Here is a 48,854-nt window from a genome sequence, read left to right as displayed (position 1 = left end):
CCCGGGTCATGGCGCCGCCGCCGGTGTCACCGCGCGGCGGGCCCCCCCGGGGTGGGCGCCCGACGGCGTACGGCAGAGGTCAGCGTGCCTTGGCGGTCGCCTTGCGGTTGGCCTTCTTGATGGCGTCCACGAGCTCGTCCTTGGTCATCTTCGACCGGCCCGGGATGCCGAGGCGGCTGGCCACGTCGTAGAGGTGCTGCTTGGAGGCGTTCGCGTCGACGCCCTCGGCCGTCTTGCCCGGCTTCGGCGTGCCCTTCTTCGCCTGCTCGTCCGACGGTCCGCGCCCCTCCTTCTTCTCCCAGTGGTCGCCCACCTTCTCGAAGGAGTGCTTGAGCGCGGCGAACGCCGTACGGTGGGCGCGCTGGCCCTCGCCGTACGTCTCGACGGCGGAGTCGTGCGCCTTGATCCACGTCTCCTGGGCCTCCTTGGGCGAGCGCTCCAGGGTCGAGGGCAGTTCATCACGTCCTGGCATGGTCGATGCCTCCCTTCAGACCGTCGGAAGTCCGTTGGAGGGGGTTCAGATGGTGGGGTCGTCGTAGCGCCGCTCCTCGTACACGTGGCGGCGGGTGGCGGTGGCGTCCACGGGGGCGGCGGCGGTGACGGTGGTCCTGCGGCGGACCGTCGTCAGGCGCCAGATGCCGAAGAGCAGCCCGGCCAGACCGCCCACCATGAGGATCACCCCGATCACCTGGATGTCGAGGCCCGCGATGGTGAAGTCGACCGCCCAGGTGAGGATGGCCCCCAGCATGATGAGGATGATGCTTCCGGCGATGGTCATGGCTTTTCCTCCTTCGCCTTCTGCTCTATCCCCTCCACGGATTCCAAACGTCGCATGCGGGTGCCCGTATAGGGCAGCATGCGAATCATGACCGATACCCCCATTGTGGTGATGGGACTCATGGGCGCGGGGAAGAGCACCGTCGCCCGGCTGCTCGCCGACGCGCTCGGCCGTCCCATGCGCGACAGCGACGCCGATCTGGAGGCCAGGTACGGCACGACCGCCGCCGCGATGGCCGCCGGTCTGGGCGCGGACGAGTTGCACGCCCGCGAGGCCCTGGTGCTGCGGGACGCGCTGGCGGCCCGTCCTTCCCCTGTCATCGCGGCCGCCGCCAGCACGGTCGAGGACCCCGAGACGCGCCGCGCGCTGGCCCCCGCCTTCGTGGTCTTCCTCGACGGCCCGCCCGAGGTGCTGGCCGAGCGGATGAAGTCGAGCCCCCACCGCCCGCACTTCAAGCCCGACCTCGTACGCATGCTGACCGAGCAGCGCGACCTGCGGCTGCCGGGGTTTCACGAGGTGGCGGACCTGACCGTGGACTCCTCCGCGCACAAGCCCGAGGAGATCGCGGCCACGGTGCTCGCGCACCTCGACGGTGCGAAGACGCACTGAAACGCCGAGTGACGCGTCAGCCGACGGCGATGCGCATCTGGTGCGGGACGACGGGCAGCGGCGACGGGCTGCCCGCCCCGGCGAGGAACCAGACGGTCTTGCCGCCCCGGCCCGAGCCGGCCACTCCCCAGTCGTCGGCGAGTTCGTCCACGATGAGCAGGCCACGGCCGCCGATGGAGTCGATGTCCGCCTCGCGCTGGTTCGGCACGCCCTCGCCCTGGTCGAAGACCTCGCCGTACACCCAGGTGCCGTTGCTGCCGAGCCGGAGGGTGAAGACGTTGCCGCCATGCCGTACGACGTTGGAGGCGAGTTCGCTCACGATGAGGGAGCAGTCGTCGACGAGCTCGTCCAGGCCCCACCGGCCGAGCTCACGGCGGACGAGAGCGCGTGCCTCGGCGACACTCGCGCCGACGGCGGGCAGGAGGCATTCCGCGGTCCAGACAGGGGCCGGGTCGACCGGCGCCGTACCGAAGGGGAGAGTCACGCGCGCCTCCTTAGGCTCATGGGAGCGCTCCCACGGCTCAAGATACGGCACGCAACGCAGTCATGTGAATTCAAAGAAACAAGATTGTTTCCGGTCAATGCCCGATCCGTGATAGGCGCGAAGGAGAAAACTCCGGCGGTCTTGCGTGCCCCGGCGCGAGTACGCACGTCAGCGCCGCCGCGTCCGCCGCTCGCAGCCACCGCCCCGCGACCGCGGGACGCGTCCGCGCGGTCGGCGTCGCCGTGAAAATAGCTGAAATAAGCCCATCCCGTCCCGCCGATGCGCCCAGACCGGAATCGCCCTGCATATCCGCCCTGACGCATAAGGGCCATTTCGTCCGGCATGCCCTCACCCGAGCGCGGTGATTCCCCAGCGGTGGGCGACCCGCTCGCCCGGGGCCAGGCGCACCAGGCACTCTCCGGTCGCGAAGGCGTTCGGCGGGCAGCTCATCGGCTCGACCGCCACTCCGGCCCGCCGATACGGCTCGGCGAGCGTGTCCCCGGTGAAGACCTGGAGCCATTCGACGCCGGGCGCGGCCCACAACTCCACGCCCCGCGAGCCGTCGGCCGTCCGGAGCCGGGCCCGCACCAGCCCGTCATCATCGCGCCGCAGGGCCGTGTAGGGGGTGTCGAGCGCCGTGCCGCCGATGCGGCGTCCCTCGCGGAAGTCGTACTCCGTGCCCTCGACCGGGCGGCGGCCGACCGGGATCTTCTGCTCGTCCACCGGGGTCCACTCGGCCGCGGGCACCTCCAGCACGGCGTCGTCCACCGTCTCCTCGCCGAGGGTGAGGTAGGGGTGCGCGCCCATGCCGTACGGCGCGACGCCGTCTCCCACGTTCACGGCCGACACCTCGACCACCAGGCCCGCCTCGCCCAGGGCGTACGACGCCGTCAGGTCGAGCACGTGGGGATAGCCGAGCTGGGGGAACAGCCGCAGCCCGAGCCGGATCGAGGCGTCGTCCCGGTTCAGGACCGTCCAGGGCATCAGGCGCGCGAAGCCGTGCGCGGCGTTGCCGGTCCTGGGCTCGGTGATGGCGAGCTGCCTGGTCTCGCCGTCGAAGTCGTATCTGCCGTCGCGCACCCGGTTGGGCCAGGGCAGCAGCAACTGCCCGGCGCCGCCCACCAGCTGCGCGTCCGCGGGGTACGACATGACCAGCGGGCGTTCGCGGTACGTCAGGGCGCGCAGGCCCCCGCCCACCTCGGTGACGGTCGCCGCGTATCCGTGCGCGGCGATCGTGTGCTGCGTGCCGGTCGGGGGAACGGGTTCCGCTGGTGCTGTCATGAGAGGGATTTTCCCATCCGTCCCACCACACTCGCAGGCGGCCCGGCGGGGATGCCTCAGGACCGGGTCCGGACGGCAGGGGCTCGGGCCGCGGCGGGCTCTCGGGCCGTGAGCCCGGCGGGCCGGGCCCACGTCCTGGGCGTCACGAGGAGAGCGCCTGACCCGTCAGTCCATCCTGCGCGGTGAGCAGCGCGCGCAGTTCCTCCGCGCTCTCGCCGCATGCGGTCATGATCAGGCCCCTGTCCATCTCGATCCGGGACAGCGACCTGGTCAGCCGGGTCGCGTACCAGCGGCCGGCGTCGCTTCTCCAGATCGACCAGCGACCGGCGTACTCGCTGCTCAGTTGTCTCCAGGCAGCGTCCTCGGCTGAGAACCGCACTCGTCACCACCTCCAGGCTCTGTGCCGGGAGACAACGATGTGCTCATCCGGACACGATTGGTAGTGAGAAGCGGTCTCCCCCTTCCGGCGGCGCCGCCACCCCGGCTCTCATGAAGATCTTCCGCCGGTTGCGGTGACTTCACCACGACTTGATCCCCGTTCCTCCCGTACCACCCGTCTCATGCCGGCTCGCGGAACGACGCTGGTGTTCGCGGGGCAGGCATGGCGCGGGCACAGCGTAGGCACGATGCAAACGTCGCGTCTCCGGTCACACCGGACATGGTTTTACTACCTTGCCGGACAGCAAGTCAGGGGAGAAATTCGAGAGGGTCGACATCGAGCGAAGGGAAGGTCACCCATGCCCGGACTCCCACGGCTGCCGTTCAAGCGGCCGGACGTCCTGGGGATATCCCCCGCCTTCGGCGAACTGCGGGCCAGAGCGCCGATCACCAAGGTCACGACCGCCATGGGCGACGAGGCGTGGCTGGTCACGGGCTACGAGGAGATCCGGCAGGTGTTCGCCGACGACAGGTTCGGCCGCTCCCACCCCGCTCCCGAGACCGCGGCCCGCCTGTCGAACAACGCCCTGCTCGGCGGCCCGACAGGCGAGTACGCCACGGAGCGGTCCATCCACAAGGAGATGCGCCGCCTGCTCGCCCCCGCGTTCTCGGCCCGGCGCATGCGGAGCCTGTCGGACCGGATCGGGGCGCTGGTCGGGCACCTGCTCGACGGGCTCGCCGAGCAGGGCCCGCCCGCGGACCTGCACGCCGGCCTGTCGCTCCCGCTGCCGATCCAGGTGATCTGCGAGCTTCTCGGCGTGCCGTACGAGGACAGGGACAGGTTCCGGGCCATGGCCGAGGCGATGACCGACCTCACCCATCCCGAGCGGTCCGCCGCCGCCCAGATGGAGATGAACACTTACACCTACGAGATCGTGAAGGCGAAGCGGGACGACCCGGGCGAGGACGTCTACTCCGACCTGGCGGACGCCTCGCTGCCGGAGGACGACGTCGCCAGGATCGCGGGCGGCCTGCTGTTCGCCGGTCACGAGACCACGGTCAACCAGATCGACTACGGCGTGCTGCTGTTCCTGCGCAACCCCGTCCAGCGCGACGCGCTGCTGAACGACCCCTCCCTCGTGGACGGCGCGGTCGAGGAGATCATGCGGGTCGCCTCGCCGAGCGAACACGGGCTGGTGCGCTACGCGCACGAGGACGTCGAGGTCGCGGGGGTGCTGATCCGGGCGGGCGAGCTGGTCATGCTGTCCACCCCGGCGGCCAACAGGGACGAGCGCGTCTACCCCGACCCCGACACGTTCGACATCAGACGGCGCGATCCTCATCCCCACGTCGGCTTCGGCCACGGGCCGCACCACTGTCTCGGGGCGTCGCTGGCTCGGATCGAACTGCGCGCGGTCTTCGGCTCCCTCTTCACGCGCTTCCCCACGCTGGCGCTCGCGGTGCCGTACGAGGAGCTGAAGGCGCACACCGACAGGCTGGCCGGAGGGTTCCAGGCGCTGCCCGTCACGTGGTGAGGGCTGTATCCGGTCACGGTCGCGCCTGGCGACCCGCGCCGCGCCCGCCGGTCGTCACCGCCGCTCGACAGGGTGGACCTGTCCGGCCACACGCTCGGCGTCCCCGGGCCCGGCGGTTCCGTCGTCGTCGGCGAGCCGCCGGTACGCGCGGTCGCGCAGCCGCAGCACCACCGTCGCCAACAGCGCCGCGACCAGTGAGCCGGTCAGGACCGCCAGCTTGACCTGGGCGTCGCGGGCCGTACCAGGGCCGAACGCCAGCTCGCCGATGAGCAGGGACACCGTGAACCCGATGCCGGACAGGATCGCCAGCCCGCCGACGTCCACCCACGCCAGCCCTTCGTCGATGTCGGCGCGGGTGAAGCGGGCGGTCAGCCAGGTGGCCGCCATGATCCCCAGCGGCTTGCCCACGACGAGCCCGACGACGACGCCCAGCGACACCGGGTCGGCGAGCAGGTTCGTCACACCGTCCAGCCCGCCGAGCGGCACACCCGCGGACAGGAACGCGAACAGCGGCACGGCCACTCCGGCCGAGATCGGGCGGAACCGGCGCTCGAAGTGCTCGGCGAGCCCCGGTCCCGCCTCCGGGCCGCCCGCCTTCTCACTGCGCAGGACGGGTACGGCGAAGCCGAGCAGCACCCCGGCCACCGTGGCGTGCACACCCGAGGCGTGCACCAGGCCCCAGGTCACGCCGGCCAGCGGGAGCAGCAGCCACCACGAGCGCACCCGCCGCTGCACCAGCACGGTGAAGACGCCGAGCGGCACCAGCGCCGCCAGCAGCGGCAGCACCGACAGGTGCGAGGTGTAGAACACCGCGATGATCACGATGGCCAGCAGGTCGTCCACGACGGCCAGGGTGAGCAGGAACGTACGCAGCGCGGGGGGCAGCCGCCGCCCCACGACGGCGAGCACCGCCAGCGCGAACGCGATGTCGGTGGCCGTCGGGGTCGCCCATCCCCGCGCCGCGCCGTCCATGAGCGAGTTGACCAGCAGATAGAGCAGAGCCGGGACGATCACACCGCCGACTGCCGCCGCGACGGGCACGACGGCCCGCCGGGGATCGCGCAGGTCCCCGGCCACGAACTCGCGCTTGAGTTCCAGGCCGGCGACGAAGAAGAAGATCGCCAGCAACCCGTCCGAGGCCCACTTGGCGAGACTGAGGTCCATATGCCACCCGGCCGGCCCCACCGTGACCGAGCGCAGCCCCGCGTACGCCTCCGACCAGGGCGAGTTGGCCGAGACGAGGGCCGCGACGGCGGCGATCAGGAGCAGCGCACCGCCGATCGTCTCCTTGCGGAGGATGTCGGCGATGCGGCGGGTCTCGGCCCGGGAACCGGGACCGAGGAGGGACGGGCGGCGGGGAGAGGCCATGGGCGCTCCGTTTCCGGGCTCGGTTCGACGACCGCCGACCAGACTTCCCGGCACCCCGCGTCCATTCTATGAGCAATTGCCCAGATCCTTGCCCACTGCACCTTTCGTCCCACCGATTCTCCTCGGAGTGCCCGTACACACGTGCCGGAGACAGTAGGTTCTCAATCCGTACCACGACCCTGTCGGCCCCCTTGCCATGGCCTGCGCGCCAAGCTCAACCCGGCCGGCGAGGCCGCGCGCATGCTCGACCATCTGGAACGGCATGCGCACAGGCTCTCCGTGGACGACCTCGTCCCCTTCCGCTGCGCTGCCGACCTCGCCGGCCTGCCGGAGGAGGAACTGGCGAGGCCGGCGTTCTTTCCGGCCGACGAGGTGCCACGAGCCATCGCCTGGGACGTCGCCCGTGCCCGGCACAGCATCGAGATCTACTGCGCGTTCCTCGATCCGGACCCCGTGCACAGCTGGCTCCGTCACCTCGCGCCGCGCGTCCAGGCAGGAGTGCGGGTCACCGTTCACACGCGAGATCAATCGGAGGACGTTCGCCGGAAAGCCCTCATCGAGGAACTCCGGGCTGCCGGATGCCAGGTCGCGACACGCGAGCGCATGCATGAGAAAGTGCTCATCCTCGATGACACCGTGCTCTGGCACCGATCCCTCAATCCCTGGCCAACAGCGGCCCTACCGATCTCATGATGCGGATCACCGACCCGGGGTCCTGCCGACGCGTCCGTCACATCGTCGAGCGAGCTCGTATGGAACGCCCCGCACGCCCCTGGCCGCAGCGTGGGTTCTCCGGGCTCTCCGGGCCCCGCCCGGACGGCGACGGCGAGCCTCGTCCGGGCGCGGTCGTCGGCGGCCGCCTCTATCTCGACGTCCCCTTCGAGGACAAGGATGAGCTGAAGCGCCTGACGCGGGCCGAAGGAATGCCCGCGTCCTGGGACGGCAGGCGCAAGTTGTGGCACGTCGATGCCGACATCCCCCGGCATGTCGTCCGTCGGTGGCTTCCGCCGTCCAGTGCCTGACGTGCGCAGAGACGGTTGCACTGATGGTCGCAGTCGAAGTGACGTTCGCAGCGGGCCGGACACTCCAAACCCAACCAGCCCCTCCACCGGCTGGTGCTGTCGCTCGGCGCAGCCGCTCGACGTCCGACCGCTCGACGTCCGACCGCTCGACGTCCGACCGCTCGACGTCCGACCGCTCGATGTCCGACTGCTCGATGTCCGACTGCTCGTGCCAAACCGCTCGGTGCCCAGCCGCTCGGGCGCCCCAACCGCTCAGCGCCAAGCCGCTCGGTGCCCAGCCTCCCCTGTCGGATGTGGGCGGTGTCAGAAGGGTGGTTCGTCACGTTCGCCTGCGAGCAACGATCCGCGTGTCCCGGCCTCGCCGTCCGGTTCCGATGGCATTGCTACTCCCGCGTCCGATTGGAAGGCCTCCTGGGGGATCGGTGGTTCGGGAGCCGGAGTCATGGTTGGGGTGTCGGAAAGGTCGCCGAGGTACCGGTAGGGCGGTGGGATGGGCCGACTGCGGGGGTGGGGGTCGCAGGCGGAGAGGATGATCTCTGGGAGAGGGCTGGGGTAGCGGTGCCCCAGCGGGCTGGTCCAGACAACCAGGTGAGGGCCTGCGGCGCTGACACGCCAGCCGCCCTGGTGCCTGGCGCGGTGGTCGTGGCGGCAGGCCAGGTGCAGGTTCTCCGCCTTCGTGGGCCCCTGCTCCGCCCACGGAAGGATGTGATCCTGGTCCGTTCGGGTGGCGGGCATGCGGCAGCCGGGCCAGGAGCAGACCCGGCCCCGGATTTGGACGTAGCGTCGTAACGCCGCTGCGGCCTGACGCCGCCGCTCCGAATCCGCTGCGCCGTCCTCCCACCCCTCCGCTCGCCCGTCCACCTGGCCGTCTATCAGGCCGTCTACCCGGCCGTCCTTGTGCTGGTCCTTGTGCGGGGTGCCGGTCTCATACCGGTCCTGGACGAGGCCGCCTGTGGCTGTGCCGTCGGGTGCGATGCCGCCCGGGGCGGTGCCGTCGGGCGTCGTGCCGCCGGTTGCGGTGTCTCCAGAAGCAGTGGCGCCCTGGCCGGTGGTCAGGAGGGGTGCGGCGTGGGCGGACAGGTCGGCGACGACCGGCGCCCACGCCCCGAGGGTGTCGGCGGGCTGGGCGGACAGCACCCGCAGATGACTGAGGGTGATCTGCAGTTCGACGATGCCACCGCGCCGCCGGTCGCGGGCGGGGCGGTTCTGGCCGGCGGTGTGGGGGCGGGCCCGGGCGAGTCCGGTCAGCGCCAGGTGGCCGTTGTCGTGGCAGATGGCGTACCGCCACTGCCCGCCGAGCATGCCTGCGACGATGCGCCGGGCCAGACAGGGGTGGACCACTCCCCAGCCCGGCAAATGGGCGGGATGCTCGTCCAGGCCGAGCAGCGTGGTCAGCTCCACCCGGATCTCCCGCACCGTCCATCCCCCGGCACCTGCCCAGACACCGGCATCCGGCTGTGCATGAGCTTGGGCTTGGGCATGCCTCAATCCCGCCCTGTCAGCCACGGCCTTGCCGGGCACGGCACTCTCGGGTACGGCCTTGCCGGGCACGGCACTCTCGGGCACGGCCATGCCGGACACGGCACTCTCGGGCACGGCCATGCCGGGCACGGCACTCTCGGGCACGGCCATGCCGGGCACGGCACTCTCGGGCACGGCCTTGCCGGGCAAGGCACTCTCGGGCACGGCCTTGTCGGGCATGGCCCCGCCCCGTCCGGTCTCATCATCAGGTGCGGGCGCATCAGGCGCTATTCCCTGCGGCCCTGTTGCCGGGTGTGAACCCCTTGCGCGTGAACCGCTCGCGGGCGACAGCCCGCCGGACCCACTGCCCGGGCGGCTACGCGTCTCGGCGTTACGGTCGTCCTCGTCCGCGCCCCTGTCGGCGTCGGTGAAACCGCCGGTGCCCTCAGCGCCCGCAGCGCCGTCGGTGCCGTCGGTGCAGCCCGCGCCGCCGGTGCGGCCGCCACCCGGCTGATCGAGGTCGCCGTCGGGACGCACGCCGCCACCGTCACCGGGATGGTTGGGGTTCGCGCCAGGACGCGCGCCGCCATCGCCGCCGGGGTCGTCAGGGTCGTTGCGGCAGCCGCCGACGCTGGTGTCACCGTCGGGGGCATTGCCGGCATCGTCTCCCCTGGTGGCGGGGGTGTCGTGAAAGGGGTGACAGAGGACATGGGTAACGATCTCCTCATCCGACATGCCCTCGAACGTGCCGTCCAGACTGCCGAGAAAGAGATCCACCCGGATGTGGTCGATAGGACGGCGGTCCCCGGCCCGCTTGCACGCCCGGGCCAGTTCGTCGATTCGGTCGCACCCGGCCGCCGCCCGATCCAGGGGCAGGTCCAGCCCGGACACCGTCGCGGTGCCGTCCTCGTTGCGGGTCCCCACCACCCGGCGGCGGCGTACCGCCTCGGCGTACCGGCGCTCGGCCCAGGCGGGATCGATCGCCAACGCCAGGCGCTGGATCCGCTCGATCAACTCCCCCACCGTCCAGGACGACGCCTGGGGCGCCAGCTGGTCGCACACCAGGGCGGCTTGCTCGTCGGTCAACCCCAGGGTCCAGCGGACGAGCGCCACCGCCCGGGGTTCGTCCAGGGTTCCGGCCAGCATCGCCTCTCCCAGGATCGGCAACCGGCGGTGAACATTCCAGGCCAGCTCGAACGTCGAATCGGCGCGGCGGCGTGACCACACCAGCGCCGCCCGCGCCTCATCCGGGCCGAACTCATCCGGCACCTCCAACCGCGCCACCTCGTCACCCGAGAACGAGTCCCGCAGCCCCACCTCCAGCAGGACCCGCAAGAACCACGCCCGGTCATGACAGACCTGCCGGTAGGCCGCTTTGAGCACCTCCACCGTGTCGAACCCCGACACCCGCTCCACAGTCACGTCGGCCAGCAGTGCGGCCAGCCCCGCACCCGGCGGTATCACCGTGAGCCCGTCCGGAATCGGAACCGCGGTTCGCGACCGCGAAAAGACGCCGGCCCCAGCCACGCCGGACGAAGAGAAGGAGGCGTGATCGGAAGCAGACCGCATTGGCGGCACAAGCGCCGAAGACGACACGGACGGGCCTGGCATTGGCGGGCACCCCCTTTACAGGCGGAGACGAAAGCGCCACTGGTTCCCGGCCGCCCGGACCGGGACTTACTCACGCAGACTCGGCTACTTCATCACTCGGCACCGGGGCCACAAACCAAGCTCACTTGTTACGACTACCCCAAGATTAACCGAACACACACTCGAAAATCAGCTTGACCAGCACAAACGTGGAATCACAACCTAGACGAGCTAGTACTCCAGTGACACTTCGCGATCTTCGCGGTTGAGGTGGCATGAGGACGGCCACCACGTGATCATTCGGAGTTTGTGAAGACATCTGAAGATCGCGTGATGGCCGTGGCCGACAGCGTAGACCCTGACCGCTGGAGCGTCACCTTTGAACAGCTGATGACGCGGATCGCGCATCGGTTCGGCCGAGTAGAGCCGCGTCGCGCGGCGAGTGCCTACGTCCAGGGCCTGCTGTCGGACGTCGAGCGGAAGAACTGCTGGAACCTGGCCGAGCACGCCGGGCTGAGTGGCCCGCAGACCATGCAGCGCCTGCTGCGCACCGCGGGCTGGGACGCCGAGGCCGTACGCGACGACGTCCGCGGCTACGTGAGCCAACACCTCGGCGCGGGCGGTGTCCTGATCGCCGATGAGACCGGCTTCCTCAAGAAGGGCCTTCGATCGGCCGGAGTGCAACGCCAATACACCGGTACGGCCGGACGGATCGAAAACAGCCAGGTCGGCGTGTTCTTGGCCTACGCCACCCCGCGCGGGCGGGCATTGATCGATCGCCGTCTCTACCTGCCCGAGCACTCCTGGCCGGCCGACCCGCCCCGCTGCCGCTCGGCGGGGGTGCCGGACGAGATCGCCTTCGCCACCAAACCCGCCCTGGCCGCGCAAATGATCGCTGCCGCGTTGGACGCCGGGATCGACGCGCCCTGGGTGACCGGCGATGAGGTCTACGGCCAAGACCCGCGCCTGCGTGCGCTGCTGGATGCCCGGCAGGCCGGGTATGTGCTGGTGATCGCGGGCACGGTCCGGGTGCGGTGCGAGGGCGTCGACTGGCAGGCCGCCCAGGTCGCCGCGCACGTCCCCGACGACCAGTGGCATCTCTACAGCGCCGGGCACGGCGCCAAGGGGCACCGCTGGTACGCCTGGGCCTGGACACGCATCGACACCCACCGGCCCGGTCACCGGTGGCTGCTGATCCGCCGCAACCCGGCCACCGGGGAACTGGCCTTCTACCGCTGCTACGCACCCCGGCCGACACCACTGGCCGCCCTGGTGCGCATCGCCGGCATCCGCTGGACCGTCGAAGAGTCCTTCCAGGCCGCCAAGAGCCAGGTCGGACTGGACCACTACCAGGTCCGCAGCTGGGACGGCTGGCACCGCCACATCACGTTGGCGATGCTCGCCCTGGCCTTCCTCGCGGTCCTGGCCGCATCCCAGCCCGACGGCGACGAAGAGCACGTCCCGTTGACCATGCCCGAGATCCGCCGCTTGCCGGCCGCCCTCACCCTCACCCGACACCGCCGGACCGAGGAGATCCTGCACTGGTCACACTGGCGACGCCGCCATCAGGCCACCACCCGCCGATGCCACTACCACCGCAGACACCGACCATGATCTCAATGTGTCACTGGAGTACTAGCCCGCAGTGATCAGCGGTCGTAGGCGGGCAGTGATCTGGTGACGGGTGCGCCGATGTCGTTGTGCCATATCGCCGCCGCCATCGACAGGATCCGTTGAGCGACCCGGAACGCGATGTTCTCGAAGGCGCGGCCGCCGAGGTGGCACAGCCCGCCGTCGACCACCAGGTCGTCGAACGCGCCCGGGTCGGTGGCCGGCCAGGTGGCGAACTCCACGGCCTCCTTGGGTGCGCGCACCCCTTCAGCACGGCGTAGGGCGAGCCGCCGACGTTGCCGGTGACGGTCGCGCCGGCCTCCCAGGACGGCACCGGGGCCGCCGGCCTCCCAGGACGGCATCGGGGCGACCGCCCACTTGCCCGAGGTCTTGGGTATGGAGTCCTCCAGCACCTTTGGTCATCCGCACGCGCCGACCAGCGAGGCGATGCTGCCGTCGGTGAAGTCCTTGAACCAGGCGTCCGGACCAGGCCGGCTTGACGTCGGCCCAAGCCGATCAGGCTCGTCGCAGCGATCGCTCCGAGAGAAGGGTGCGCTCCATGGACAAACAGCGGCCGGTCCTTGCACTTTGCGCGTCACGGATCGGTGAACCGGGAGGCGGGGCGCAGCGTGCCGCAGAGACGAGCGGCCCATAGAGAAAGCCCAGGCCGACTGTGTCGACCTGGGCTTTCGTTTGGTGCGCCGCCAGGGACTCGAACCCCGGACCCGCTGATTAAGAGTCAGCTGCTCTAACCAACTGAGCTAGCGGCGCCCGCGATGTCCGTAACCTTAGCAGTCCCGCGAAGGTCGCGCACATCGCTCGTTGATCGGAATCGCGTGGCTCAGCTCCGCCAGGCGCCGCTGGAGAAGGGCACCGGCTCGCCGCGCAGGCCCGGCCCGTCGCCCCACTTGGTGACGACGTACTGGATCGGGATGTGGCCGAGGTCGCCGGCGACGGTCAGCGTGTCCTCGTTCCAGGTGGTGCCGGTGAGCTCGGCGAAGGTCTGGCCGTCGATGTCCAGCATCACGCCGCTGTCCGACGGGACGCCCGGGCCGCGGTCGCCGATGAAGAACTTGGCCTTCTTACCCTTGTAGAAGATGTAACCCTCGGTGCCGAGCGGCCAGCTCGGGCTGGCGAACAGCCCCTTCTGCATGGGCTTGCCGATGGCCGGCAGGCCCGTGTCGCCCTGACGGCCCGAGGCGTCGTCCCAGAAGTACGAGCCGGTGGTGCTGCCCTGCAGCAGGACCTCCTCGTGCGCCGGGATGGCGAGGGAGGGCTGGCGCGCCGGGATGGCGGCGGAAACGTTGGCGGCCTCGTTGACCGGCTGCTCGACGGGCGCGGGCACGGCGGCCACGAGGGACGCGGTGACGGCCGCCGCACCGACGAGCGTGGCCGCGGCGGTGAGGCGTCGGTTGCCACGCAGGTCAAACAGAGTCTTCATCAGGGCTGGGGATCTTTCGTGAGACGACAGAGAATGGCCATGCGTCATCAGAGGGCCTGCGCGTACGGCAAGCCGCGGAGACGGGCCACGTGTCCGGGCGAGAAGGAGAAGTCGTCACCCGGAGGCGTGTGCGCTGAAGCTATGGCGATCGGCCGGAAGGCCGTCGTGAGTCAGACGTGTGATCCGAAATGCCTTGGCTCAGAGGTCGATGTGGGGTCACCCACGGTGATCTCCTCTCCAAGTCCAATCCAGCCACCGGTCGGCGGCAAACAGGACACTACAGGACGAGTCAGGATGGAGCAAAGTAAAAGCGGCATAGCGCCCAAAAGATCTACCTCTGGTCCTGTTTACCCCAAGTCGCGCCACTCCCCGCCGCCCCGCCTCGTGATGTTGACGGTTGCGTGACGAGGGTCCGATTCCGCGCACGGCAAAGCCCGGAGGCCGTACGGCAAGAGACCACAAAGAAAATCACGGGGACGGCTCGATAAAGCAACTCGCCGCAAAAGCGGAGCCGCACAGCGAGAGGAAGACCGCGGTTTACGAAGGCAAAGGTCCTTTTCCCGCGCCGGAGACCGTGGTTCGCGAATGGTCATGACGCGGCCGGTGGCACCGATGGTGGGCGGGAAGCGCGCGAACGGACGGACCGCCAGGTCAGAGGGTGCACGGCCTCCATCGCGACCCCTCGTACGGCCCCTGCGCGGCGCCTGGACGAGCACCCGGGACGACCGCAGAGGCCTCCGGGCCGGAGCTTCGGGACGGCCGGGGCAAGGCGGACCCAGGCCCGGGCGGGGAGGGGAACGGGCGGGCAGGGAACAAGCAGGGAGGGGACGAGCGGGGAGGGGACGGACGGGAGGAGAACGGGTACAGGCCCCTGAAAATGCCGGAGCCGGGCAGTCCCCCAACTGCCCGGCTCCGGATCAAAGCGGTTCCGCCAGGAATGCCCTCCCCAAAGGCACCGGCGGGTCCCCCGCTTTCCGGACGCGGTTCCCCCATCCGCGTCCTTTATCAAGAAAGTCTGTCGCCCTCTCCCGAGGACCTGCTTCAACACTACAAGGGGCCCTGTCATGAAGTCGTCATAGGCAGGTTGATTTCCGGCCTACATCCGAACCGGCCCCGCCCGCCCGTGCTACCGCCCGAGGTCCAGCCTGACCTCGGTGCCCTTCTGGAGCGACCGGCTCACCGTGCAGTGGCGCTCGTGGACCCGCTCGGCGACGGCCTCGAAGACCTCGCCGGAGTCCTCCGGGGGCAACTCCACGTCGTAGGTCACGGTGACCGAGCGCAGCAGGGTCGGGCTCTCCTTCTCGGCGGAGACCTCGACGGCCAGCCGTACGAGCCGGTGGCCGCGCTTGGCGGTGAGCGGCTCGACCGTCATGACGTTACAGCCGCCGACGGCGGCCAGCAGCAACTCCACCGGGCTGAACAGGCCGTCGCCGGAGCCCATCTCGATCTCGGCGCCGCGCTCGTTGCGGGCGACGAACCCGTCCTCGGTCCGCTCGACGCGTACAGAGCCCATGCCCTCACCCTACTGGCAGCGCCAGCCGGACGAGCGTGCCTCCGCCGGGGGCGGGACTGGCCGACACGCTGCCACCGTGGCTGTCCACGACCTGGCCCACGATCGCCAGGCCCAGCCCCGACCCGGGCAGCTGCCGCGCCGAGGGCGCGCGGTAGAAGCGATCGAAGACGTGCGGCAAGTCGTCCGCGGAGATGCCGGGGCCGTGGTCGCGCACCGTCAGCACGCCGCCCCGCAGCGACACCTCGACCAGGCCTCCGGCCGGGCTGTACTTGGCCGCGTTGTCGAGCAGGTTGGCGACGGCACGGGCGAGCCGGTCGGGCACGCCCCGCACCACCGTCGGCTCGGACGACATGGAGTAGGCCGTCGACGGCCAGTGCCTGGCCGCCCTGGCGACCTCCCGCTCCACGAGCTCGTCGAGGCGCACGCTCTCCACGAGCACGGCGGGCTCCTCGTCGCGGGCCAGCTCGACCACGTCGGAGACGAGGGCCGTGAGCTCCTCCAGGCCGCTCACCACGGCCCGGCTCACCTCCTCGTGGACCTCCTGCGGCAGGTCGCCCCTCATCAGCAGCTCGACGTTGGTCCGCAGGGCCGTGAGCGGCGTGCGCAGCTCGTGGGAGGCGTCGGCGACGAGGCGCTTCTGCGACTTGGCGGAGCGTTCCAGCGCGTCGAGCATCGCGTTGAAGCTGCGCGCCAGGCTGCTCAGCTCGTCGTCCCCCGCCACGTCGATCCGGGTGGTCAGGTCGCGGGTGGTGGCCACCCGTCCGGCGGCGTCCTTGAGCGCGTTGACCGGCCGCAGGGCCGCCCGGGCGGCCAGCCAGCCGAGCGCCCCCGACAGCACCAGGCCGCCGAGCGCCACGGCGACGAAGGGCCAGCCCAGGTCGTCCACGTCGGCGAGGGCGGCCAGCACGCCGTTGGGAGGCCGGTCGCCGTAGCCGCCGTAGCTCTCGTACGCCCCCCCGTAGTGGTCCATCGCCCACTCGACCCGGCGGCAGGTGATGACGTAGGCGGCCACGATCACGACGATCACGCTCACCGCGGCGGCCAGCGCCGAGGCCATCGCGAGCCGCCAGCGGAGCTTCACCGCGCCTCCTCGGTGGCGGGAGCAGCGGTGGGCTCCCTGAGCGCGTACCCGAGGCCGTGGACGGTGTGGATCAGCCGCGGCTCGCCCCCCGCCTCGGTCTTCTTACGCAGATAACCGATGTAGACCTCCAGCGGGTTGGACCCGGGCCGGAAGCCGTAGCCCCAGATGCGTTCGAGGATGAGCTGCCGGGTCAGCACCTGGCCGCCGTTGCGGATCAGCAGGTCCAGCAGGGCGTACTCGGTGCGGGTCAGGTCGATGAGCCGCCGGCCGCGCCGAGCCTGCCTGCTGTCGGGGAGCAGGACCAGGTCGGCGAAGCCGGCCTCCGGGGGCGGCGCGGCGCGGCGCAGCAGGGCGCGCACCCGCGCGAACAGCTCCTCCAGCGCGAACGGCTTCACCAGGTAGTCGTCGGCGCCCGCGTCGAGGCCGGCCACCTTGTCGCCGATGCCGTCCAGGGCCGTCAGCATGAGCACCGGCAGCCGGTTGCCGTCTCCGCGCAGCGTCCGGCAGACCTCGATGCCGTCCATGCCCGGCATGAGCACGTCGAGCACCACGAGGTCGGGCGCCGCGCCGTCGATGGCGTCGAGGGCGTCCATCCCGTCCCCGGCGGTCGCCACGCCGTACCCCTCCACGCGCAGCGCCCGCGCGATCGCGTCGCGGACCTCGGGTTCGTCGTCGACGACGAGCACCTGTGTCTTGACCACGCCGCCATTGTGGCGTGCGGAGATGAGAGGTTGCTGAGCGCAGGCCCCCGCGCTCAGGCGTCAGGATGTTTGGACAGATAGTCGACGTAGACCGGCCGGAGCGCGTCGCCGAGCTCGCCCTCGCCCGCTCCGATCGCGTCGCTGAGCAGCGCCGAGACCCTGCTGAGGTCGTTCGCGGTCTCGTCGCTGTTGCCGCTGGCGGCCTCGGCCGCCGGGATGACCTTCAGCAGATCCCACAGGAATCCCAGGTCGCCGTGCCGTACGGCGTAGCGCACGGCGCGATCGTGCAGCTCCTTTGCGGGGAGCGACTCGAGCTCTTCCACGTCCATTCGATCTCACCCCCAACTCGTCGGTTTCCCCAGGTTTGCCGCTTATACCCCCGAGGCGAGAGAAAGACCGCCGGAATCGGGCGAGCTTTTTGCCGCTCCTCCCCGCCCCCCGGCGCGGGCCGCCTATTCCGGCCACAGGCGAACCGCGCACTCTTTGCCGTGCCATGGAAGGATTCTTGAGGTGAAGGTCATACTCAAGATCATCGTGGTGGCCGCGGCCCTGTGGGCGTCCACCAAGCTGGTGGACGGCATCACCGTCAGCGCCGGCTCCACCGCCAAGCAGATCGGCACCCTCCTCGCGGTCGCGCTGATCTTCGGCCTCGTGAACGCCGTCATCAAGCCGATCATCAAGACGATCGGCTGCGCGTTCTACGTGCTCACGCTCGGGCTGTTCGCCCTGGTGGTGAACGCCGCCCTGCTGCTGCTCACGAGCTGGCTCGCCGAGCAGCTCGACCTCCCCTTCCACGTCGACGGGTTCGTGGCCGCCTTCTGGGGCGCCATCGTCGTCGGCGTGATCAGTTGGGTCCTCAACATGATCCTCGGCGACGACTGACCGGCCCGGGGCGGGTGTGCCATCCGCCCCCGGGTCGCGCCTGCCGATAAAGCATGTATTCTCAGTAGGGAATTGGGGAGACTTCTCGGAGAGGCCGGCCGATGAGCGTGGACGTGCACCAGCACCTGTGGACGCCGTCCCTCGTCGACGCGCTGCGCCGCCGCACCCGCCCGCCCTACCTGGACGGATGGACGCTCGTCCTCGACGGCGAGCCGCCGTACGAGGCGGATCCGGCCGACCACGACGTGGAGATCCGGCGTAAGCGCAACGCGCACCTCGACCTCGCCCTCGTCTCCCTGTCGAGCCCGCTCGGGATCGAGCACCTGCCGCCGGAGGAGGCGTGGCCGCTCATCGACGCCTACCACGCCGACGCCCGCGCGCTGCCCGCACCGTTCGGCGCCTGGGCCGCCGCCCCGGTGACCGACCCCGATCCCGTACGGCTCGCCCGCGCCCTCGATCAGGGCCTCGCCGGACTGCAGCTTCCGGCGACCGCGCTCGGGGACGCCCGGGGGCTGGCCCTGGCCGCCCCGCTGCTCGACGTGCTCGAGGACCGCGGCCTGCCGCTGTTCGTCCATCCGGGCCCCGCCGCGTCGGCGGGCCCTGTCTGGTGGGCCGCCGTCGTGCCGTACGTGCAGCAGATGCACGCCGCCTGGTACGCGTTCGAGGCGTTCGGCCGGCCCCGGCATCCCCGGTTGAAGGTGTGCTTCGCGCTGCTGGCCGGGCTGGCCCCGCTGCACCGGGAGCGCCAGCTGAGCCGGGGCGCCACCGGGCGCGGCCTGGTGGACCCGGATCTGTTCCTGGAGACGTCGTCCTACGGCCCCCGGGCCGCCGACGCGGTGATCCGCGAACTCGGGATCGACGTCCTCGTCGCCGGAAGCGACCAGCCGTACGCCGAGTCGGCGTGGCCGGACCCCGGCGACCCCGCACAACGAGCCATCGATCATGCCGTCCGCGTGGCCAATCCCGGCCGTCTGCTGTCCCGGAAGGAGTCGCACCAATGAGCACGCCCACGATCCAGGAAGGCGCGCTCTGCGCCTCCTTGGCCGATCCGGCCCCCTTCGGCGACCTGCCCGCCCGCGCGCTCGACCGCCGCGAGCTGCTCGCCCTGGTCCAGGACCTGGCCGAGCGGCCCGAGCTGTGGCGTCACCACCTCAGCTTCGAGGGCGCGGAGGACGGGGGACGCCACTACGTCTCGCTGCACCGCGACTCGTACGTGGACGTGTGGCTGCTGTGCTGGCGGCCCGGGGACGACACCGGCTGGCACGACCACGACGTCTCCTCCGGCGCGGTCCGCGTGGTGGCCGGCGAGCTGAAGGAGTGCAACCCGCGAATCGGCGGCGTCCACCTGGAGACATCGGTCGTGGAGGGCGAGGCCTTCTCGTTCGGGCCCGACCACATCCACCGGCTGACCGGCGAGGCGCCCGGCTCGGTCTCGATCCACGCGTACTCGCCGCCTCTGTGGCGCATGGGGCAGTACTCCATCACCGACGACGGGACCATGCGCCGCCTTTCGGTCGGGTACGCCGACGAATTGCGCCCGCTCGACCCGGCTTAGGGCGGCTCGAGTAGTTCGTTCATCACAGAGGGTGACGCTAGGCTTCTGCCATGACCAGCGTGCTCGATGACTGGCTCCAGCCCCGTCCGGGAGGCGGGGCCGGGGGCGTCTCCGATCGGCTCTCCCGGCTCCGTCCCCCCGCCGACGAGCGGCGGGACGGCGAGGACGACGCCGATCACCCCGACGCCGGCCTCATCCCCTCGGGCCCTCAGACCCGATTCCGTGAGCGCATGACCTACGGCCTGCGCACGGCCCTGAACGCGCAGGTGCCGGGCGACCTGGTGGCGGTCAGCCGCATGGACGTGTTGCTGGGGCCGGATCGGCGCGCCCGTCCCGACGTGTCCCTGGTGGACGACCTCGCCGCCTCCGACGACCGGAGGACCTGCTACCTCGCCGAGGAGGTGCGCCTGGTCATCGAGGTCGTCGGCACCGACTCGGCCGCCCCGGACCGCGACGTGCGGCCACGGCACTACGCGGCGGCCGGCATCCCCCACTTCTGGCGGGTCGAGAGCACCGACTGCCGCCCCTTCGTCTACTCCTTCGCACTCGACGCCGACGGCGCCGGATATCAGGTGACCGGCGTCCACCACACCCGCCTCGCGGTGGACGCCCCCTTCCCCATCGCCATCGACCTCGAACGGCTGCCGCGCTGACTACGTCGGCCGTCCCGGCGCCGGGCGGGCGGCGAGCACACCCGACGCCAGTTGGAGGGCGCACGCCCCCAGCCCGGCGAGCAGGGGCACCGTCCAGCCGCCGGACAGCTCGTGGAGCAGGCCGAACGCGAGCGGCCCGATCGCGGCCAGCACGTAGCCGCTCGACTGGGCGACCGCCGACAGCGCGGTCACCGAGGCCGGATCGGGCGCCCGCAGCGTGATGATCAGCAGGGCGAGCGCGATCGAGGCCCCCTGGCCGAGCCCGAGGACGATCATCCACAGCCACGGCGTGGTGGTGGGCGCGAGCAGCACGCCCAGATATCCGCCGATGGTCAGCAGCACGGCCACGACCACGTGCGGCGTCTGGGAACGGGCCCGGCCCGCGTGCAGGGGGACGACCAGCGCCGCGGCGATCTGCACGAGATTCGTCAGGCCCAGCAGATATCCCGCCTCGTCGGCGGGCAGGCCTGCGGCCTGGAACACGGTGGGCAGCCAGGCCAGCAGGACGTAGAAGGTCAGCGACTGCAGACCCATGAACGCCATGACCGGCCACGTCGCGGGCGCGCGGAGCAGGGCCGCGTACGGCCGGTGGCCGGGGTCGCGGGGCCGGGAACGGCGGTCCCGCCCTGCGACCGGCGCCGCCGGGTCCTGGGCGTCCGGCCTTGTGAGCACGGCCGGGGGCGGCGACGCGATGGCCTGGCCCTGCCTCGTGAGCGCCACCCACCACAGGGCCGCCGCCAGCAGCGCGAGCAGGGTCGCCGACCCCGCCGCCGCCCGCCAGCCGACCTGCCCGGCCAGCGGGACCATCGCCGCCGAGGCCATGGCGGCCCCGCCCACCATGACCGAGACGTACAGGCCGGTGAAGAGCCCGATCCTGCCGGGGAAGTGCTGCTTGACGAGGCCCGGCATGACGACGTTCATGACGGCGATGGCCGTGCCGGCCAGAGCGGCGCCGCAATACAACGCGGGCACGCCGTCCGCGCTGCGCAGCGCGACACCGGCGGCAAGGAGGAGCAGACCGGCCAGCAGCGTGCGGTCCAGCCCGATCCGGGTGGCCAGCGCGGGCGCGGCCGGGGCGAGCAGGCCGAGGCACGCCACCATCACCGTGGTGATGGCGCCGCCCCCGGCGGGGCTGAGGCCGAGGTCCCGCATGATGGCCGGAAGGAGCGGTGACACGCCCGCGAGAGCGGGCCTCAGGTTGAGCGCCGCCAGGACGAACCCGCCCACCAGCAGCAGATTTCCCCGATAGGCCGCAATCCCCCTCATCACTCGGGAAACCCTACCGGCCGGTGTCCCGCGCCCCGCCCGTCCCCCGGCCGTCGTCGGCCGGCGCTAGGGTTCGGTCGGGAGGTGGGCGGTCATGGCGGAGGAGCACGTCCAGTCGCTGGCCCGGGGTCTGGCCGTGATCCGGGCGTTCGACGCGGCGAGCCCGGAGCTGACGCTCAGCGAGGTCGCCCGCAAGACCGGTCTCACCCGCGCCGCGGCGCGCAGGTTCCTGCTGACGCTCGCCGGCCTGGGCTATGTGCGGACCGACGGGCGCCTGTTCTCCCTGTCGCCCCGGGTGCTCGAACTGGGCTACGCCTACCTGTCGAGCCTCTCCCTGCCCGAGGTCGCGCTGCCGCACTTGGAGCGGCTCGTCGCCGAGGTGCACGAGTCGGCGTCGGTCTCCGTGCTGGACGACACCGACATCGTCTACGTGGCCCGGGTGCCGACGGCCCGGATCATGCGTGTGACGATCGCGATCGGCACCCGCTTCCCGGCGTACTGCACCTCCATGGGCCGGGTGCTGCTCGCGGGGCTCCCGCCGGAGGATCTCGACGCCTACCTCGCCCGCGCCGACCTGGAGCGGCTGACCCCGCACACCACCACCTCGCGGGTCGCGCTGCGCACCGCGCTCGACCGCGTACGGGCCCAGGGCTGGGCCATGGTGGACCAGGAACTGGAGGAGGGGCTGCGCTCGATCGCCGCGCCGATCAGGGACCGCGGCGGCCGGGTGGTGGCGGCGGTCAACATCTCCTCGCACGCCAGCCGCACCACCCTGGAGTCGGCCCGCCACGACCTGCTCCCCCCGCTGCTCGCCACCGCCGCCAGGATCGAGGCCGACCTGCGGGCCACCGGAGGCGCGAGCCGCGCACAGCCCGGGAGTCCGTGATCCCGCACACCCCCACGTCTCCACAAAAGCGACCATCTCTCACCATGGAACTGACAACGTTGTCTAGGGCCGTGAAATGGGAGATGATCCCTGCGTGGGAGAGACGAGACGCGGCCGTCCGACCATGAACGACGTGGCCGCCGCGGCCGGTGTGGCGCTCAAGACCGTCTCCCGCGTCGTCAACAACGAGCCCGGCGTCAACGCCGCGACCGCGAGCCGCGTGCAGGCGGCGATCGAGCGGCTCGGCTACCGCCGCAATGACAGCGCGCGCATCCTGCGGCGGGGCCGTACGGCGAGCATCGGCCTGGTCATCGAGGACGTCGCAGACGCCTTCTACTCCAGCCTCAGCCGCGCCGTGGAGGACGCCGCGCTGCACCACGGCTATCTGCTGTTCACCGGGTCGTCCCGGGAGGACGCGGCCCGCGAGCGCGATCTCGTGCTCGCCTTCTGCGCCCGCCGCGTGGACGGGCTGATCATCGTGCCTGCGGGGAGCGACCACGGCTACCTCGCGCCCGAGTTCGAGGCCGGGATCAAGGCGGTCTTCGCCGACCGGCCGCCGGGCGCGGGGTGCGAGGCGGACATCGTCCTGTGCGACAACGCGGGCGGGGCCCGGACGGGCACGGCTCATCTGATCGCGCACGGCCACCGCCGCATCGCCTTCCTCGGCGACTCCCCCTGGATCTTCACCGCCGCCGAACGCCTGCGCGGTTACCGGCAGGCGCTGGCGTCCGCCGGCCTGCCGTACGACGAGGGGCTGGTGGCCATGGGGCCGCCGGACCCGGCGCGGATGCGGGCCGACCTGACCCGGCTGCTCACGGCGTCCGACCCCCCGACCGCGTTGCTGACCGGCAACGGCCGCACCACCGTGGAGACCCTGCGGGCGCTGGCGTCGCTCACGGACGCCGCCGACGCGGGCGCCGCGGGCGGGCTCGCCCTGGTGGGGTTCGACGACTTCGAACTGGCCGACCTGCTCGGCATCACCGTGGTGGCGCAGGATCCCGCCCGGCTCGGCCGTACGGCCGCCGACCTGCTGTTCATGCGCCTGTCCGGGGACGAGGGGCCGACCAGCAGGATCGAACTCGCTACGCGGCTGGTTCCGCGGGGCTCGGGCGAGCGCCCTCCCCTGCCCCGCCGGGACCGTACGGCGGGCTGACCCGCCGCAGCGGCTCGCCGCGCAGATCACCCCGCAGATCACCCCGCAGCGCGAGCACGACGACGATCACGCCGCAGCCCGAGAGCGCGATGGCGAGATGGGCGGGCACGAGTTCGGCAAGGGCGCCCGCGGCGGCGGCACCCAGCGCGTGGGCCGTCATCAGCCCGGACGTCTGCAGGCCGAACGCCTGCCCGCGCGCGGCCTCGGGAACCGCGTCGAGGAACCGCCGCTGGAGCCCCAGGTTGTAGGCGAGCCCCGCCGCGGCCAGGGCGGCCAGCGCCGCCGCCCCGGCCACCCCCGGGCGGACGGCGAACCCGAGCAGCGGCACGCCCAGTAGGAGCGCCAGCGCGAAGGGCAGGCGTTCGCGCACTGCGGGCGGGGCGAACCTGCCGACGGCGAACTCCCCCGCGCCCATGCCCGCCGCCGCCGCGGCCAGCACGACCCCCGCGCCCCACGCCGATCCCGCACCGGTGAGGTACGGCACGTAGACGGCCTCCGCGCCGACCGAGAGCATCGGCGGCAGCCACCCCGCCAGGAGCAGTCCCCGGACGGCGCGGTCGGCCAGCAGCGCACGGTTGACCCGCAGCGTCGTCCGTACGGCGCCGGCCTGGCGCGAGGCGCGCGCCGGGCGGTCGCGCAGCCCGAAGCGGGTCAGCGCCGCGCTGCCCAGTGAGAGCGCTGCGGTGATCAGCAGCGCCCGGTGCGGGCCCGTCACGGCGAGCAGACCCCCGCCGACGGCCAGCCCGGCGACCTGCGCGCCCGCCGAGGTCGTCGTGAACACGGCGCGGCCGAGCACGTACGCGTCCCCCGCCAGCACGTCGGGCAGCACGGCGCCGCGCGCGGCCGAGAACAGGGGGGTGGGCACGCCCGCCGCGAACACCAGCGCGAGCATGGTCCCGATCGGCAGGTCGCCGAGACCGAGAACGAGACACGTGGCCACGCGCAGGAGGTCGCCCGCGACCATGAGGGCCCGCGGGCGCACACGCGTCCTGGGCCGCGACGGCGCGCCCCCGGTTCGCCCGGCTGCTTTCCGGCAGCCCGGGAGCGCGGGCGCTGGTCGCGCTGTTCCGGCAGGGGGCCTACAACGCCGACTTCATCGCGCCGCCGCCGACCGGGGTCAACGTCGCCTTCGCCGAGGAGATCGCGGCGATGCGGGCGACGCCCTTGGAACGGGCGCGGGCCGAGATCGCGATGTCGCTGGACGGCCGTCCGCCTCCGCCCGATGCGATCAGGGAGGTCCTGGAGGACGACGACGTGGTCGCGCTCCTGGCCGACGGGCTCGAGCGCACCTGGACCGAGCTGGTCGCGCCGCAGTGGCCCCGCTTCCACGCGATCCTGGAGCGCGACGTGATCCAGCGGGCCGGGCGGCTGGCGACGTACGGCTGGGCGGCGGCGCTCGACGACCTCGGCCCGCGGGTGCGCTGGCGACCCGAATCGGCCCGCATCGACGTGGCGGCCTCCGGCGACCGGGACGAACGGCACCGGCTCGGCGGCCGGGGCCTGTTGTTCCTGCCCAGCCTCTTCGTCCGCAAGGTGATCGCCTACCTCGACGAGGCATGGCCGTACGCGCTGGTGTATCCGGCGCGCGGAGTGGCGGCGGCGCGGCCGCGGGCGGGCGGCGCGGCGGCGCTCGCCGGGCTGGTCGGCAGGTCCCGGGCCCGGATCCTGGCCGAGCTGGAGACCCCGGCGACCACCACGCAGCTCGCCGCCCGCCTCGGGCTGGCGCTCGGGACGGCCGGCGGCCACCTGACCGCGCTGCGCGCGGCCGGGCTGGTCGCCGGCGCCCGGGTCGGGCGGCAGGTCCTCTACCGGCGCACTCCTCTCGGGGACGCGCTGGTGTCCGGCCGCCTCGACTCTTGAGACTCAGTCCTTGAGAGTCAGCCCTGGAGACTCAGCCCTTGAGCGCGCCCGCCATGAGACCGCGCATGAAGAACCTGCCGAGCAGCACGTAGATGATCATCGTGGGGATGGACGCCAGGATCGCCGCCGCCATCTGCTGGCTGTACGGCGTCGTCACGGCGCCCGCGATGTTGTTGAGCATGACCGTGGTCGGCCAGGAGCTCGGCCCGGTGAGGAAGACCGCGAACAGGAAGTCGTTCCACATCGAGGTGAACTGCCAGATGATCACCACGGCGAACGCCGGGCCGGAGACCGGCAGGACGATCGACCAGAGCGTACGCAGCATCCCCGCGCCGTCGACGCGGGACGCCTCGATGAGCTCGTCGGGAATCGTGACGTAGTAGTTGCGGAAGATCAGCGTGCAGATCGGGATGCCGTACACCACGTGGGCGAGGACCAGGCCCGGGATGCCGCCGTACAGCTGCACGCCGAGCGCGTCGCCCACGTTCACCATGAGCTGCACCAGCGGGATCATCACGCCCTGGTACGGGATGAACATGCCGAACAGGAACAGCGTGAACAGCACGTCGGCGCCGGGGAAGCGCCATTTGGACAGCACGTACCCGTTCAGCGACCCGAGGGCCGCGGAGATCAGCGATCCGGGGACCGCGAGCAGGAAGCTGTTGACGATGCCGGGTTCGAGCTTCTCCCAGGCGACGCTCCACGCCTCGGTCGTCCACACCTTGGGGAGGTTCCACGCCTGCGTGGGGTCGGCCTCGGTGAGCGGCTTGAAGCTCGTGACCAGGAGCACGTAGACCGGGATCAGGAAGACCAGGACGAACAGCAGCAGCAGGACGAGCCGCACCCACGTGCCGGCCCGGCCCTTCTCGCGGACCCGGGCGGCGGGCGCCGTGCGCGGGGCCTTCTCGGCGACTTGCGCGGTCATCAACGCTTCCCCTTACGGGCGTCCCAGATCAGATAGGGCACGACGAAGACGGCGACGGACAGCACGATGTAGGACGCGATCGTCGCGCCCTTCGCCGGGTCGTGGGAGTCGTAGACCGCCGTCCACATGAACGTCGCGGGCACGTCGGTGATGATCTGCTTGCCCGACACCGCGACGACGAGGTCGAAGACCTTCAGCGAGATGTGGCCGAGGATGATCAGCGCGGACAGCGTGACCGGGCGCAGCATCGGCAGCACCACGTAGCGGTAGACCCCCCACTCGCTGCAGCCGTCCACCCGGGCGGCCTCCCGCAGTTCTTCCGGCACGCCCCGGAACCCGGCGAGGAACAACGCCATGATGTATCCGGACATCTGCCAGATCGCCGGGATCGCCATGGCGGCCATGCCCCAGTCGGGGTCGCGGAACCACTGCCACTGCAGGAAGTCGAGCCCCAGATAGTGGAAGAGCCGGTTGAGCCCGACCGCCTGCTCCCCCGTCGCGCTGTTCATCAGCCAGCGCCAGACCACGCCGGTGGCGATGAAGGAGACGGCCATCGGGAACAGGTAGACGGCGCGGAAGCCGCTCTCCGCCCGGATGCCCTTCTCCATCAGGAAGGCGAGTAACCAGCCGAGGACGAGCGCGCCGCCGACGAAGACCACGGTGAAGACGATCGCGTGCCGGACCGACAGGCCCCAGCGCTCCTCGCTCCAGATGCCGGTGAAGTTCTCCAGCCCGACGAAGTTGCCGGGGATCTCCGCGATCTCGTCGTGCTTGTCGGTCATGGCGAGCTTGAAGTTCCAGCCCAGCAGGCCGTACACGAAGACCGCGATGAGGATGATCGACGGCGACACCAGGAGTAGCCCGGGCAGCCATCTGCGCACCCGCGTCACTTGTACCTCTCAGAAGTCAAGTACGGCCCACGCCGTGTGGACCCAGCGTGGGCCGTACGAGGAGATCAGGTCACTGGCCGCTGTTCTTGGCCGCCGCGACCAGCGCCTGCTGGAACTTGGCGACGTCCTTGTCCTGCTGGAAGAGGCCGACCGCGTCGGTGATCGCCTGACGCCACTGGTCGTTGGCGACCACGCCGTGCTGGATCGAGCCGGCCAGCTTGTCGCTCGCCCACTGCTCCAGGTCCCAGGACAGGTAGTCCTTGTAGAGGGACTGGTCGGCGTCCTTGCGGGCCGGGATCGAGCCCTTCAGCGGGTTGAACGCGTCCTGGCCCTCCTTGCTGGCGGCCACCTTCAGCCACGCGATCGCGCCGTCGCGGTTGGGCGCGCCCTTCGGCAGGGTGAAGCTGTCCGACAGCCACATGAAGGTGCCGTCCGTGCCCGGCGACGCGGCCCAGTCGAAGTCCTTGTGCGACTCCTTGCCGAGACCACCCTCCGGCGGGTTGTGGAAGTAGCCGTAGGCCCAGTCGCCCATGATGTTGAAGGCCGCCTCGCCGTCGGCGACCTGCTTGGCCGCCGGCTGCCAGTCGTCCTGCGGGCTGCCCGCGTACGACAGGATGGTCTTGAAGTTCTCCAGCGCCTTGGTCACGTTCGCGTTGGACCAGTCGGCGTTGGCCGTCCACAGGGCGTTGTAGGCGTCGGTGCCGAGCGAGCCGAGCAGCACGGACTCGAGCAGGTGCACCAGGGTCCACTGCGAGCCGATCGACAGCGGGATCTTCCCGGACTTCTTGACCTTCTCGAGGTCGGCGATGAACTCCTCGACGGTCTTCGGCGCGCCGTGGATACCGGCCTGCTTGAGGACCGAGGGGTTGAACCACAGGACGTTCGACCGGTGGATGTTCACCGGCACGGAGTACACCTGGCCCTGCACCGAGATCTGGTCGATGAGCTGCTGCGGGAAGACCTCCTTCAGCTTCAGCTCGTCGTACAGGAAGTTCAGCGACTCCAGCTTGCCGCTCTTGATGTAGCCCTGGAGTTCGGCGCCGGCGTGACCCTGGAAGGTGTCCGGGGGCTGGTTGGCCTGCAGCTTGCTGGACAGCAGCGCGCGGGCCTGGTCGCCCGAGCCACCCGCCACCGCGGCGTCGAAGAACTCGAAGTTCGGGTTCTGCTTGGCGAAGATCTCACGCATCGCCTTGAGGCCGTCGGCCTCACCGGGACCCGTCCACCACGAGAAGACCTCGACCTTCTTCGCGGCCTGACCGCCTCCGCTCTCCTGCTTGTCACCGCCACCACAGGCGGAAAGAGTGAGCAGACCTGCAACAGAGACCGCGACGGCCGCCATCCACCGTCGTCTCATCGCAACATTCCCTTCAGGCTTTTTTACGAGGATTTCGGGCCCCCGAAGACACATATGGCTGACAACGTTGTCAGCAGGCCCCATCAACCCACTTCCACCGGCACGCCGTCAAGTTTGTGCCGATAACGTCTCTGCATACGGGCCCTGGCGAGGTGTTAGGGGCGTGCGTCAAAGCCGTCGCCGCGAACGAGGCCTGAGAAATTGTCGGCGCGCGCGCTCACACTGCAGGCATGACGGTCACACAACAGGGGGGACCAGATCATCTGTCGGAGGACGACCTGCCGGACATGGCGGACGTCGAATCTCCACAGTGGGCGCGACACTACGGGACGATGGCGGGGCTGGGCTTCCTCACGGTCGCGCGACGGCTGCCCCGGCTGATCCGGCAGGCACTGGGCATCGCCTGGGAGGCCAGTCCACGCGACACCGTGGCCACGGTCACGCTGAGCACACTCGGCGGCGTCTTCACCGCCTTCGGCCTGCTCGCCACGACGGGCGTGCTGACCGCGCTGTTCCAGGCCGGCCCCACCCCGGAGCGGGTCAGGGCCGCGCTGCCCAGCCTGCTGCTCGTGGGCCTTGCCGCCACCGCGCGCACGGCCCTGCAGGCCGGGTCCAACTGGGCCCAGTCCCGGCTCGAACCCCAGGTCAGCCGGATCACGGAAGAGCGCCTCTACACGCTGACCAGCCGGGTCGACCTCGTCAGCTTCGACGACCCCGAGTTCCACGACGCCCTGCAGCGGGCCCGCATCCGCGGCATGCAGATGGCCGAGATGATCGTGAGCACGACCATCGACACGCTGTCGGGCCTGGTCGGCATCGTGGCGGCGGCGGGCGTGCTGGGCGTGCTGCATCCCGTGCTGCTGCCCCTGCTCCTGCTCGCGGTCGTCCCCGACGCCTGGGCGGCCGTCCGGACCGCCAGGATGCGCTACACGACCGCCCTGGTGCTCGTCCCGGCCAGACGGCGCAAGTGGATCATCGAGGAACTGCTGGCGGACAAGGACACCGCGGCCGAGGTCCGCACGTTCACCATGCGCGGTTTCCTGCTGCGGATGTTCGACGCGGTCGCCCGGGGCGAGCAGCGGGTCATGCTCGACCTCGCGCGGCGGCAGACCGTCGCCCGCGTCCTCGGCGAGGCGCTGGGCGGCCTGGGGCAGGGCGCGGTCTACGTCGCGCTCGGCCTGCTGCTCGCGGCCGGGGCGGTGCCCCTCGCGGTGGCCGGCACCGCGGTGCTCGCCATCCGGTCCGGGCAGACGTCGCTGTCGAACTTCATGTACGCGACGAACCGGCTCTACGAGGAGGGCCTCTACTTCACCGACTTCCTGGACTTCATCGCCCACGCCGAGGGCCGCATCCCGCCCGCCCGCGACCGCACGGCCCCCGACGGCTTCGGCCGCATCATGGTCGAGGACGTCACCTTCTCCTATCCCGCGGCGCCGTCGCCCGCTCTGCGCGGGGTGTCGGTCCGCATCGAGCGTGGGGAGGTCGTGGCCCTCGTCGGGGAGAACGGCTCGGGCAAGACGACCCTCGCCAAGATCCTCGCCGGGCTCTACGAGCCGGACGGCGGCCGCGTCCGGTGGGACGACGTCGACCTTTCCGAGGTCGATCCGGACAGCCTGCGCCGCAGGATCGCGGTCATCGCCCAGGACCACACCCGGTGGCCGCTGACCGCCCGCCACAACATCACCATGGGCATGGAGAAGGGCGAGACCGAGGTGGCCCGCGCCGCCGAGGTCGCCGGCGCCGACCAGGTCATCGCCGAACTCCCGTACGGCTATCGCACGCTGCTCGACCGCCGGTTTAAGAACGGCCACGAACTGTCGGGCGGGCAGTGGCAGCGGATCGCGGTGGCCCGCGGCTTCTACCGTGACGCGCCCCTGCTGATCTGCGACGAGCCCACGGCCGCCCTCGACGCCAGGGCCGAGCACGCGTTGTTCGAGCGGATCCGGCAGCACGCGGACGGCCGGACCGTGCTGCTCATCACCCACCGCCTCGCCAGCGTCCGCTACGCCGACCGCATCTACGTGCTCGACCACGGAAAGGTCCGCGAGCACGGCACGCACGAGGAACTGATCGCCCTCGACGGCCTCTACGCCGACCTCTACAACCTCCAGGCCGAGGCGTACCGCACGACGTGAGCCACGTGCCCGGCCCGCTCACGAGCGGGCCGGGCACCGTGCGCTCAGGAGGCCTGCTCGCAGTCGGGGAGCATGTCGCGCATGGTCCGCACGTCCTTGTAGTACTGGATCTTCCGCTGGATCGCGCCCTGCTTCTGGCGCAGGTCGGCGACCTGGGCCTCGACCTTCCGGTCGTGCTCCTCCAGCAGCGCGATCCTGTCCCCGACGGTGTGCTCGCCCTGCCGTACGAGCTGGGCGAAGCGCAGCATCTCCGCGATCGGCATGCCGGTGTCCCGCAGGCAGCGGATCATGCCGAGCCAGCTCACGTCGTCCTCGGTGAACCGCCGCTGGCCCGCCGCGTTACGGCCGACCGGCTCCAGCAGCCCGATCCGTTCGTAGTACCGAAGGGTGTCGAGGCTGAAACCGGTCTCCTCGACGACCTGTCCAGGTGTGTACACGGCCACGCCATTGATCCTGTCACATCGAATCTCGCACGCATCGCGTACAGGTGGGTCGTTCCTGTAGGCGTTTCGCAAGCGGCTCGCAACTCGCCGATTTATAACAGGTCATGCCACGTACGATCCGGTGCCCGCGTCTCCCCAGGGAGCGTCCGGGCGGCGTCCCCGATGGAGCCAGTGAGAAATGCCCGGCATCCCCCGCTCAGTCGCCGGTTTGGTGACCCTTTCCGCCGCGGTTCTGCTGTCGATCCCGATGACCCCGGCCGCCGCGGCGACGCCCGGCGACCGGCTCCCCTGCCGCCCCGGCAGCGGCCCGCACCTCGCCGGCAGGGACCTCACCCGGATGGCGCTGCCCGCCGACCTGTCCTGCGCGGACCTCCGGGGCGCCAAGCTGGACGGCCTGACCGTGCGCAGCGTGCTCGTCGGGGCCGATCTGAGTGGAGCCTCGCTCAAGGGGGCCCACCTCGGGTACGCCCAGATGGCCGGGGCGAGGCTGCGCAAGGCCGACCTGTCCGAGGCCGAGCTGTACTACGCGGACCTGCGCGGCAGCGACCTGCGCGAGGCGACGATGGACGACTCCTCGCCCTACTACGCGCATCTCGAGGGGGCCGACCTGAGCGGGGCCACGATGGCGCGGGCCAAGGCGTACGACGCGCAGTTCGACGACGCGAAGCTGGTCGGCGTCGATCTGACCGACGCCGCCGCCTACGGCGCGGACATGCGCCGGGCCGACCTCAGGCGGGTCAAGGCGGCGAAGGCGAGGCTCTACGGCGCCACCTTCATCAAGACCGTCCTGCGGCAGGCGGATCTCAGCGGCGCGCAGTTGTACGAGTCGGTGATGACCGGCGCGGACTTCCGGGGAGCCGACCTCGCCGGGGCCGACCTGCGGGATGTCAGGGATGCCCGGCTGGCCGGGAGCAGGGGTGTGCCCAGGTTCCTGCCGGCGCCGGACCCGTCGTGCGAGCCCGGCAGCGGTCAGGACTACCGGGGCTGGGACCTGACCGCGGTCACGGACTTCCCCGACGACCTGAGCTGCGCCGACCTGACCGGCGCCAAGCTGGACGGCGTCGACCTGACGGGGGTCAAGCTGAACCGGGCGATCCTCCGTGACGTCTCCGCCGTCGGGACGGGCCTGCGCTCCGTCAAGGGCGCCGACCTGCGGGGGGCACGACTGCGGCGCGCCAAGCTCGGCAGCGCCGATCTCGTGGGGGCCGACCTGTCCCGGGCCGACCTGTCGGACGCGGCGCTCGGCAGCGCCAACCTCACGCAGGCCAAGCTGGTCGGCGCCGACCTCCGGGACGCGGAGCTGATCAGCGTCACGGCCGACCAGGCCGACTTCACCGGCGCCAGGATGGACCGGGCGTACCTGCGCAGCGGCAAGTATCGGGACGCGGTCTTCCGCAAGGCCATCTTGACCGACGCCGATCTGAGCGACGCCGAACTGCGGGGCGCCACTTTCGAAGGCGCCGAGGTCACCGGGCTGAAGCAGGACTTCGCCCAGGACATCGACCTGTCGGGGTCCTCCAGCCGGCTGTCCGTCGGCTGGCTGGTCTTCTTCGGCATCGCCGGCCTGGTCGTCTTCTGGATCGTCGTCGGGCTGATCACGGCGAGGGTGCGGCGGCGGAGAGTCGCCAGGGAGCAGGCCGCCGAGAGAGCGGTCCGGTTCGAGGACGCCAGACGTGTCCAGGAGGAGAACGTGACCCGGCTGGGCGAGGAGATCGACAGCCTGACGGACCGGACCGGCGAGGTGGACTGGAACGCGGTCCTGGACGCCTACGACGCGGCGAAGGAGGCACTGGCGAGCGCCCGCGACATGAGCGACCTGACGGACGTCGAAACCATCGTGGCGCGCGGCCGCAAGGCCCTCACCCGCCGCCGGTGAGAGCCGCTTGTGCTGGAGTGCGCTCCAGGCGGCAAGGTGGTCCGCATGAGAATCGCTCTGGGAACGATCCCCTTCGGGACCACCGTGGACGAGGCGACCTCGTTCGCCATCCTCGACCGCTTCGTCGAAGGCGGCGGAACGATCCTCGACACGGCCAACAACTATCCGTTCTGGCAGGAGGGCGCGACCGGCGACGAGAGCGAGGCCACCATCGGCCGATGGCTCGCCTCCCGGCGCAACCGCGACAAGGTGGTGATCAGCACCAAGTGCGGCGCCCGCCCGTCCGTGCCCGGCGCGCGTACCCTCGACGCCGCCGAGGGCCTGTCCGCCGGTGTGGTCCGGGCCGCGATCGAGGGCAGCCTGCGGCGTCTCGGCACCGATCACGTGGACGTGTACTGGGCGCACATCGACGACAGGTCCACGCCGCTGGAGGAGACGGTCGCCGCCTTCGACGAACTGGTGCTCGCCGGCAAGGCCAAGGAGGTGGGCGCGAGCAACCACGCGGTGTGGCGGCTGGAGCGGGCCCGCTCACTGGCGGCGGCACGTGGCGGCACCCGGTACGGCCACGTGCAGCTACGCCACTCCTACCTCCGCCCCCGCCCCGGCGTACGGCTGCCCGAGGGCGGGCACACCCTGGTCACCGAGGAACTGCTCGACTACGTACGCTCCGAGGGCGACCTGACGCTGTGGGTCTACACCTCGCTGCTGGCGGGCGCGTACGCCGGCAAGCCGCTGCCCGAGCACTACGACCACCCGGGCACCATCCGGCGGCTCGCGGTGCTGGACGAGGTGGCGGGCGAGCTCGGCGCGACGCGCAACCAGGTCGTCCTCGCCTGGCTGCGGGCGCAGGACATCATCCCGATCGTCGGCGTCAGCTCGGTCGCCCAGCTCGATGAACTGCTCGTCGACGTCAAGCTCGGCGACGAGCAGATCGCCCGCCTCGACGCCCCCGCCTGACCATCGCATGGCACCCCCGGTGGCGGCACGAACCGGCCCCGCCACCGGGGGGCGCGTTAGTCGGCGAGGCCGCCCGCGTGCGGGCGCACGGACGACGGGCGCCCGCTAAAGCTCGAGCAGGCTGTCGATGCCGGCTTTGATCTGGTCCTCCGTCACACCGCATTCGACCGTGAGGTGCTCGAACAGGCTCGGCACGAACGGCGCGAGCAGCAAGTGGGCCAGGACCGTGGGGTCCGACTCGGGTCTCATCTCGCGCAGCAGCAGGGACACATGCGTGTGCATGGTGAGGTAGGCGCCGCTCTGGTAGCGGGCTCCCGGTGAGGCGCTCTCCGCCGCCCGCATGATCGCGCCCTGCTCGATGATGCGGTCGGCGACCGTGTGGAGGAAGGCGCGCAGCCGCTCGGCGGGCGGGGCGCCGGGGCCAAGGGGCGGTGGACCGGACATGAAAGCTTGCTGGAAACGCTGCTCACCGTCGTCCAGCACCGCGAACAGGAGACGGCTCACGTCACCGAACCGGCGATAGACGGTGCCGACGCCCATCCCCGCGGCGTGCGCCACGGCGTTCATGGTGACGGCTTCCGGGCCCTGCTCCGCTATGAGGCGAGCCGTCGCGTCGAGGATCTTCCGCCGGTTCCGAGCGGCGTCCGCGCGCTCCGGCAGCGCCTGTCCGGTGACGGGAAGCTCGATGCGGGACATGGTCCCGAGGCTACCGGACTGGAGATCCGCCCTCCGACTTGCAAACCGGATTGTTATCCGATTTACTGCCGACGAACCGGATAACTATCCGGTTGATCGTCATTCGGAGGAGACGTCATCATGGGTGCCAAGATCGCGGTCATCTACTACTCGGCCACCGGCAACGTCCACCAGCTCGCCACGGCGATAGCCGAGGGTGCGGAGAAGGCCGGCGCCGACGTCCGGCTGCGCCGGGTCCCCGAACTGGCCCCGGACTCCGCCATCGACGCCAACCCGGCCTGGCGCGAACACGTCGAGGCCGCCAAAGACGTCGAGGTCGCCACGCTGGACGATTTGATCTGGGCAGACGCCTACGCCTTCGGCTCGCCGACCCGCTTCGGCAACATCGCCTCACAGCTCAAGCAGTTCATCGACACCACGGGCGGCATCTGGCAGCAGGGCGTCATGGCCAACAAGCCCGCCACCGGTTTCGCCAGCGCCCACAACGCCCACGGCGGCAACGAGTCGACGATCCTTGCCCTCTACAACACCTTCCACCACTGGGGTTCGATCATCGTCTCGCCCGGTTACACCGACCCGGTGGTGTACCCCGCGGGCGGCAACCCGTACGGCACCGCTCATCGGGGCGGCGCGGGCACCCCGTCCGAGGAGACTCTCGCAGCCGCCCGCTACCAGGGCGAACGCCTGGCGGACATCACTACCCGCCTCCTGACCGGCCGGGCTGCTTGAATGGCGGCATGCTGCACGTGCTGATCGTCACCTACACGGGCTCCGAGGAAGACGCCGCTCCCTTCGTTCGCGATCACATCGGCTATCTCGAACGACACCACGCGGACGGCGTCTTCCTGGTCTCGGGGCAGACGGTGCCGTCGTCACAGGGCGGGGCCATCGTGGCGTGCGGCGTGGACCGCGAGACCATCGAGCGGATCAGCGCGGAGGACCCGTTCGTCGTGAACGGCGTCGCCACCTACTCGATCACGACGATCCAGCCGGGACGGGTTCATCCGGCTCTGGCAGAGCTGCCGACCGCGGCGAAGGCGTCGCGACACTGACCGCCAGGAGCCATGCCCGTCCCCCCACCTCGGGGTTCAGGTCTTCCGCGCCACGACGCCGGGCAGAGCCTCCACGCACGCGGGTCGGCCTCCCTCCGAGACCACACGGCACCGGTGCCGCCTGCCGTTTGACGAGGGGTCCCCTTTGCCGGCGATCGCAGGGCATGCGGCAGCGAGCCGGTCGATCACCGTTGTCGCCTGGCGCATGCCCTGGTCGACGCCACCCTGAGCGACCGTGCGCAGCGCCTCATGCAGGCAGACGTTCGCGTTGTACTGGTAAGAGCTCGTGAGCCGGAGCACATCCTCGCGTGCCCGGTCCGCCTCGGGCTCGTTGCCCGCTCCGGCGTGGACCCGACTCTCCGCGAAATGAATCTGGTTGGCTTCCAGAAGCCGAAGGAGTCGGCGGTAACACCTGACGAGGCCGGCCGCAGCAGGTCGTCCAGCGCCGTACGGGCCTCGTTGTGCCGGCCGAGCACCGTCAGGGCCTTTGCCCGGGTGGTCAGGAGGTCCACGCTGGATCCTCCGGCGATGCGCTCGGCACTCTCGACGAGTGCGAGGACGGTCTCCGGACCGCGCTGGCCATAAAGGCCGTGACCGGCCTCCTCGCCGCGCACCAGCAACCGCAGTCGCAGATCTCCCGAGGCGTCGGCGGCCTGGCGGGCCGTACGCCCCCAGCGCAAGGCGGCGCCGTGCTCGCCGAGCCGGGTCAGCGCGTTGGCGTGGACGGACGCGAGCGCCGCCGTGACCCGGTGCAACTCGGTCACGTCATCCGGCGTCGAGGTCTCCATCTGATGCCGCACGGCCATCAAATCGATGAGCAGGTCCGCCACCACCTCATCGGCATCTCGGCCATGAGCGCTATGACGACCCCGCCCGCCTGCCGTAAGCCCCAAAGTGACGGGCAGGTCCCGCCGGACTGAAGCTGCTGCGCCCAAAGCGGAAGCCCAATATCCTTTCGCGTGCCTAGCCCAGGTGGTCGGAGAGGTAGCGGCGGACGAGGCGTTTGCATTCGGCGATGAGGTCGGGGTCGCCGTCGGGGTGGGCGCGGAAGGCCAGCTTCAGCACGGCGTCGGCGGCCTCGACGGCGACCACGAAGGCGCGCGAGAGGCCGTCGCCCGGCGCCACGCCGAGCAGCTCCACGATGAGGGAGCGCAGCCGGTCGGCGACGACCACGTTGTTCTCCAGCGCCTCGTCGAGCATCCGCTGGGTGCCGGGAAGGGCAGGCCCGCCGGGAGCGGCGAGCACCTCGCCGAAGTCCACCACACCGAAGCCGGGCGTGGTCCGCTTCATACGTACGAACTCGTCGACGACCAGGTCCACGACGCCGGTCCAGTCCGACAGCGGCGCGGCGGCCAGCCGGGAGGCGATCCGGTCCAGGTACGCCTCCAGGTTCCGCAGCGCGAGCGCGCGGACCAGGCTCTGCTTGTCCGTGAAGAACTGGTAGAAGGTCCCGATCGGCACCTCGGCCCGGCGGGCGACCTCCTTGGTGGTCAGGGCGGCGTACCCCACCTCGTCCAGCAGCAGGGCGCACTCGTCCAGCATGCGCTCGACCCGCTCCTGACTGCGGCGCTGTGCGGGCCGTCGGCGCAACGCTCCCCCTGTTGTCATTCCGCCATTCTCTCCCGCTTTTCGGACAACCGAGCTAACATGAGTTATCCTCATATTAACTGAGAGAGGCGGCACGATGTTCCTTTGGGGTACGGCCACCGCGTCCTACCAGATCGAAGGAGCTGTCACCGAGGACGGCAGAGGGCCCTCCGTCTGGGACACCTTCTCCCACACGCCCGGCAAGGTCCGTGACGGGCACACGGGCGACGTGGCCTGCGACCATTACCACCGCTACCCCGAGGACGTGGCGCTGATGGCCGGCCTCGGCGTCAACGCCTACCGCTTCTCCATCGCCTGGCCGCGGGTGATGCGCACCGGCGCCGGCCCGGTCAACCAGGCCGGACTCGACTTCTACGACCGTCTCGTGGACGCGCTGTGCGAGCGCGGCATCGCTCCCGTGCCAACGCTCTTCCACTGGGACCTGCCGCAGGCGCTGGAGGACGAGGGCGGCTGGCTCGACCGTGACACCTCCCGCCGTTTCGCCGACTACGCCGCCGTCGTGGCCGAACGACTGGCCGACCGCGTACGCATGTGGATCACGCTCAACGAGCCGTTCGTCCACATGGTGGAGGGATACGGCCTGGGCATACACGCCCCGGGCAGGGCACTCATGTTCGACGCGCTGCCGGTGGCCCATCACCAGTTGCTCGGGCACGGCCTGGCCACGCAGGCGCTGCGGGCGGCCGGGGCGGAGCAGGTGCTGATCACCAACAACTGCACCCCGGTCTGGCCCGCCTCCGGCTCGCCCGAGGACCTGGCCGCCGCCGAGACGTACGACATCCTGCACAACCGGCTGTTCAACGACCCGGTCCTCACCGGCGCCTACCCCGATCTGTCGGCGTTCGGCGTCGAAATCCCCGTGCAACCCGGCGACCTGGAGACGATCGCCCAGCCACTCGACGGGCTGGGGATTAACTACTACAACCCCACCCGGATCGGCGGCCCGGGCGGGGACGGCCTGCCGTTCCGGTTCGAGGAGATCTCCGGCGTTCCCACCACGGCGTTCGGCTGGCCCGTCGTCCCCGACGGCCTGCGCGAACTGCTCGACTCCCTCAAGGCCAGGTACGGCGACGCGCTGCCGCCCGTCTACATCACCGAGAACGGCTGCTCGTACGAGGGCCTGGACGACCAGGAGCGGATCGCCTACCTCGACGGCCACATCAGGGCGATGCGCCAGGCGGACGTGGACCTGCGGGGCTACTTCGTCTGGTCACTGCTGGACAACTTCGAGTGGGCCGAGGGCTACCACCAGCGATTCGGCCTGGTCCACGTCGACTTCGAGACCCAGCAGCGCACCCCGAAGGCGTCCTACCACTGGCTGCGGAAGTTCCTGGAGGCTCAGAGCACCGACACGTGAACGTGGTCGTAGTGGTTGGCGGTGATGCCGCCGCGGTCGGACATCATCCGCCAACCGGCATGCGTACGCATGTCGTAGTAGCGCTGCTGCCAGATGATGTACATGATCCCGTACTCGCTCGCGTGCTGGATGCACCACTGCGCCAGGGCGTCACCGCGCTCCTTGGCCACGGCGTCGGGCATCCGGCCGCCACTGCTCATCATGAAGTCGCAGGCCCGGCCCTTGCCGTGTTCTCCCGGGTCGCCGGGCCGCAGGCAGCCCACGCCGAAAGGCATCGGGAACTGCGACATGATGGCGTTGCGCGTCGAGATCAGGCGCGGGGTCAGGCCGCTGCCGGCGTCGGGTGTCTGGAAGCCGTACTTGGCCATCAGCCGCTCGACCTCGCCGCGCCTCGACTTGAGCTCCTTGATGTGGGCCTGCAGCTTGTCGATCTCGTCGGCGGCCGCGGCGGCCGCCTTCTTCTGTTTGGCGACGAGATCCTTGACGCTGTTGAGCCGCTCGGTCCTGGCGTTGCCCAGATAGGCCAGCGTCGCCAGCGAGCTCGGGTCGGCCGACAGGGAGAAGAGCCGGGAGGCGTCCGCGCCCCCGCTCATGTACGAGGTCTGGGCGAACGCGGCCACCTGCCGCTGGGCCGCGAGCAGGTCCCCCTTCAGCTTCCTGACCCTTCCGGACGCCTTCTGCGCGGCCCTCTTCGCGTCGTCCAGGCTGAGGATCTCGCCGCGGTATTCCTTCTGGAGCGCGGCGGCCTCCTGGGTGAGCTTGCGGAGCTTGGCCTGCTGGTCCGGCTCGGCCTCGGCGCGGAGCGCACCCGAGACGGACGGTACGACGAGCAGCGCGGTGGTGACCACCGCCAGCCTGGCCCAGCGTCCCGACCGCACGCGACCTCCACTCGGATTCGGCCTGAAACTATAGAAGACGATCTTTACGTCTGCTACCGGAACAGGTGAAACTCTTGGGTCTAAAGCGGACAAGGCCCGGATTTCCCGGGCTGTGACCAATTCGAGACTTACGCGTCGCCTTACCGCACTTGAACGCGGTTTGACCCCGGCAGAGATTCGGGAGATCGTCACCCCCCACGAAGGGCTCACCGATGTCCCGACGAGAGATCGTCTCGACTCTGGCCGCCGCGGCTCTCGGCGCGGCGCTCCTGCTGCCGGTCTCCCCGGCGCAGGCCGGCCAGGGCGACCCGCTCCCCCCAACGGACCAAGCCGACCTCTACCAGCTCGACAGCGCGCCCGGCACCTCGGGCACGCTGACCCAGAAGGGCTTCGACGTCGTCCAGCGGCACATCGCGGGCGACAAGGAGCACGTCGAACTGACGGCGACCCCCGCCGAGCTCAAGAAGCTCCAGATCCTGGGCTACCGGCCACAGCCGGTGCGCAACCCGCAGGGCCAGACGCAGCTGCAGGCCGCGAAGGCGCAGGCGGCCGGCGGATACACCGTCTGGAAGTCCTACTCGGAGAAGGGCGGGATCGCCGACCAGCTCAGGACCATCGCGGACGCCAACAAGGACATCGCGAAGCTGGAGACGATCGGCAAGACCGTCCAGGGGAAGGACATCCTCGCGCTGAAGCTGACGAAGCTGGCCCGGGTGCTGCCCGACGGCGTCAAGCCGTCGGTGCTCTACTCGGCCACCCAGCACGCCCGTGAGTGGATCGCGACCGAGGTCGACATGCGGCTGCTGAAGTATCTGGTGGCCAACAAGGGCACATCCGACGTCGGCCGGCTGCTGACCACCACCGAGGTGTGGTTCGTGCCGGTCGCCAACCCCGACGGCTACGACTTCACCTTCACCGAGGGCAACCGCCTCTGGCGCAAGAACCTCCGGGACAACGACGGGGACGGCCAGATCACGGGCAACGACGGCGTCGACCCCAACCGCAACTTCCCCACGCGCTGGGGGTACGACGAAGAGGGCTCCTCCAGCGTCTTCAGCAGTGAGACCTACCGCGGCACGGGCCCGGCGTCGGAGCCCGAGACCCGGGCCATGGACGGCCTGCTCAAGCGGCTGCGCTTCAAGGCGCAGGTCAACTACCACTCCTACGGCCCGCTTCTGCTGTATCCCGAGGGCTGGCAGGTCGCCACCAAGACCGCGGACGACCCCGTCTACCTGGCGCTGACCGGCACCGACGAGAAGCCGGCCGTCCCCGGCTTCGACCCCGGGGTCGGCGCCGAGCTCTACACGACGAACGGCGAGACCACCGACCACGCCCACAAGGCGTACGGCACGCTCGCCTGGACGCCGGAGCTGGAGGAGGGCTGCGACGGCTGCGGCTTCGTCTTCCCCGACGACGAGGCGCTGGTGCAGGCCGAGTTCGAAAAGCAGCTTCCCTTCGCGCTCGACGTCGCGAAGTCGGCCCTCGACCCGAGCGAGCCGGTCAGCCATCTCGGCAACACCGTGCCCGACTTCGTCGTGGACGCGTTCGACGTCAGCTACGGCACCGACCAGGTCGTGCAGGTGGACGCCAAGCGCAAGCTCGGGCCCGTGTTCCTCGACTACCAGATCAACGGCGGGCGCACCAAGACCGTCCCGACCTCCGAGTGGAAGGGCGGCGAGCGGTACGGCGACGGCTACGACACCTACTTCCACCAGCTCAGGGGCACGGTCAAGGGCGCGAAGCCCGGCGACACCGTGAAGGTGTGGTTCCGCTCGCGCACGAAGAAGAGCGAGGAGTTCACCTACAAGGTCGCCACGGACATCGGCGGCAAGGTCCTGATCGTCGCGGCGGAGGACGTCACGGGCATCAGCCCGGCCCAGGGCGTCACGGAGGCGAAGTACGCCGACGACTACGCCGAGGCGCTCGCGGAGGCCGGCTACTCCTCCGACGTGTACGACGTGGACAAGAACGGCCGCAAGGCGCCCCACCCGCTCGGGGTTCTCAGCCACTACAAGGCCGTGGTCTGGGAGACCGGCGACGACATCATCCCCCGCGCGTCCGGGCAGCCCGGCGGCACCGCCGCCAACCTGGCCGAGGCTCTGGAGCTGGCGTTCCGCGACTACCTCAACGAGGGCGGCAAGCTGCTCGCCACCGGCAAGTACGCGTTGTACGCCCAGAACGCGAACGGCTCCTACTGGTATGAGCCGGACTACCCGGCGCAACCCGAGTGCACGACCCTGAGCAAGCCGCCGTGCCTCTCGCTGAGCAACGACTTCGTGCAGTACTACCTGGGCGCCTACACCTACGTGGAGGGCGGCGGCCAGGACGCCGACGGGAACACGCTGCCGCTGCGGGGAGCCGGCGGCGCCTTCGCCGGCTTCACCGGCACGCTCAACGGCGGCGACTCGCCCGGGAACCAGAACCGCACCTCCTCGTTCGTCACGACCTCCTCGGTCCTGCCGGCCGACCGGTTCCCGCAGTTCGCCAGCTCTGCCCCGCTCAAGTGGCAGTACGGCGCGGGATCGCCGTTCAGCCCGCGCACCGGTGCCTGGGACGTGCAGAGCGGCCAGGCGGACGTGTCCTACAAGCGCCTGACGAGGACGATCGACCTCACCGGCAAGACCAGTGGCGAGCTGTCGTTCTGGACGTCGTACAACACCGAACCGGGCTGGGACTTCCTGACCGTCGAGGCGCACACGGCGGGCCAGGACGACTGGACGACGCTGCCCGACGCCAACGGGCACACCTCGCAGGAGGCCGGCGACAGCTGCGCCGCCGGCTGGGTGGACATCCATCCGTTCACCGCCCACTACCAGACGTACGACGGCGCGTCGTCCTGCACCGCCACCGGCACGACCGGTGCGTGGCACGCGGCCTCCGGCTCGTCGAACGGCTGGCAGCAGTGGTCGGTCGACCTGACGGCGTACGCGGGCAAGAAGGTCGAGGTGTCGATCTCCTACATCAGCGACTGGGGCACGCAGGGCCTCGGCGTGTGGCTGGACGACGTGGCCGTCAAGGCCGACGGCGCGACCCTCACGGAGACCTCGTTCGAGGACGACCTGGGCGGCTGGACCGTCGCCGGGCCGCCTCCGGGCTCGGCGACCGCGCTGAACGACTGGGCGCGCAGCGACCGGTCGCTCGACGACGGCGCGGGCATCACCACGAAGGACACGGTCTACTTCGGCTTCGGCGCGGAGGGCGCGACGACGCAGGCGATGCGGACGGACCTGGTCCGGCGGTCGATGACCCACCTGCTCGGGCGGGCGCTTCCGTAGGACCCGCGGTCCGGCCCGCGCCACCCGGGCGGGCCGGACCGCGGAGGCTCTTGCCAAGGCCGAGCAGAACATGGTTCGGTCTGACTGAGTGCGCGAAGACGCACCCGATCAGGAGGCAGGCATGCTGCAGCACGACACGCTGTTCATCGGGGGCGACTGGGTGGCCCCCGCGGGCACGGGCACGATCGAGGTGATCTCTCCCCACAGCGAGGAGGTCGTCGGCCGCGTGCCGGACGGCACCGCCGCCGACATGGACCGGGCCGTCGCGGCCGCCAGGGACGCCTTCGACAACGGGCCCTGGCCGCGGATGACGATGGCCGAGCGCGCGGCGATCGTGGGACGGCTGGCGGAGATCTACGAGGCGCGCCAAGCCGAGATGGCCGAGATCATCACGACGGAGATGGGCTCTCCGATCACGTTCTCCCAGCTCGCCCAGGCGCCGCAGCCGCTGGGCATGCTCAAGTATTACGCGGGCCTCGGGGCGACGTTCCCCGAGGAGGAGGAGCGGCCCGGCCTGTTCGGCCCGATGATCGTCCGACGCGAGCCGGTCGGCGTGGTGGCGGCCGTCGTCCCCTGGAACGTCCCCCAGTTCGTCACCATGACCAAGCTGGCCCCGGCGCTCGTCGCGGGCTGCACCGTGGTGCTCAAGCCCGCTCCCGAGACGCCGCTCGACTCCTACCTGCTCGCCGAGATGATCCAGGAGGCAGGCATCCCCGCCGGGGTCGTCAACATCGTCGCGGCCGGCCGCGAGGCGGGCGAGCACCTCGTCTCCCACCCGGACGTCGACAAGGTGGCCTTCACCGGCTCGACCGCCGCCGGCCGCAGGATCGCGTCGATCTGCGGCGAGCAGCTCAAGCGCTGCACGCTCGAACTCGGCGGCAAGTCCGCGGCGATCATCCTGGACGACTGCGACCTACCCTCGGCCATGGGCTTCCTGTCGATGGCCTCGCTGATGAACAACGGCCAGGCGTGCGTCGCGCAGACCCGCATCCTCGCCTCCCGCAACCGGTACGACGAGGTGGTCCAGGCCGTCGCCGAGATGGTGACGAGCCAGCAGGTGGGCGACCCCGCCGACCCGGCCACCGGGATCGGGCCGCTGGTGGCCAGGCGGCAGCAGGAGCGGGTCGAGGGCTACATCAGGGCGGGCATCGAGGAAGGCGCCAAGCCCGTCGTCGGAGGCCTCGACCGGCCGTACGACCGGGGCTGGTACGTCGCCCCGACCGTCTTCGCCGGGGCCACCAACGACATGCGCATCGCCCGTGAGGAGATCTTCGGCCCGGTGCTGGCGGTGATCCCGTTCGAGGACGAGGCGGACGCGGTGCGGATCGCCAACGACAGCGACTACGGCCTGTCGGGCTCGGTCTGGACGGCCGACACCGAGCGCGGGATGGACGTCGCCCGCCGGGTGCGCACGGGCACGTACGGCGTCAACATGATGCACACGCTCGATCCGAACACGCCGTTCGGCGGCTTCAAGGCCAGCGGCCTCGGCCGGGAGCTCGGCCCCGAGGGCCTGTCGGCCTACTTGGAGACCAAGTCGATCGCCCGCCTGGGCTGAACGCGTTCCGGCGGAACGCGTGGGCCGAACGCGTCCCTCCGGCCCGGTACGGCGTGCGTGCCGTACCGGGCCGGTGAAACCGCCCAGCGCGCCCCCGCGACGCTGGGCCACACCCGGGTGAGGGTGTGCGCCGATCCCCAATCGGCGGCGCGGCTGGAGGGGTTCCGGATCCGCACAACCCTCATAGACGACCCTTATGGGGTTTTGGTTCGCGAAATCCAGTGACCAATTTTTCGGACCAGGCCGGGGGTGGCCGCCGCCTCCGCGTGGCCGTAGCCGGGCTCGATCCACAACTCCTTCGGCTCGCCGGCGCACTCGTACAACTGGTAGGCATGCTCGATGGGGAAGAAAGGGTCGCTGTCGCCGTGGACGATCAGCAGCGGCGTGGGCGCGACCAGGGCCGCCGCCTCGTACGGCGGGAGCGGAACGGGATCCCATCCGCCGCCCGCGATCCTGGTGCGCTTGACCAGCCGGGCCGCCAGCCGCCCGTGCCAGCGTTCGATCGCCCAGTGGACCTGGCGCATCGGCTTGGTGCCGCGGTAGTACCAGCGGGCCGGGCCGCTCACCGACACCACCCGGTCCACGCCCCCGTGCAGCGCGGCGTGCCGCACGACCACGGCGGCGCCCATCGAGAAGCCGATCGTGGCGATCCGGCGGTAGCCGATCGCGCGGGCGTGCTTGACCGCCGCGTCCACGTCGAGGACCTCCAGGTCGCCCACCGTGGACTGGCCGGCGGAGCGTCCGTGCCCCCGGAAGTCGAACGACACCACGCCGCCGAACTTCGACAGGACGTGCACGATGCGCCGGGTGTCCGGCCCTCTCCACGTTCCGGTGAAACCGTGTGCGACGACGATGCCGAGATCGAGTGAGCCGTTGGGCGTGTGCGCCGCGTCGATGCGGACACCGTCCGCCGTGCGCAGCATCGCTCCGAAAGCAGCAGCGAGAGCCATGCCCCCGACCTTATTTCCCACCACTTCACCCCCTGTGCGACGGGGATCTCTCAGAGGTCGGCCGTCGAGCGCAGCCGGTCCCAGGCGACCCCCAGCCTGACCTCCTCATCGTCGAGTGACTCGATCTGGTCCCATTCGGCGTACCGGATCTCGCCGTGCATGCGCCGCACGAGGGCGCCGAGCAGCGACGGCCGCCACAGCCCGGGGCCGCGCTCGTACCCGAAGAGCTGCCCGGCACGCCGCCGGGCGATCAGTAGCCCGGCCAGCCGGAACGCCTGCTGGACCTCGGCCAGCAGCGGCCCGTCCTGGACGAGACGGACGTCCACCGTGTCGCCCGCGACCTCCCCCGACGGACCGCGGACGGTGCGGCCGAGCAGTCCGCCGAGCCGCATGGTGTCCGGCCTGTCCTCCCATCTCTCCCGCACCCGAAGGGTCCTTTCCGGGGCATCCTGCTCCTCCGTACCGGCCGCCCCCGGAATGCGGCTGACGACGTTCCTGGTCAGCCAGCGCTCCAGCGCCAGGTCCTGCCGGTGGCCGGCCACCCGTACGGCGCTGCCGATCTCGGTCACCACGCTCATCTCGATGCGGTACGGCCCCGGCCGCTCCTCCCCTCGGAAGAGGCGGTCGGTCTCCGTCATCAGCCATCCCGGCAGGCCGCCCAGCCGCGGGCCGAGCGCCAGCGGCCCGGACAGGATCGCGGTGACGTACGGCCGGTCGCCCGGCTGCACCTCCAGGTCGTCCACCTTGCACAGCAGGCGGTCGTCGCTCTCCCTGACGACCTGCCGGTCGAGCAGATGCAGGCGGGCGTGCAGCACCCGTGCCGGCTCACTCATGCCATCCCTCGCCTGGCGGCTCGGGCTCGCGTTCGCGAGATTCTGCTGTGCTCATTGATTCGCTCGCTTCGCTCACTCATTGACCCCTCACCTCCTCGTGCGGCGCCGTCACTGCCCCGCCTTGGTCGCGAGCATCAGGGGGATGGCCGCGACCGCCACGACGAGAAGCAGCACCATGTAGAAACTTCCCAGCACGTTGCTGAATCTGCCGTTGACCTTCTCCCCCATGTAGTCGGGATCGTTGGCGATCATGAGAACCGGCAGGTAGGTGAGCGGAAGGGCCGCGGCCGAGAAGACCAGCGAATACTCGGTCACCTTGATCGGGTCGATGGTGGTGAGGATCAGCGCGGTCGCGACGATCACCGAGGCCAGCACCGTCACGTGGAACCGGGCGGCCCGGCCAGGCACCACGTACTTGCCCCACTGCCAGCCGAAATACTGGCTCAGCGAGTAGCCGGACGACAGGGCGGTCTCCAGCGTCGCGCCGAACGTGGCCGCGAACACCCCGAGGATCACCACGCCGAGCCCGATCTTGCCCAGTCCTTCGGCGACCGGGAGCACCATCTGTCCGAGCGAGTCGGGCTCGGCTTCGGCCGGCATGAAGACGGTCGCCGCGCACGCCGCGATGGTCAGCGACAGCACACCGCCGAGGGGGAAGCCGACGAACACGTTGGCCCGCGCGGTCACCAGATCCTTGCGCGTCCACTTCTCCTCGACGCCGCCGGAGGAGAAGAAGAACACCTCGTACGGCGTCATCGCCCCGCCGAGCAGCGCGATCGCGTAGTAGAGGTAGGTCGGCACGCCCTCGTCCTGCGGCGGCTGGACGAGCTGCGTGGTCAGCTCGCCCCAGTCGGGCCCGAGCTGCCACAGCGCCACGATGAACACCACGAGCGCGAGCCCTGCCAGCCCGAAGACGCGCTCCATGGTCTCGAACTTCACCCGCCACATGACCAGCCAGGCGACCAGAGCCACGGGCGGCACCCACAGCAGGTAGTTGAGCCCGGTCGCCAGCTCCAGCGCGAGCGCGGCGCCGCCGATCTCGGCCGCGAGCGTGAGCACGTTGATGAAGAACGACGCGCCGAGGTTGACCAGACCGGCGCGGGGGCCCATGCGCTCGCGGACGAGGTCGAAGACCGGCCGTTGCGACACCGCCGCGATCCTGCCGGACATCTCGGCGAAGACGCAGATCCCGATGATGCCGACGACCACCACCCAGGCGAGGGACATCCCGAACCTCGACCCCACGACGGCGTTGGCCACCAGGTCGCCGATGTCCACGAAGCCGCCGAAGGCCGTCAGGATGCCGAGCGTGACCGCGATCAGTTTCTTCACTTGTGCTTCTCCGCGAAGTCGCTCAGCTCGCTCGCGAGCCTGTCCAGCTCCCGTGCGGCCGCCTCCGGATCCTTCACCCCGTCGCGGCGCGCCTCGATGAGCAGGTCCTCCACCTCGCCCTCGGCCTTCTCGGTGAGGCGCAGCACCTCGTCCCTGATCCGGTCGGAGGCGTCCGAGGGCGGCTGCACGCCGCCGAACTGGTCGTTCACGCTGCTCAGGTCCTGCACCGCCTCGGTCAGCACGACCTCGGCGTACGGCCCGGTCATCCGGTCCCGGTACGCCACGGCGGAGCGGGCGAACCGCAGGGCCGAGACGGCCGACTCGGCCGTCTTCCCGGCCTTGAGCGCGTAGTCGTGGTCGTCCCACGCCGGGCTGACGCAGGCGGACAGCAGGAGTGCCGTGAGGAGGGCGAGCGTCGCCAGCCGAGCCGACGGGATCATGTGCGCCGCCGCAGCAGGAGGTAGGCGAGGACGAGAATCGGCACCAGTAACTCCGCCCAGGCGATCAGCAGGACGAGACCTTCATCCGTCACAGCCGACTCAACTGCCCGAACGCCGCGCTTTTAGGCAGGATGGAATGCGACTCGCGGCGAAGGCGTTCCCATCGAGGGTCCCGTACGGCGGCGGCGTGTGGCGGCGATCGGGATCAACTAAAATGGCTTAGCCGTGTCATGCGGCGGATGTGCGTCTCGCTTCGGTCCCGGGACGCGGACGACACCCCGACGAACCAGAGCGAGACTTCACTATGCCTATGAACACCCGCGACGACCTGCGGAACATCGCGATCATCGCGCACGTCGACCACGGCAAGACCACGCTGGTAGACGCGATGCTGTGGCAGTCCGGCGCGTTCCGGGCCAACCAGGACGTCGACGAGCGGGTCATGGACTCCAACGACCTGGAGCGCGAGAAGGGGATCACCATCCTCGCGAAGAACACCGCGGTCCGGCACGGCGGCATGACCCTGAACATCATCGACACTCCCGGCCACGCCGACTTCGGCGGCGAGGTCGAGCGCGGCCTGTCGATGGTGGACGGCGTGGTGCTGCTGGTGGACGCCTCCGAGGGCCCGCTGCCGCAGACCCGCTTCGTGCTGCGCAAGGCGCTCGCCGCGAAGATGCCGGTGATCCTGTGCATCAACAAGGTGGACCGGCCGGACGCCCGCATCGCCGAGGTCGTCGACGAGGTGTACGAGCTGTTCATCGACCTCGACGCCACCGAGGAGCAGATCGACTTCCCGATCGTGTACGCCTCGGCCAAGGCCGGACGGGCCTCGCTGGAGCGCCCCGCCGACGGCGGCATGCCGGACTCCTCCGATCTGGAGCCGCTGTTCGAGACGATCAAGAACACGATCCCGGCGCCGGTCTACGACCCCTCCGCGCCGCTCCAGGCCCACGTCACCAACCTCGACGCCTCCAGTTACCTGGGCCGTATCGCGCTGTGCCGCGTCCACCAGGGCACGATCCGCAAGGGCCAGCAGGTCGCGTGGTGCCGCACCGACGGCAGCGTGCAGCGCGTCAAGATCTCCGAGCTGCTGATGACCGAGGCGCTGGAGCGCAAGCCCGCCGAGGAGGCCGGGCCCGGCGACATCATCGCGATCGCCGGCATCCCGGACATCATGATCGGTG

General features: G+C 70.7%; 47 protein-coding genes, 1 tRNA gene and 1 pseudogene (1 of these 49 only partly in view). 21 read left to right on the top strand and 28 right to left on the bottom strand.

What is annotated here, in order from left to right:
- Window positions 1-79 precede the first annotated feature (79 nt).
- Together IL992_RS01245 and IL992_RS01240 are read right to left on the bottom strand one after the other, a co-directional pair.
- The gene (locus IL992_RS01245) at window positions 80-472 is read right to left on the bottom strand and encodes a ChaB family protein (protein WP_193201436.1); all 393 of its coding nucleotides are present in this window, start codon (window positions 470-472) and stop codon (window positions 80-82) included.
- Between the two features lie 45 nt (window positions 473-517).
- The gene (locus tag IL992_RS01240) at window positions 518-778 is read right to left on the bottom strand and encodes a DUF6458 family protein (protein ID WP_030505976.1); all 261 of its coding nucleotides are present in this window, start codon (window positions 776-778) and stop codon (window positions 518-520) included.
- Between the two features lie 87 nt (window positions 779-865).
- Between IL992_RS01240 and IL992_RS01235 the strand changes: the two genes are divergently transcribed.
- Window positions 866-1,387, top strand: coding sequence for a shikimate kinase (locus tag IL992_RS01235; RefSeq protein ID WP_193201435.1), 522 nt, complete (start codon window positions 866-868; stop codon window positions 1,385-1,387).
- Between the two features lie 16 nt (window positions 1,388-1,403).
- On the opposite strand, the gene IL992_RS01230 is transcribed toward IL992_RS01235, so the two are convergent.
- The 3 genes from IL992_RS01230 to IL992_RS01220 all read right to left on the bottom strand — a co-directional run bounded on the left by IL992_RS01230 (window position 1,404) and on the right by IL992_RS01220 (window position 3,531).
- Window positions 1,404-1,871: an ATP-binding protein gene (locus IL992_RS01230; RefSeq protein WP_193201434.1), complete on the bottom strand. Its 468-nt coding sequence runs from the start codon at window positions 1,869-1,871 to the stop codon at window positions 1,404-1,406.
- A 348-nt stretch (window positions 1,872-2,219) separates the two neighbouring features.
- Window positions 2,220-3,152 (bottom strand): aldose 1-epimerase family protein, encoded by a 933-nt coding sequence (locus IL992_RS01225; RefSeq protein WP_193201433.1) that lies wholly within the window; start codon window positions 3,150-3,152, stop codon window positions 2,220-2,222.
- 142 nt (window positions 3,153-3,294) lie between these two features.
- Complete coding sequence (locus IL992_RS01220) at window positions 3,295-3,531, bottom strand: hypothetical protein (protein ID WP_193201432.1); 237 nt, start codon at window positions 3,529-3,531, stop codon at window positions 3,295-3,297.
- A 358-nt stretch (window positions 3,532-3,889) separates the two neighbouring features.
- Between IL992_RS01220 and IL992_RS01215 the strand changes: the two genes are divergently transcribed.
- Entirely contained in the window at window positions 3,890-5,065 is a 1,176-nt protein-coding gene (locus tag IL992_RS01215; protein ID WP_193201431.1) for a cytochrome P450, read from the top strand.
- A 54-nt stretch (window positions 5,066-5,119) separates the two neighbouring features.
- Here IL992_RS01215 and nhaA read toward each other — a convergent pair whose 3' ends face one another.
- Window positions 5,120-6,433, bottom strand: a complete 1,314-nt coding sequence (gene nhaA / locus IL992_RS01210; protein WP_193201430.1) for a Na+/H+ antiporter NhaA — start codon at window positions 6,431-6,433, stop codon at window positions 5,120-5,122.
- A 240-nt stretch (window positions 6,434-6,673) separates the two neighbouring features.
- On the opposite strand from nhaA, the gene IL992_RS45670 reads away from it, so the two are divergent.
- On the top strand, window positions 6,674-7,126 hold the full coding sequence (locus IL992_RS45670) for a phospholipase D-like domain-containing protein (protein WP_226872053.1): 453 nt from the start codon (window positions 6,674-6,676) through the stop codon (window positions 7,124-7,126).
- Window positions 7,127-7,185: 59 nt separating this feature from the next.
- Window positions 7,186-7,455, top strand: a complete 270-nt coding sequence (locus tag IL992_RS45665) for a DUF5710 domain-containing protein (RefSeq protein ID WP_226872052.1) — start codon at window positions 7,186-7,188, stop codon at window positions 7,453-7,455.
- A 303-nt stretch (window positions 7,456-7,758) separates the two neighbouring features.
- Here IL992_RS45665 and IL992_RS01200 read toward each other — a convergent pair whose 3' ends face one another.
- Window positions 7,759-10,380 carry an HNH endonuclease signature motif containing protein gene (locus tag IL992_RS01200; protein ID WP_193201429.1) on the bottom strand — a complete coding sequence of 874 codons (2,622 nt, stop codon included), beginning with the start codon at window positions 10,378-10,380 and terminating at the stop codon, window positions 7,759-7,761.
- A gap of 459 nt (window positions 10,381-10,839) precedes the next feature.
- Here IL992_RS01200 and IL992_RS01195 point away from each other — a divergent pair, with 459 nt between their 5' ends.
- Window positions 10,840-12,120, top strand: coding sequence for an IS701 family transposase (locus IL992_RS01195; RefSeq protein WP_449843662.1), 1,281 nt, complete (start codon window positions 10,840-10,842; stop codon window positions 12,118-12,120).
- Between the two features lie 35 nt (window positions 12,121-12,155).
- Here IL992_RS01195 and IL992_RS49240 read toward each other — a convergent pair.
- The 7 genes and pseudogenes from IL992_RS49240 to IL992_RS01160 form a co-directional block, all read right to left on the bottom strand.
- A pseudogene (locus IL992_RS49240) lies at window positions 12,156-12,281 on the bottom strand (IS982 family transposase); the annotation flags it as partial.
- Between the two features lie 530 nt (window positions 12,282-12,811).
- A tRNA-Lys gene (locus tag IL992_RS01185) sits at window positions 12,812-12,888 on the bottom strand.
- Window positions 12,889-12,958: 70 nt separating this feature from the next.
- Entirely contained in the window at window positions 12,959-13,558 is a 600-nt protein-coding gene (locus IL992_RS48840) for a hypothetical protein (RefSeq protein ID WP_193201428.1), read from the bottom strand.
- A 1,126-nt stretch (window positions 13,559-14,684) separates the two neighbouring features.
- On the bottom strand, window positions 14,685-15,071 hold the full coding sequence (locus IL992_RS01175) for an OsmC family protein (RefSeq protein ID WP_193201427.1): 387 nt from the start codon (window positions 15,069-15,071) through the stop codon (window positions 14,685-14,687).
- Between the two features lie 4 nt (window positions 15,072-15,075).
- A complete protein-coding gene (locus tag IL992_RS01170) occupies window positions 15,076-16,152 on the bottom strand; it encodes a HAMP domain-containing sensor histidine kinase (protein ID WP_193201426.1) in 1,077 nt (358 codons plus the stop codon).
- Window positions 16,149-16,853 carry a response regulator transcription factor gene (locus tag IL992_RS01165; protein ID WP_193201425.1) on the bottom strand — a complete coding sequence of 235 codons (705 nt, stop codon included), beginning with the start codon at window positions 16,851-16,853 and terminating at the stop codon, window positions 16,149-16,151. The genes IL992_RS01170 and IL992_RS01165 overlap by 4 nt, the downstream gene beginning before the upstream one ends.
- A gap of 53 nt (window positions 16,854-16,906) precedes the next feature.
- Window positions 16,907-17,182, bottom strand: coding sequence for a hypothetical protein (locus tag IL992_RS01160; protein ID WP_076438988.1), 276 nt, complete (start codon window positions 17,180-17,182; stop codon window positions 16,907-16,909).
- A gap of 181 nt (window positions 17,183-17,363) precedes the next feature.
- On the opposite strand from IL992_RS01160, the gene IL992_RS01155 reads away from it, so the two are divergent.
- From IL992_RS01155 to IL992_RS01140, 4 genes are all read left to right on the top strand, one after another.
- A complete protein-coding gene (locus tag IL992_RS01155) occupies window positions 17,364-17,735 on the top strand; it encodes a phage holin family protein (RefSeq protein ID WP_193201424.1) in 372 nt (123 codons plus the stop codon).
- A 101-nt stretch (window positions 17,736-17,836) separates the two neighbouring features.
- Entirely contained in the window at window positions 17,837-18,736 is a 900-nt protein-coding gene (locus tag IL992_RS01150; RefSeq protein ID WP_193201423.1) for an amidohydrolase family protein, read from the top strand.
- On the top strand, window positions 18,733-19,290 hold the full coding sequence (locus tag IL992_RS01145; protein WP_193201422.1) for a cysteine dioxygenase: 558 nt from the start codon (window positions 18,733-18,735) through the stop codon (window positions 19,288-19,290). Before IL992_RS01150 ends, IL992_RS01145 begins: the two co-directional genes overlap by 4 nt.
- A gap of 50 nt (window positions 19,291-19,340) precedes the next feature.
- Window positions 19,341-19,943 carry a Uma2 family endonuclease gene (locus IL992_RS01140; RefSeq protein WP_193201421.1) on the top strand — a complete coding sequence of 201 codons (603 nt, stop codon included), beginning with the start codon at window positions 19,341-19,343 and terminating at the stop codon, window positions 19,941-19,943.
- On the opposite strand, the gene IL992_RS01135 is transcribed toward IL992_RS01140, so the two are convergent.
- On the bottom strand, window positions 19,944-21,209 hold the full coding sequence (locus IL992_RS01135; RefSeq protein ID WP_193201771.1) for an MFS transporter: 1,266 nt from the start codon (window positions 21,207-21,209) through the stop codon (window positions 19,944-19,946).
- Window positions 21,210-21,303: 94 nt separating this feature from the next.
- Here IL992_RS01135 and IL992_RS01130 point away from each other — a divergent pair, with 94 nt between their 5' ends.
- Both IL992_RS01130 and IL992_RS01125 read left to right on the top strand, forming a co-directional pair.
- Complete coding sequence (locus tag IL992_RS01130; RefSeq protein ID WP_193201420.1) at window positions 21,304-22,095, top strand: IclR family transcriptional regulator; 792 nt, start codon at window positions 21,304-21,306, stop codon at window positions 22,093-22,095.
- Window positions 22,096-22,189: 94 nt separating this feature from the next.
- A complete protein-coding gene (locus tag IL992_RS01125) occupies window positions 22,190-23,248 on the top strand; it encodes a LacI family DNA-binding transcriptional regulator (protein ID WP_319018249.1) in 1,059 nt (352 codons plus the stop codon).
- On the opposite strand, the gene IL992_RS01120 is transcribed toward IL992_RS01125, so the two are convergent.
- Complete coding sequence (locus tag IL992_RS01120) at window positions 23,178-24,230, bottom strand: MFS transporter (protein ID WP_193201419.1); 1,053 nt, start codon at window positions 24,228-24,230, stop codon at window positions 23,178-23,180. The two genes, IL992_RS01125 and IL992_RS01120, sit on opposite strands and share 71 nt — an antisense overlap.
- Before the next feature lie 167 nt (window positions 24,231-24,397).
- Between IL992_RS01120 and IL992_RS01115 the strand changes: the two genes are divergently transcribed.
- Window positions 24,398-25,108, top strand: a complete 711-nt coding sequence (locus IL992_RS01115; RefSeq protein ID WP_193201418.1) for an ArsR/SmtB family transcription factor — start codon at window positions 24,398-24,400, stop codon at window positions 25,106-25,108.
- 31 nt (window positions 25,109-25,139) lie between these two features.
- Here IL992_RS01115 and IL992_RS01110 read toward each other — a convergent pair whose 3' ends face one another.
- The 3 genes from IL992_RS01110 to IL992_RS01100 form a co-directional block, all read right to left on the bottom strand.
- On the bottom strand, window positions 25,140-26,033 hold the full coding sequence (locus tag IL992_RS01110; protein WP_193201417.1) for a carbohydrate ABC transporter permease: 894 nt from the start codon (window positions 26,031-26,033) through the stop codon (window positions 25,140-25,142).
- Window positions 26,033-26,914, bottom strand: coding sequence for a carbohydrate ABC transporter permease (locus IL992_RS01105; protein WP_319018248.1), 882 nt, complete (start codon window positions 26,912-26,914; stop codon window positions 26,033-26,035). Before IL992_RS01105 ends, IL992_RS01110 begins: the two co-directional genes overlap by 1 nt.
- A gap of 79 nt (window positions 26,915-26,993) precedes the next feature.
- Window positions 26,994-28,277: an ABC transporter substrate-binding protein gene (locus IL992_RS01100; protein ID WP_193201415.1), complete on the bottom strand. Its 1,284-nt coding sequence runs from the start codon at window positions 28,275-28,277 to the stop codon at window positions 26,994-26,996.
- 230 nt (window positions 28,278-28,507) lie between these two features.
- Here IL992_RS01100 and IL992_RS01095 point away from each other — a divergent pair, with 230 nt between their 5' ends.
- A complete protein-coding gene (locus IL992_RS01095) occupies window positions 28,508-30,412 on the top strand; it encodes an ABC transporter ATP-binding protein (RefSeq protein WP_193201414.1) in 1,905 nt (634 codons plus the stop codon).
- A gap of 44 nt (window positions 30,413-30,456) precedes the next feature.
- Here the strand turns inward: IL992_RS01095 and IL992_RS01090 are convergent, their stop codons facing one another.
- On the bottom strand, window positions 30,457-30,855 hold the full coding sequence (locus IL992_RS01090; RefSeq protein WP_193201413.1) for a MerR family transcriptional regulator: 399 nt from the start codon (window positions 30,853-30,855) through the stop codon (window positions 30,457-30,459).
- A 178-nt stretch (window positions 30,856-31,033) separates the two neighbouring features.
- Between IL992_RS01090 and IL992_RS01085 the strand changes: the two genes are divergently transcribed.
- Together IL992_RS01085 and IL992_RS01080 are read left to right on the top strand one after the other, a co-directional pair.
- Window positions 31,034-32,731: a pentapeptide repeat-containing protein gene (locus tag IL992_RS01085; protein WP_193201412.1), complete on the top strand. Its 1,698-nt coding sequence runs from the start codon at window positions 31,034-31,036 to the stop codon at window positions 32,729-32,731.
- A 45-nt stretch (window positions 32,732-32,776) separates the two neighbouring features.
- Window positions 32,777-33,688, top strand: a complete 912-nt coding sequence (locus IL992_RS01080; protein ID WP_193201411.1) for an aldo/keto reductase — start codon at window positions 32,777-32,779, stop codon at window positions 33,686-33,688.
- Between the two features lie 105 nt (window positions 33,689-33,793).
- Here IL992_RS01080 and IL992_RS01075 read toward each other — a convergent pair whose 3' ends face one another.
- Window positions 33,794-34,384, bottom strand: a complete 591-nt coding sequence (locus tag IL992_RS01075) for a TetR/AcrR family transcriptional regulator (protein WP_193201410.1) — start codon at window positions 34,382-34,384, stop codon at window positions 33,794-33,796.
- Window positions 34,385-34,504: 120 nt separating this feature from the next.
- On the opposite strand from IL992_RS01075, the gene wrbA reads away from it, so the two are divergent.
- Both wrbA and IL992_RS01065 read left to right on the top strand, forming a co-directional pair.
- Entirely contained in the window at window positions 34,505-35,113 is a 609-nt protein-coding gene (gene wrbA, locus IL992_RS01070; RefSeq protein WP_193201409.1) for an NAD(P)H:quinone oxidoreductase, read from the top strand.
- Between the two features lie 8 nt (window positions 35,114-35,121).
- On the top strand, window positions 35,122-35,436 hold the full coding sequence (locus IL992_RS01065; RefSeq protein ID WP_193201408.1) for a YciI family protein: 315 nt from the start codon (window positions 35,122-35,124) through the stop codon (window positions 35,434-35,436).
- A 185-nt stretch (window positions 35,437-35,621) separates the two neighbouring features.
- Here IL992_RS01065 and IL992_RS01060 read toward each other — a convergent pair whose 3' ends face one another.
- Together IL992_RS01060 and IL992_RS01055 are read right to left on the bottom strand one after the other, a co-directional pair.
- The gene (locus IL992_RS01060) at window positions 35,622-36,266 is read right to left on the bottom strand and encodes a hypothetical protein (RefSeq protein WP_193201407.1); all 645 of its coding nucleotides are present in this window, start codon (window positions 36,264-36,266) and stop codon (window positions 35,622-35,624) included.
- 133 nt (window positions 36,267-36,399) lie between these two features.
- Window positions 36,400-37,044: a TetR family transcriptional regulator gene (locus IL992_RS01055; protein ID WP_193201406.1), complete on the bottom strand. Its 645-nt coding sequence runs from the start codon at window positions 37,042-37,044 to the stop codon at window positions 36,400-36,402.
- A gap of 76 nt (window positions 37,045-37,120) precedes the next feature.
- Here IL992_RS01055 and IL992_RS01050 point away from each other — a divergent pair, with 76 nt between their 5' ends.
- On the top strand, window positions 37,121-38,401 hold the full coding sequence (locus tag IL992_RS01050) for a GH1 family beta-glucosidase (RefSeq protein ID WP_193201405.1): 1,281 nt from the start codon (window positions 37,121-37,123) through the stop codon (window positions 38,399-38,401).
- Here the strand turns inward: IL992_RS01050 and IL992_RS01045 are convergent.
- Window positions 38,383-39,279 carry a coiled-coil domain-containing protein gene (locus IL992_RS01045; RefSeq protein WP_193201404.1) on the bottom strand — a complete coding sequence of 299 codons (897 nt, stop codon included), beginning with the start codon at window positions 39,277-39,279 and terminating at the stop codon, window positions 38,383-38,385. The two genes, IL992_RS01050 and IL992_RS01045, sit on opposite strands and share 19 nt — an antisense overlap.
- 212 nt (window positions 39,280-39,491) lie before the next feature.
- Between IL992_RS01045 and IL992_RS01040 the strand changes: the two genes are divergently transcribed.
- Window positions 39,492-42,554 (top strand): M14 family metallopeptidase, encoded by a 3,063-nt coding sequence (locus tag IL992_RS01040; protein WP_193201403.1) that lies wholly within the window; start codon window positions 39,492-39,494, stop codon window positions 42,552-42,554.
- A gap of 121 nt (window positions 42,555-42,675) precedes the next feature.
- Window positions 42,676-44,112 carry an aldehyde dehydrogenase gene (locus tag IL992_RS01035; protein WP_193201402.1) on the top strand — a complete coding sequence of 479 codons (1,437 nt, stop codon included), beginning with the start codon at window positions 42,676-42,678 and terminating at the stop codon, window positions 44,110-44,112.
- 194 nt (window positions 44,113-44,306) lie between these two features.
- Here the strand turns inward: IL992_RS01035 and IL992_RS01030 are convergent, their stop codons facing one another.
- The 4 genes from IL992_RS01030 to IL992_RS01015 form a co-directional block, all read right to left on the bottom strand.
- On the bottom strand, window positions 44,307-45,062 hold the full coding sequence (locus IL992_RS01030; RefSeq protein ID WP_226872047.1) for an alpha/beta hydrolase: 756 nt from the start codon (window positions 45,060-45,062) through the stop codon (window positions 44,307-44,309).
- 50 nt (window positions 45,063-45,112) lie between these two features.
- Window positions 45,113-45,895 carry a hypothetical protein gene (locus tag IL992_RS01025; RefSeq protein ID WP_193201401.1) on the bottom strand — a complete coding sequence of 261 codons (783 nt, stop codon included), beginning with the start codon at window positions 45,893-45,895 and terminating at the stop codon, window positions 45,113-45,115.
- A 108-nt stretch (window positions 45,896-46,003) separates the two neighbouring features.
- Window positions 46,004-47,227 (bottom strand): NRAMP family divalent metal transporter, encoded by a 1,224-nt coding sequence (locus tag IL992_RS01020; protein WP_193201400.1) that lies wholly within the window; start codon window positions 47,225-47,227, stop codon window positions 46,004-46,006.
- Window positions 47,224-47,667 carry a hypothetical protein gene (locus tag IL992_RS01015; RefSeq protein WP_193201399.1) on the bottom strand — a complete coding sequence of 148 codons (444 nt, stop codon included), beginning with the start codon at window positions 47,665-47,667 and terminating at the stop codon, window positions 47,224-47,226. Before IL992_RS01015 ends, IL992_RS01020 begins: the two co-directional genes overlap by 4 nt.
- Before the next feature lie 304 nt (window positions 47,668-47,971).
- Here IL992_RS01015 and typA point away from each other — a divergent pair, with 304 nt between their 5' ends.
- Window positions 47,972-48,854: the 5' end (the start) of a translational GTPase TypA gene (typA, locus tag IL992_RS01010; RefSeq protein WP_193201398.1), read on the top strand. It continues 971 nt past the right edge of the window; only the first 883 of its 1,854 coding nucleotides appear in the window; it begins with the start codon at window positions 47,972-47,974; its stop codon lies off the right edge, out of view.

This window comes from Microbispora sitophila (genome assembly GCF_014892245.1).
Taxonomy (GTDB): Bacteria; Actinomycetota; Actinomycetes; order Streptosporangiales; family Streptosporangiaceae; genus Microbispora; species Microbispora siamensis.
The sequence above is the reverse complement of the archived record's forward strand: the minus strand, read 5'-3'. Positions and strand labels throughout refer to the sequence as shown.

Excerpts from the sequence above, each read along its gene's own strand:
- IL992_RS01235 (WP_193201435.1), top strand. The coding sequence starts at position 866 with ATGACCGATACCCCCATTGTGGTGATGGGACTCATGGGCGCGGGGAAG.
- IL992_RS01040 (WP_193201403.1), top strand. The coding sequence starts at position 39,492 with ATGTCCCGACGAGAGATCGTCTCGACTCTGGCCGCCGCGGCTCTCGGC.
- IL992_RS01160 (WP_076438988.1), bottom strand. The coding sequence starts at position 17,182 with ATGGACGTGGAAGAGCTCGAGTCGCTCCCCGCAAAGGAGCTGCACGAT.
- wrbA (WP_193201409.1), top strand. The coding sequence starts at position 34,505 with ATGGGTGCCAAGATCGCGGTCATCTACTACTCGGCCACCGGCAACGTC.
- IL992_RS01135 (WP_193201771.1), bottom strand. The coding sequence starts at position 21,209 with ATGAGGGGGATTGCGGCCTATCGGGGAAATCTGCTGCTGGTGGGCGGG.
- IL992_RS01110 (WP_193201417.1), bottom strand. The coding sequence starts at position 26,033 with ATGACCGCGCAAGTCGCCGAGAAGGCCCCGCGCACGGCGCCCGCCGCC.
- IL992_RS45670 (WP_226872053.1), top strand. The coding sequence starts at position 6,674 with ATGCTCGACCATCTGGAACGGCATGCGCACAGGCTCTCCGTGGACGAC.
- IL992_RS01130 (WP_193201420.1), top strand. The coding sequence starts at position 21,304 with ATGGCGGAGGAGCACGTCCAGTCGCTGGCCCGGGGTCTGGCCGTGATC.
- IL992_RS01240 (WP_030505976.1), bottom strand. The coding sequence starts at position 778 with ATGACCATCGCCGGAAGCATCATCCTCATCATGCTGGGGGCCATCCTC.
- IL992_RS01015 (WP_193201399.1), bottom strand. The coding sequence starts at position 47,667 with ATGATCCCGTCGGCTCGGCTGGCGACGCTCGCCCTCCTCACGGCACTC.
- IL992_RS01115 (WP_193201418.1), top strand. The coding sequence starts at position 24,398 with ATGCGGGCGACGCCCTTGGAACGGGCGCGGGCCGAGATCGCGATGTCG.
- IL992_RS01150 (WP_193201423.1), top strand. The coding sequence starts at position 17,837 with ATGAGCGTGGACGTGCACCAGCACCTGTGGACGCCGTCCCTCGTCGAC.
- IL992_RS01025 (WP_193201401.1), bottom strand. The coding sequence starts at position 45,895 with ATGAGTGAGCCGGCACGGGTGCTGCACGCCCGCCTGCATCTGCTCGAC.
- IL992_RS01085 (WP_193201412.1), top strand. The coding sequence starts at position 31,034 with ATGCCCGGCATCCCCCGCTCAGTCGCCGGTTTGGTGACCCTTTCCGCC.
- IL992_RS01065 (WP_193201408.1), top strand. The coding sequence starts at position 35,122 with ATGCTGCACGTGCTGATCGTCACCTACACGGGCTCCGAGGAAGACGCC.
- IL992_RS01035 (WP_193201402.1), top strand. The coding sequence starts at position 42,676 with ATGCTGCAGCACGACACGCTGTTCATCGGGGGCGACTGGGTGGCCCCC.
- IL992_RS01030 (WP_226872047.1), bottom strand. The coding sequence starts at position 45,062 with ATGGCTCTCGCTGCTGCTTTCGGAGCGATGCTGCGCACGGCGGACGGT.
- IL992_RS01215 (WP_193201431.1), top strand. The coding sequence starts at position 3,890 with ATGCCCGGACTCCCACGGCTGCCGTTCAAGCGGCCGGACGTCCTGGGG.
- IL992_RS48840 (WP_193201428.1), bottom strand. The coding sequence starts at position 13,558 with ATGAAGACTCTGTTTGACCTGCGTGGCAACCGACGCCTCACCGCCGCG.
- IL992_RS01145 (WP_193201422.1), top strand. The coding sequence starts at position 18,733 with ATGAGCACGCCCACGATCCAGGAAGGCGCGCTCTGCGCCTCCTTGGCC.
- IL992_RS01195 (WP_449843662.1), top strand. The coding sequence starts at position 10,840 with ATGGCCGTGGCCGACAGCGTAGACCCTGACCGCTGGAGCGTCACCTTT.
- IL992_RS01095 (WP_193201414.1), top strand. The coding sequence starts at position 28,508 with ATGACGGTCACACAACAGGGGGGACCAGATCATCTGTCGGAGGACGAC.
- nhaA (WP_193201430.1), bottom strand. The coding sequence starts at position 6,433 with ATGGCCTCTCCCCGCCGCCCGTCCCTCCTCGGTCCCGGTTCCCGGGCC.
- IL992_RS01050 (WP_193201405.1), top strand. The coding sequence starts at position 37,121 with ATGTTCCTTTGGGGTACGGCCACCGCGTCCTACCAGATCGAAGGAGCT.
- IL992_RS01080 (WP_193201411.1), top strand. The coding sequence starts at position 32,777 with ATGAGAATCGCTCTGGGAACGATCCCCTTCGGGACCACCGTGGACGAG.
- IL992_RS01245 (WP_193201436.1), bottom strand. The coding sequence starts at position 472 with ATGCCAGGACGTGATGAACTGCCCTCGACCCTGGAGCGCTCGCCCAAG.
- IL992_RS45665 (WP_226872052.1), top strand. The coding sequence starts at position 7,186 with ATGGAACGCCCCGCACGCCCCTGGCCGCAGCGTGGGTTCTCCGGGCTC.
- IL992_RS01055 (WP_193201406.1), bottom strand. The coding sequence starts at position 37,044 with ATGACAACAGGGGGAGCGTTGCGCCGACGGCCCGCACAGCGCCGCAGT.
- IL992_RS01175 (WP_193201427.1), bottom strand. The coding sequence starts at position 15,071 with ATGGGCTCTGTACGCGTCGAGCGGACCGAGGACGGGTTCGTCGCCCGC.
- IL992_RS01140 (WP_193201421.1), top strand. The coding sequence starts at position 19,341 with ATGACCAGCGTGCTCGATGACTGGCTCCAGCCCCGTCCGGGAGGCGGG.
- IL992_RS01100 (WP_193201415.1), bottom strand. The coding sequence starts at position 28,277 with ATGAGACGACGGTGGATGGCGGCCGTCGCGGTCTCTGTTGCAGGTCTG.
- IL992_RS01075 (WP_193201410.1), bottom strand. The coding sequence starts at position 34,384 with ATGTCCCGCATCGAGCTTCCCGTCACCGGACAGGCGCTGCCGGAGCGC.
- IL992_RS01225 (WP_193201433.1), bottom strand. The coding sequence starts at position 3,152 with ATGACAGCACCAGCGGAACCCGTTCCCCCGACCGGCACGCAGCACACG.